The following is a 57671-nucleotide window of genomic DNA, read 5'->3' as shown; positions in this document are numbered from 1 at the left end:
TTTTCTTTGAAAAATCTTCGAAAGACTTCACTAATTCAGAAGCATCACCGTAAATATCTAGATGATCTGCATCCATAGAAGTGATACAAGCTAAATCTGGCGACAAAGTTAAAAATGATCTATCAAATTCATCTGCTTCTACAACAGAAACTTTACTTCCATTTAAAATTAAATTAGAATTATAGTTTTCACTAATTCCGCCTAAAAATGCAGTTTGCTCTACATCACATTCTTGTAACAAATGTCCTAAAATACTAGTTGTTGTAGTTTTACCATGCGTGCCTGCAACAGCTAAACAAAAAGTATTTTTAGTAATTAACCCTAAAACTTCAGAACGTTTTAAAACCGTAAAATTATTATCACTCTTAAAATAAGCCAACTGTCTGTGATCTTTTGGAACTGCAGGAGTATAAACTACTAGTGTAGTATCATAATTTAAAAATGCATCTGCAACTTCTGCAATAGAATCTTCAAAATGAACGGCAATACCAATATCTTCCAAAGCATCAGTTATATCTGATTTGGTTTTATCATAACCAGCAACCTTTTTTCCGCTAGCATGGAAATAACGCGCTAAAGCACTCATACCAATCCCGCCGATGCCGATAAAATAGATGTTATGTATATTGTCTAAATTCATTAATTTAATAGTTTTTCAACTTCGTCTACTATTTCTTTTGTTGCATGTACTAATGCTAGCTTCTTTATGTTGTCTCCTAATTCTTTTTGTCTTTCTGGTGAAGCCATTAATTGCGAAAACTTGTTTTCAAAATCTACAACCAAATCTCCTTCTTTAATAAGCATTGCTGCATTTTCATTTACAACCGCCATAGCGTTTTTTGTTTGATGATCTTCAGCTACGTTGGGTGACGGGATAAAAATTACCGGCTTCCCAACAATACAAAGCTCACTAACAGAACTAGCTCCTGCTCGAGAGATAATTACATCTGCCGCCGCATAGGCTAAGTCCATTTTATTAATAAACTTATGCAACTGCACATGCTTTTCGTTTCCGTTTAACTTATATGTCTTATAGTACAACTTTCCGCACTGCCAAATAACTTCCATATTCAACGTATGGAAAAAATCTAGCTCATCTCTAATAAGCTCATTTATTCTTCTTGCTCCTAAGCTTCCTCCAATAACTAAAAGTGTCTTTTTTCCTTCCGTTAAGTTGAAATACTTTTTTGCTTCAGCAACTTTAGAGTCTATATCTAACAAATCTTGACGTACCGGATTTCCTGTTTTTATTATTTTATCTTTCGGAAAAAATCTTTCTAAACCATCATAGGCTACACAAATCTTCTGCACTTTTTTTCCAAGTAACTTATTGGTAATTCCTGGAAATGAATTCTGTTCCTGAATTAAGCTAGGCACACCATTTGAAACCGCCATTTGTAGTAAAGGTCCGCTTGCAAATCCACCAGTACCAATTGCTACATCTGGCTTAAATTGCTTTACAATTTTTCTAGCATTCCAAAGACTACTAACTAACTTAAACGGAAACATTAAATTTTTAAGGGTCAATTCCCGCTGAATACCCGAAATCCAAAGTCCCTTTATTGCATAACCTGCCTGCGGAACTTTCTCCATCTCCATTCTATCCTTCGCTCCAACGAAAAGGAATTCTGCTTTTGGAAAGCGAGATTTTAACTCGTTTGCAATAGCAATTGCAGGATAGATATGTCCTCCTGTTCCTCCTCCTGAGAGTATTATTCTATGTTTTTTATCTTTCGTCACGAAAAACCGTTTCTTATTTTTTCTATTTATATTGTTTCAGCAAGAATATCTAAGGGATTATTATCAGCTCCTTCCATACCTTCCTTACTTTTATCCTCTTCACGCTTAGCACTCACACTTAAAATAATTCCTAAAGCCAAACAGGTCATCCAAATAGATGTTCCTCCACTACTCACTAGCGGTAAAGTTTGTCCAGTTACAGGGAATAGTTGCACAGCAACTCCCATATTTATTAAGGCTTGAAAAACAATTGGCAAACCAACACCAAGCACTAGTAATTTTCCAAAAATAGTATCACATTTTTGAGCAACAATTACTATTCTAAAAAGCAACCACATGTATAATATCACTAAAGAAATACCTCCAATCAAACCATATTCTTCAACAATAATGGCATAAATAAAATCGGAAGAAGATTGTGGTAAAAAGTTTTTCTGTATACTTTTTCCCGGGCCAACTCCCTGAATTCCCCCACTTGCAATTGCAATTTTAGCTTTCTCAATTTGATAATCTGCTTCAGTTACTTCAGAGTCTGAAAAACTTTCAATTCTACTCATCCATGTATCCACTCTGTTTGGCATAGCATCTGGAAAAGCTTTAGCCATCAAAATAAACATCACTAAGGTTAGTATTCCGACTCCAATTATTACAGATAGATAACGTAAAGGGTAACCACCTAAAAACACTAACACACATACCATTGAAAATATAATTGCAGCAGTAGAAAAGTTTGCAGGAAGAATTAAACCAAGAACAGAAAATACAGGAAGCCACAAATACAATAAGCTACTTTGAAATGAAACCAATTCACCTTTAACCCTCGCCAAATACTTAGCTACATAAGCCATAATAACAACACCCGCAAAAGTTGAGGGTTGAAAAGTAAACCCTACAACCGGAATCCTTATCCACCTACTTGTATTTGTTCCTGAACTTGAAGCACTACCTTGAAATAAGGTTAAAAACAACAGAATAATAACGACAGGAATCAATACTGCAGACAGCCCCCTAAAATATCTGTATGGTACTTTATGAACAGTAAATAACACACCAAAACCTAATAACAGGTGTATAAAATGCTTAGTAAGTAAACCGAATGTTCCAGAACTACCCTTTACATAAGCTAAATTACTCGCAGCACTATACACAGGAAGGAAGGAGAAAATAGCCAACAAAGCGACTATTGCCCAAATTAATCTATCTCCCTTTATGTTATCAAATAGTTTTTGCATTATTCTTTTTACACTTTTTACAGATTTCTAACTGCCTCTTTAAATTGTCTTCCTCTATCTTCATAGTTTTCAAACAAATCGAAACTTGCGCAAGCTGGAGATAATAAAACATTATCACCGCTTTCTGCTAACTTATAAGCAATCTTAATTGCTTCGGTCATGTATTGTGTTTCTACAATAATATCTACCATATTCCCAAAAGCCTCTATAATCTTTTGGTTATCAACCCCTAAACAGATGATTGCCTTTACTTTTTCGTTTACGAAAGGATATAACTCTTGATAGTTATTTCCCTTATCTACTCCACCAACAATCCAAACTGTTGGAGCATCCATACTTTCTAAAGCATAGTAAGTAGCGTTTACGTTAGTTGCTTTTGAGTCATTTATATATTGAACTTTGTTAATTTTCAATACATTCTCTAAGCGGTGCTCAACTCCTTGAAAATTTTCTAAACTTTCACGAATTGTTTGCTTTCTTATTTTTAACAAATGCGCTACTGTTGAAGCAGCCATAGCATTTTTAATATTGTGTTTGCCTTCTAGTGCTAGATTGGTCTTTGGCATAATTATTTGGTTATTATCTATTGTTAATATTATGTTTTCCTGTTCTAAATACGCGCCATTTTCTATTTTTCTGACTAATGAAAATGGCAATAATGTGGATTGTACTGGATGCGCATCTAACCAATTAGTTATTACCTCGTCATCTGCATCATAAATCAAATAATCTTCTTTTGTTTGATTTTTTGCGATACTAAATTTAGAAGCGATATACTTTTCAAATTGGTTATCATACCTATCTAAATGATCTGGAGTAATGTTTGTGATTACAGCGATTTGTGGTTTAAAATCAATAATTCCGTCTAACTGAAAACTACTAATCTCTAACACGTAATTTTTATAATCCTTCTCTAGAACTTGCTTTGCAAAACTATCTCCAATATTTCCCGCTAAACCAACTTCTATTTCTTGTTTTAATAGATGATGCATTAGCGAAGCTGTTGTGGTTTTACCATTACTTCCGGTAATTCCTACAATAGTTGCATTGGTATATTTTGAAGCGAATTCTATTTCGGAAATCACAGGAATATTCTTCTGTATTAATTGCTGAACTAAAGCAACTTTATCAGAAATTCCCGGACTCTTCATTACAACGTCGGCATTTAGAATTTTAGATTCTGTATGCTGTTGCTCCTCCCATTCAATCTCATTATGTATAAGAACTTTTTTATATTTCACTTTTATTGTTCCTTTATCTGAAACAAATACCTCATAGCCTTTTGCCTTTCCTAAAAGCGCAGTTCCTACTCCGCTTTCTCCTCCTCCTAATATGACTAATCGTTTTTTACTCATTCTGTATCTACATTCCTACCTTCGTAGGAACGACAAGCATTTATCTAATCTTTAATGTTACTATTGTTAGTATGGCTAATAGAATTCCTACAATCCAAAACCTAGTAACAATCTTACTTTCGTGATATCCCGATTTCTGATAGTGATGATGCAAAGGCGACATTTTAAATATGCGTCTTCCTTCACCATATCTTTTCTTTGTGTATTTAAACCAACTTACTTGCATTACTACCGAAAGGTTTTCAGCTAAAAAGATTCCACATAACACAGGAATAAGCCACTCTTTTCTTACTGCAATAGCTATTACCGCGATAATTCCCCCTATGGTTAAGCTTCCTGTATCCCCCATAAAAACCTGAGCAGGATAGGTGTTATACCATAAGAAACCGATTAATGCTCCTACAAATGCAGCTATATAAATAGTGATTTCTTCAATTCGTGGGATATACATGATATTCAAGTAATCTGAAAACACGATATGCCCAGACACAAATGCAAAAATTCCAAGTGTGAATACTATAATGGCGGATGTTCCGGCGGCAAGTCCATCAATTCCATCTGTAAGATTTGCGCCGTTTGAAACTGCTGTAATAATAAAAATAGAAGCCAGTATAAATACAATCCATGCATATTTTGCCCATTTTGGGTTTATCCAAGTAATTAGGCTTGCATAGTCAAACTCATTTCCTTTTACAAAAGGAATAGTTGTTTTTGTAGACTCTTCTTCCGCTTTAAAAAACATACTCGGAGTAGCATTTGGATTTTGAGCTAAAATCTCTTGTTGTTGTGCTACTGGCAGTTTTTCTTTAATAGTTACATCTGGACTAAAGTAAAGTGTAGCCCCAACGATGATTCCTAGCCCTACCTGACCTAAAACTTTAAATCTTCCTTTTAGACCTTCTTTATCGTTTTTAAACTTCTTGATATAATCATCTAAAAAACCGATTGCACCCATCCAAAGGGTAGTAACAATTAGCAGAATGATATAAATATTCTCAAGTTTTGCTAAAAGAAAAACCGGTAACAAGGTTGCAATTATAATGATGACACCACCCATTGTTGGCGTACCAGCCTTTTCTGCCTGTCCTTCTAAACCTAGATCTCTAATGGTCTCTCCTACCTGCTGTCTTTGTAAAAAGCCTATAATACGCTTACCAAATATTGTAGAAAACAACAACGATATTATTATAGCAGCAGCAGCTCTAAAAGTTGTAAAACTATAGAGTGAAGCTCCTGGGAATTGGTAGTGTTTATCTAAATATTCAAAAAGGTAGTATAACATTCTTTACTTCATTTATTGAGATGCTTTAACAAGCTCTGCCTAACATCTTTATTATTTTTCTAATTGTTTTAAGAATTCTTGCACTATTTTGAAATCATCAAAATCATGACGCTTACCATGAATCTCTTGATAGGTTTCATGTCCTTTACCAGCTATTAAAATGATATCATTTGCATTTGCTAACTGACAAGCGGTTTTTATAGCCTGTCTTCTATCGGTAATAGACATGGTTTTTTTGAAATTCAGAGGATCCACACCTTTTTCTATATCTTCAATAATAGCTTCAGGAACTTCTGTTCTTGGATTATCACTAGTAAAAATAGCTTTGGTACTTAAAGCCGAAGCGATATTACCCATTTTTGGTCTTTTGGTTTTATCTCTATCACCACCACAACCAACAACCGTAATTAGCTCTTCGTTTTTCGTACGAATACTATTTATGGTTTGCAACACGTTTTGCAATGCATCTGGCGTATGTGCATAATCTACTATTGCTGTAATTTTAGCATCTGAAATCAAATACTGAAACCTTCCGCTAACACTTTCTAAAGCACTTATTAATCGAAGAATCTCTACTTTCTCTAAGCCTAACAATTCAGCAGTAGCATAAATCGCTAAAACATTATAAGCATTGAATTCCCCAATAAGCTTTGTCCACACCTCAGCATTATCAATCTTAAGCAACAAGCCACTAAATTGATTTTCTAAAATTTGCGCTTTATAATCTGCATAGTTTTTTAGTGCATAGCTATGCTTTATAGCTTTAGTATTTTGAAGCATCACATTTCCATTCTTATCATCTACATTTACTAATGCAAAGGCAGTAGATGGAAGTTTATCGAAAAACTGTTTTTTCACATCTCGATACTCTGCGAATGTTTCATGATAATCTAAATGATCATGGGACAAATTCGTAAAAATCCCACCTTCAAAATGAAGTGCTTCGGTTCTATTTTGATGAATTCCGTGAGAACTCACTTCCATAAAGCAAAACTCCACACCCTCATCGCTCATTTCTTTTAAATAACGATTGATGGTTAATGAATCTGGAGTTGTATGAGAAGTTTGATACTCTTTTTCATCTACCATAATTTTCACCGTAGAAAGCAGTCCAACTTTATATCCCGCGTTTTTAAACAGCTGATACAACAAAGTAGCAATAGTTGTTTTACCATTAGTACCTGTTACCCCAACAAGTTTTAAGTTTTGCGAAGGAGAACCGTAATAATTAGAAGCAATTATTGCTAGTGCAGCTGTTGCCTCTTTCACCTCAACATAGGTGATATTAGGCTCAAGATTATCTGGTAAATTCTCACAAATTATAGCTTTTGCACCTTGCTTGATAGCTGTTTCAATATAATCGTGACCATCTACAATAGTACCTTTTACCGCAACAAAAACATCATCAGCAGTAATTTTGCGTGAGTCAGAATTTATATTTCTAACAAACACCTTCGTACTACCAACAACTGCATTGATATTTACTTTATATAATATGTCTTTTAACTCTATCACGATGCTACTAAAACTATTGTTTGTTTATTCTTAAGCTTGGTATTTTTATCTATTGATTGTCTTTTAACAATTCCAGCACCTGTAATTTTCACCTGCACATCTACATCCATATTTTCTAATAAAGAAACAGCATCCATCGCAGGTAAACCAACCACATTAGGCATAATGGTTTTATACGTTTGAGCCGTTTGATAATATGATTGAAACTCTTTTTCAACAGAAGCATTTTGTACCTCTAGCGTTTCTACCTCATCTGTTATAGGTGTGTCTGTAAATATCTTTTGCGCAATACGTTTGAATACTGGCCCAGAAACATCTGCTCCATAATATCCTTTTTTAGTACTAGGCTTATGTATTACTACAATGCAAGAATATTTTGGGTTTTCTGCTGGAAAATAACCTGCAAAGGTAGACACATATCTACGGTTATCTTTCCAATCTTTCATCCAATACTCTGTTTGAGCTGTACCCGTTTTACCTGCCATAGAAAAATGTGATGAATACAAGCTTCTTCCGGTTCCACGAACCACAACATTTTTAAGTATCTCCTGAATTTCACCTAAGGTTTTATCGGAACAGATTTTATTATTTATAACTTCTCTATCAAAAGTCTCTATAGTCTTTTCAAACTCTTTTACTTCTTTAATAAATCTTGGTCTAACCATCACTCCGTTATTAGCAACAGCGTTATAGAAGGTTAATGTTTGCAAAGGTGTCAACCTCACATTATAGCCATAAGCCATAGAAGGCAATGCATTTCTACTCCACAACTCATGCCCCGGACCAGGAATCACTGGCTCCCCTTCTCCTATAATCGACAACCCTAAAGGCTTATCTAAAGACCAACTTTTTAATCTATTAATAAATTTTTCTGGCTTACTAGCATAGTTTTCATCTACAATAGAAGCTAGTGCTATATTTGATGAAACCTCAAAAGATCTTGCTACAGATATTTTTCCGTAACCACCATGTTTTGAATCGTAGATAGACCTTCCGTAAAAAACTTTTCTTCCTTGTTTTGTATCTACAACAGTAGAAGTATCCACCACCTTATCTTCTAAAGCAGCCATTAAAGCCATTAACTTAAATGTAGAACCTGGCTCGTGCGATTCCCCTACAGCGTAATTTAGTTTTTCGTAATAAAAATTTCTACCAGTTTTACTATCATGGGTTCTTCCTAGGTTGGAAATAGCTCGAATCTCACCAGTTTCAACCTCCATAACCACAACACAACCATGTTCTGCATCATATTCTTCTAATTGCTTTAACAAAGCATGATGTGCTATATCCTGAATATTCACATCTATTGTTGTATAAACATCGTAGCCGTCTTTTGGTTCAACCTGGTTATAATCTACTATAGGTTTCCATTGTCCTTTTCCAATTTTCTGCTTCAATCTCTCTCCATCAACACCACTTAAGTACTTCATACCAAAAGCACCATCAATTCCCGGGCGTGTTATATTTCCATCTTCATCTACACGCTCATAACCAATAGTACGCTGCGCTATACCACCCATTGGGTGTTCTCTTTTTGTAGTTTGCTCCACAATAAGACCTCCTTTATAAGCTCCTAAATTTAGCATTGGGAAATTGCGAAACTTCACATAATCCCCATAACCTATATTCTTTGCCAAGCGGTAATATCTATTTCTATTAACTCTTGCTTTACGAAGTTCTTTTTGATAATAAGAAGATGGCTTTCCATGATACTTTGAAAGCTCATCACTTAAAGGTTTTAAATATTTTTCAAAAGTTGCAGAACTTGGTGTAACAGCATCAAATCGGATATCATACTTTGGAACAGAAGTAGCTAAAAGATTTCCATTAACAGAATATACATTTCCACGATTGGCAGGAATAGTCACTTTTTTAACTAACCTCTCTGCTGCCAACGCTCTGTACTTATCACCTTGCACAAACTGTATAGTAAGTAATTTAACCACAACAGCCAGAGCAAAGATGAACATACATCCTGCAACAAAATACGATCGGTTTAATATGTTCTTTTCGCTTACTGCCAATTTGAACTATTCTTTTTGTGATTTAACTTTTATTTTATGTGGGGGGATTTCTGAAATAGCAATTCCCTTTTCCCCCATCTTCTTTTCTAAATAAGATTCTTTTTTCAGCTTCATGAGTTGTCCTCTACCATCTATCATAATTGAGCGAAGCTCTTTTACCTCATTATTAAGTTTAGCAATCTCATGTACTTTTTGATCTGCACTATGCGAACTACCTATAGTTACAATAGCCAAAGTCAACAAGTAAAAAATCATCACCCAGTTTTGAGAAGCCCCATTACTAGTCAAAAATTTTCCTTTTAATAAACTATAGATGTTTTTTTTCATCTTTACTCTTACTGAAAACTAATACTCTTTTAACTAAAACTTTTTAGCAATTCGAAGCTTTGCACTTCTCGCTCTATTATTCATCTTAATTTCTTCTCTTGTCGGAACAATAAGCCCACCAACTTTCTTAAGTGGCACTTCATAATTTCCAAACATATCTCGCTCAGGTTCTCCTTCAAACAGGCCATTTCTAATAAAACGCTTTACCAACCTATCTTCTAAAGAGTGGTATGAGATAAAACTTAATCGCCCATCTTGCTTTAAAACCTCTGGTGTTTGCAATAAAAACTCTTTTAGAGCTTCTATTTCTTGATTCACCTCTATACGTATAGCTTGATAAATCTGCGCTAAAACTTTATTCTCTTTTTTATGTTGCAAAAAGCGCTTCAACACACTTTTTAACTGCTCACTTGTTTTTATTGGCTCACTTTCTCTTTCCTCCACAATCACTTTAGCCATAGCTGGAGCTTGCCTTAATTCACCATATTGCAATAATACCTGCTTCAATTGCTCCTCATCATATTCATTTACCACATGAAAAGCAGAAAGATCACTTTTCTGATTCATCCTCATATCTAAGTCCGCTTCAAATCGGGTAGAGAAACCACGTTCCGCCACATCGAATTGATGTGAAGAAACTCCGAAATCAGCCAAGATTCCATCTACCTGCTTCACCCCATAAAACCTTAAAAAGCGTTTCATGTGTCTGAAATTTTCATGAATCAAGGTAAAACGCTCATCGTCTATAGTATTTTCAAGAGCATCTGGATCTTGATCAAAAGCATACAACTTTCCGTTTGGACCAAGCCTTCTCAATATTTCTTTACTATGACCGCCACCACCAAAAGTGACATCTACATAAATGCCATCTTCTTTGATATCTAAACCGTCAACGGTTTCTTTTAGTAAAACCGGATTATGATATTCCATCTTCGTCATCGTCTTGTCCCATTACCTCTTCTGCTAAATCTGCAAAATCTAAAGCAGCAGCATCAATAGCTTGTTCATATTTATCTTTATCCCAAATCTCAACAATGTTTATTGCAGAAGAAAGCACAATATCTTTTGTGATATCTGCAAAAACCACCAGGTCTTTTGGGATTAACAATCGACCTGTTGCATCGACCTCAACCATTTTCACACCAGCAGTAAATCTTCTAATAAATTCATCGTTTTTTTTATTGAAACGATTAAGCTTATTTATCTTGCGCATTAGCACTTGCCATTCGCTCATTGGATACAATTCCAAACAAGGTTGAAAAACTGCTCTTTTAAGCACAAACCCATCTTGCAAAACAGGAGATAACTGCTTTTTCAGCGCAGCAGGAAGCATTAACCTTCCTTTTGCGTCAACTTTGCATTCGTATGTTCCTATCAATGAGTTCACTGTAACTTTAAGGTGTTTAAACAATTAAGATTCAAATATATTGAAAATTCTACCACTTTTTACCACATTTTACCACATTGTTAATAAATTTTCGTTCAAATGGAAAATTCTTCCGACAAGAAAACCCTTGAAACAGCATTTAAACCTATATATCAAGAACTTAAAACCATATTTTCTTCACCCCTTTAAAACTTGTTGATATCTAGTTCAAAAAACTCTTAGGAGTGTTTTTAATTAAATAGTTATATTTTAAAGGATTTAACTATATTTGTTTTTAACTAGAAATGACTAACTAATACATGGCGCATCGCTTAAAAAAAGAAAAAGACTATAGCTATATTGAAGTTGGAGAAGGAACTCCTATCATTGTTCTACACGGACTAATGGGTGGGTTAAGTAACTTTGACGCTGTAACTGACCACTTTAGCCAAAGAGGATATAAAGTTATTATCCCGCAATTACCAGTATACAGCATGTCTTTACTAAAAACAAACGTAAAGAGCTTCGCTAAATACTTGCATGAATTTATCGAGTTTAAAGGCCTTACGGAAGTAATCTTACTAGGAAACTCTTTAGGAGGACATATTGGCCTATACCACACAAAAATTTATCCTGAAAAAGTAAAAGCTTTAATTATAACAGGAAGTTCAGGTTTGTACGAAAGTGCAATGGGAGGCGGATACACAAAGCGTAGTGACTATGAGGTGATTAGGAAAAAAGCACAAGATGTTTTTTATGATCCTGAAGTTGCTACTAAAGAAATTGTAGATGAAGTTTATGAAACGGTAAACGACAGAAACAAGCTTATAAAAACACTAGCTATTGCTAAAAGTGCAATAAGACATAATATGGCAAAAGACTTGCCTAATATGAAAACCCCTGTTTGCATTATTTGGGGAAAAAATGACACCGTAACTCCGCCAGAAGTTGCAGATGAATTCAATGCTTTATTACCAGATTCTGAACTATTTTGGATAGACAAATGTGGTCATGCTGCAATGATGGAACACCCTGAAAAATTTAATGAAATCCTTGATGCTTGGTTAACCAAAAGAGGCTTTTAAACAGTTTCATTAAAACCAAAAATCACACCCATAGTTATTGGGATTAACGAAAATTAGACATGAAAATAAAATCGGCAGAATTTGTAATGAGTAATTCGGATGTTGCAAAATGTCCTAAAAACAACATTCCAGAATATGCTTTTATTGGTAGAAGTAATGTTGGAAAATCTTCGTTAATAAACATGCTTACCAGCAGAAAAAGCTTAGCAAAAACATCAGGAAGACCAGGAAAGACACAACTAATCAATCATTTTTTAATAAATGAAGAATGGTACTTGGTAGATTTACCAGGCTACGGATATGCTAAAGTTTCAAAATCTGCAAAAAAGACATTTCAGAAATTTATTACCCAATATTTTGCCTTACGCGAACAATTAGTTACAGGTTTTGTATTGGTAGATATTAGACATAAACCACAACCAGTTGATTTAGAATTCATGCAATGGTTAGGAGAAAATGGTATTCCGTTTTCAATCATATTTACAAAAGCAGATAAGTTGAAACCTAAAGCCATTGAAAACCATGTGGAGGATTATAAAAATATTCTTTTAGAAACCTGGGAAGAAATGCCAAACTACTTTATTACTTCCTCTTCAAAAGACATAGGAAAAGAAGAGGTGTTAGAATATATAGATTCCTTAAACGCTAATATGGTGTTAGATTAACTGCTAATTCTTTACATCTAGCGCATCTCTTAGCGCATTACCTATCAACATAAAAGCCATAACCAAACTCATTATACATAAGCCAGGAATTATTGCCAAGTAAGGTTTTCCTAGTATAATATAACTATAATGATCTTTTATCATTGCACCCCAACTTGCCATTGGTGGTTGCGCCCCAATACCAAGAAAACTCAATCCGCTTTCTACTAAGATTGCTGCTGCAAAATTGGCTGCAGATATTACAATTACCGGAGCCATTATATTAGGAAGAATATGCTTGGTGATAATTCTAAAATCATTAAAACCCAAAGCCTTTGCTGCAGTAACATACTGCATTTCTTTTGCACTAATTATTTGCCCGCGAACCACTCTTGCTACTTCTACCCACATGGTTAAGCCTACCGCTATAAAGACTTGCCAGAATCCTTTTCCTAATGCTAATGTGATAGCAATAACTAATAATAAGGTTGGTATAGACCAAGTTACATTAATGATCCACATGATGACAGCATCCACTTTTCCGCCGTAATACCCTGCTATACTTCCCATAAAAACCCCAATAACCAAAGAAATAAACACCGCTACAAAACCAATAAAAAAGGATATTCTAGCACCTACAAGTATCCTACTTAAAAGATCTCTTCCGTATTTATCTGTTCCGAAAAGAAAGGTTTTCTGAGTAATTAATTGCTGTATTTCTTCTGCTGATAAATCCGAAAAATCGATGGTTTTAGTAATTCCTTCTAAGCCATCGGAAGCATATTCCGTATAAGTTACATGATGGTTTTCAATACTATAATTAGAGATAGGAATTTCGGTTGCTACATTTTTTCTTCCGAAGAACATCTTATCCAAAAAGCCTTGATATTCATTCATTTTTGAAGGAATACTTAGCATTTGCACCTTAAATCCAGGTTTTTTAGAATGTATGGATAAATGCATTTGATTAGCATGCTGCGAATTATCTGGAGCTATTACATAAGCAAACACAGAAATAAAGCCAATCAAGACGATAAACCAAAAACTAAAAACGCCCCAAAAATTCTTTTTAAATTTTTGGAGCGCTAAAGCTCTTAATGAGTTTGACTTATTACTCATAAGTTTTATTAATATCTTCTTTATTATTCTTTCTTAATGCTTAATTATTCTCTTCGCGAGTAGCAGCAATTTTCTTAGTATTATGCGTTGCTCCTAAATCTTCTAAAACATGTAAAGCCTCTTCTATATATATATCCTTACTTAGGCTTTCATGCCATCTTACACGTTTTTCTTTTAAGATAGTATCTTGTGCAAATAACTTCGATTCGTAAGGTAAAGATTCAAAAGTCAAATTCGTTTGGTATTCTGAAATCTTGTCAAAATGCTTTGCCTGCTCTTCTGTTAACTGCATCTTATTCTTATATTCTTCGTAATTTAAAGAATAGGTGTTTTCATCCATTCTAGTTTTTACCCATTTTGCATTTTCTTCAATAAGCTTTAATTGCTCATTGTTCAACATACGCGCTTGGCTTTGTGAAATGGTAGTATCAAAATCATAATTATTATCCCAATACTCATAATCTACTGCTTCAATTTTATCCCAAGGCAACGGATTTTCTTGATCTTTTTCACCTATATCAATAAAGCTATATCTGTCAGGAACTACAACATCACTCTTTACTCCTTCTAACTGCGTAGAACCACCATTTATTCTGTAGAATTTTTGTGTAGTAAGCTTTAAAGCACCAAGATCTCCTTGTGAGTTATTACGAACCATTCTGTTTAAATCTAAAACATTTTGAACGGTTCCCTTTCCGTAAGTTTGCTTACTCCCTAAAACAATGGCTCTTTTATAATCTTGCATAGCAGCAGCTAATATTTCTGATGCAGAAGCCGAAAGCTCATTCACTAAAATCACTAATGGTCCATCCCAATCGATAGATTTATCTTTGTCTTTTAAAACCTCCTTAGGCTCACCAGTAGAACGTACTTGCACGATTGGTCCTTCCTTAATAAAAAGTCCAGCTATATCTACAACCGTTTGTAAAGAACCTCCTCCATTATTTCGAAGATCTAAAACTAAACCTTTCATACCTGCATCTTTTAATCTTTCAATTTCCTTTTTAACATCGGATGCAGCATTTCTATTTCTGTAATCTTGAAAATCTATATAGAATTTAGGAAGATTAATCACCCCAAAAACTTGATCGTTTTTCTTGACTAGTGAAGATTTTGCATAGGTTTCTTCTAACTCTACAATATCTCTAGTGATACTGATGTTTTTAATTAATCCGTCTACCTTTTTTACCGTAAGGTGTACCGTTGTTCCTTTAGGGCCTTTAATAAGTTTGATAGCATCATCTAAACGCATACCAACAATATTTATAGCTTCCTCTTCATCGTCTTGACGTACTTTCTGAATAATATCTCCTACCTCAAGCTCCTTTCCTCTCCATGCTGGACCACCAGAAATAACTTCTACAATCTTCGTGTTATCCATTCTTTTTGTAAGTCTAGCACCAATTCCTTCTAACTTTCCAGACATTTGCTGATCAAATCGATCTTTATCTTCTGGAGCAAAATAAAAGGTATGCGGATCATACTCAACAACAATGGCATTTATATAAATAGAAAACCAATCTTTACGCTCTTGATCGTCTATATAATCATTATAATATGCATCAATAGATTTTAGAGTTTCTCCTCTAGCTTCCTCTTCGATTTCTTTTATCGTTTTCTTTTCTTCTCCATCTTCTTTTTCATCATTCTCTTTTATCAAAGCATCATAATTAGAAATAGTAGAAAACTTAAGTTGTTGTCTCCAACGTTCTTTCATTTTCCTTTTATTTTTGGCATACTCGACATTATCAAAGTCTACATTATAATACTCATCTATTGTATAATCAAATGGTTTATTAAGTATGTCTTTATAAATGCTCTTAGACTCTTCAATTCTTTTTAATAAGCGCTCATGCGTAATATTAAAAAACGTAATATCGTAGGCTTTTAACTGGTCGTCAATCTCTGTTTTATATTTTTCGAATTCTTCAATATCTGATTTGTAGAAGTAACGCTTAAGAGGATCTAATTGCTTTAAATAGTCTTCGTAAACTCCTTCAGAAAAAGAATCATCAATATTTTTCGGGTCAAAATGACCTCGCTCCAAAACATAAGTAATTACTTGAATTAGCAATTTATCCTTGTCTGGGTTATCAAAAGTTTTATTAGTAAAACTACAGGATGCAAATGCCAATAAAAGCAATAAAATTAGTGCGTTATATTTATTTTTCATTTTATATTCTAAGTATTAGTTCAAAACCTAGATTTGTATGCATCAAGGTTTAGGGAATGTACTAAATTAAAGAAAAAACCATGCCAACAAAAGCTTAATGCTACTAATTTTTTGTTAAACCGAATAAATTAAGTGATTCCTATAGAAAATACGTATTTTAGCGGGGCTAAAAACAAGTAAAACATGGCAAAAAAACCACTAATCTTAGTTACTAACGACGACGGAATAACAGCTCCAGGTATAAGAGCGCTTATTGAGGTAATGAACACTATTGGAGAGGTAGTTGTAATAGCTCCCGATAGTCCGCAAAGCGGTATGGGGCACGCAATAACCCTAGATTCTACCCTTCATATTGAAAATGTAAAAATTGACAATGGTAAGCAAATAGAATATAGCTGTTCTGGAACTCCTGCCGATTGTGTAAAAATTGGAATTAGTGAAATTTTAGACCGAAGACCAGACCTTTGTGTTTCTGGTATAAACCACGGCTCTAATTCTTCTGTGAATGTAATTTACTCAGGAACCATGAGTGCCGCAATTGAAGCTGGAATTGAAGGGATACCATCCATTGGTTTTTCCCTTTTAGATTTTAATTGGAATGCCGATTTTGAAGCCACCAAGCGCCATGTAAAAAAAATCACTGAAAATGTCTTAAAAAACGGACTTGAAAAAGGGGTGGTTTTAAATGTTAATTTCCCTAAACTTCCTGAAGAGGAAATTAAAGGAGTGAAAGTTTGCAGACAAGCGAAAGCAAATTGGAATGAAAAATTTGATAAAAGAATTAGTCCGCAAGGCAAAGAATATTATTGGCTTACCGGTAAATTTGTTAATTTAGATGAAGGTGAAGACACAGACGAATGGGCTCTTGAAAACGGCTATGTATCTGTAGTACCTGTACAATTTGACTTAACAGCTTACAATAGCATAAAACAATTAAACAATTGGAATTTTAATGACTAAAAAAGATATTATTATTGGCTTTATCGTTGGTGTCATCACAAACATTATCGGTTTATTTATAGCAACTAAAGTACTAGGAAAAGGAGGAAGTTTTATAGCTGCTTTAGAAACAGCAAAACTAGAGGGCTTTCTTAATCAATTAATCAGTTTAGGAGCAATATTAAACCTAATTGCTTTCTTTTACTTTTTAAAGAAAAGACAAGACAACAGAGCCAAAGGTGTTCTAATTGCTACCATTATTGTAGCTTTACTTACTTTTGCTTTTAAATTTTTATAGATGAAGTACTACATTATTGCAGGAGAAGCCTCGGGCGATTTACATGGCTCTAATTTAATGAAAGCATTACAAAAAGAAGATGTACATGCCGAATTTAGATTTTGGGGTGGAGATCTTATGCAAAATACTGGTGGCACCTTAGTAAAGCACTATAAAGAAAGAGCATTCATGGGTTTTGCAGAAGTGCTTCTAAACCTAAATGCTATTTTTAAAGCTATTTCTTTCTGCAAAAAAGATATCGCATCCTATCAACCAGACGTAGTAATCTTTATAGACAATTCGGGTTTCAACTTACGAATTGCAAAATGGGCAAAGCAAAAAGGTTTTAGAACACATTATTATATTTCTCCACAGGTTTGGGCTTCAAGAGCAAAGCGTGTGCATGATATTAAACGAGATGTAGATGCCATGTATGTGATTCTACCTTTTGTGGAAGATTTCTATAAAAAATACGACTACCAAGTACATTTTGTTGGTCACCCTTTAATTGATGCGATTGCTGACAGAAAGCAAGTAGACGAATACACTTTTAGAGCAGAGCACGAATTAGATGAAAAGCCAATCATCGCCTTATTACCAGGAAGTAGAAAGCAAGAAATCAAAAAAATGCTGTCTGTTATGCTTAGCGTAGTAAAAGATTATCCTACTTACCAATTTGTAATTGCAGGAGCACCTAGTCAGGATTATAGTTTCTATTCTCAATTTATATCTACAGAAAACGTAAAATTCATTTCAAACAGAACCTACGATTTACTTAGTGTTTCAACAGCAGCGCTAGTAACTTCTGGAACAGCCACATTAGAAACAGCACTGTTTAAAGTACCACAAGTAGTATGCTATAAAGGAAGTTGGCTTTCCTATCAAATAGGGAAGCGCATTATAACCTTAAAATTTATTTCATTAGTAAATTTAATAATGGATAGAGAGGTTGTTACCGAGTTGATTCAAAACGATTTCAATCGCAAAAGACTTAAAAAGGAATTAGACAAAATTCTTGATAAAAAAGAAAGAGAAAATTATTTCTTAAATTACTACGAACTAGAAAAAAAGCTTGGCGGAATAGGCGCTAGTGAGAAAACAGCAAAGCTTATTTTCAAAGCCCTAAATGCATAATTATATTCATGAGAAAAATCACCCTTATTTTTATACTTTTAATTTCGTTTGCAGCTTGTAAGTCTAGTAAAAATAAAAGAATTGTTACTACAAAACAGCAAACGAATAAAACTGTTTTAAATACAAACACTCCAAATCCTAAAGTTAGTACTCCAGAAATAGGCACCAACAAACCTATAAGTTCTACCACCAAAACTACTATTTCTAATATTATAGACAATGCGAAAAGTTTTGAAGGGACTCGATATAAATATGGTGGCACAACCAAAAAAGGAATGGATTGCTCTGGTTTAATTTATACTTCTTTTAAAAAGGAAGACATAAACATGCCCAGAACAACAACCGACCTTTCTACTACAGGCGATTGGATAGATATTAAAAACATACAAGTTGGCGATTTAGTGTTTTTTGCAACGAGTAAAGGAAGCAGAAAAATAAATCATGTGGGCATTGTTACTACTTCTAGAACAGGATATGTAGAGTTTATTCATGCTTCAACAAGCAGAGGCGTGATGATATCTAATCTTGCGGAACGATATTGGTATTTAGCTTACGTACAAGCAAGACGCGTACTATAAAATTACACTTTTAAATATACAAACAATTGACTATCTTCAACTTATGAAGACGGTTGATTTTAATATTATTAAACTTTCTTTTTTCTTAGTATTAGGAATACTACTTGCTTTCTATTTCCCCATTTCCTTAAAATCAAGCTTATACAGCATCTTCGGATTACTCATACTTCTATTTACTAGTAATATTTATAGCAGAAATAGATTAAAAAAGAACATATGGTTTGGTATTTTAGCATATATGACAACCATTTTAATGGGAGTTGTAATAACGAATTTCTACAACCATAAGAATCATACATACCATTACACCAAATACTTTAAAACGGAAGAAAATTCGGCGAGCCTCATAAAGTTTAGAGTAAATGAGATTCTTAAACCTAGCAAATACTATGATAAGTATGTAGTTGAAATACTTAAAATCGAAGGTCATTCAGTCACCGGGAAGTCTTTGCTCAATATTCAAAAAGACAGTATACAAAAGAAACTTGAAGTAGATGAAATTTTATTTACTACCGAAGCATTTCAGCATATTTCAACTCCCAAAAACCCAAACCAGTTTGATTATAAAAAGTATTTAGAAAAGCAATATATCTACCATCAAATATTTACAAAAAAAGAAAAGTTATTCGGCGTAAGCAACACAAAACATACCCTTTTAGGATATGCTAGTTCCTTACGGAACACCATTAATGCTAAGCTTAAAAAATATAATTTTGAAACAAACGAGTTAGCGATTATTAACGCTTTAATTTTAGGCCAAAGACAAGATATTAGTGAAGAAGTATATGCAAACTATGTAAATGCTGGAGCTGTACATATATTAGCTGTTTCCGGTTTACATATTGGTATTTTACTCTTGATTTTCAATAAGCTTTTAGAACCTATAGCTTGGTTACCTCACGGAAAAACCTTCAAGACTATTGTCATTTTAATCTTATTATGGTCTTATGCTGTTTTAGCAGGTGCTTCTGCTTCCATTATTAGATCTGCCACAATGTTCAGTGCCGTAGCTATTGGAATGCATTTAAATCGTCCTAGCAATGTTTATAATACTTTAGCTGCTTCTATATTTGTTATTCTACTATTTAAGCCTTTATTTATTTTTGATGTCGGATTTCAATTAAGCTATCTAGCCGTACTTTCAATAGTTTCAATACAACCTTTAATTTATGGTCTTTGGACAAGCAAACTATTTGTAGTAAATAAACTTTGGGAAATATTTTCTGTAACCCTTGCAGCACAATTTGGCATAGTACCTATTAGTTTATTTTATTTCCATCAATTCCCTGGTTTATTTTGGCTATCAAATATTGCAATCATACCATTTATAGGCGGAGTACTTCTTAGTGGGATTATTATAATCTTACTAGCTTTATTAGACATGTTACCAACATTCTTAGCAGATTCCTTTGGCGCTTGTATTAGCCTAATGAATACGCTTTTAGAATGGATTGCTAGTAAAGAACAATTCCTATTTCAAAATATCTCCTTTAACCTATTATATGTATTTGCTTCTTACTTAATAATAGTAACATTAGTACAACTATACCTAAAAAAGAACTTTAAAACTATGGTGTTATTATGTGTCTCTATAATAACCTTTCAACTAACAACTATTTACAACAAGTACAAAAACAACAATGCATCCTTTATTCTTTTTCATACTAGTAGAAATACGGTTTTAGGGGAGAAAAACTACAACCAATTAAAGTTGTACCACAGTCAAGATTCTATAAAGAAAAACAAATTTATTAGCACTTTTGCTACTGCTAATTTTATTAGAACTATTCGAGAAGACAGTTTAAAAGAACTCTATTTTTTTAAAAACAAAAGTATTTTAGTTGTAGATAGTTTAGGCATATACCCTATTAAAAGCATAAAACCAGATTATATTATTCTAAGAAACTCTCCTAAAGTAAACCTAGATAGAATGATAGATTCTCTAAAACCTCAAAAGATTATGGCTGACGGAAGTAATTACAAGTCTTATATAAAACGTTGGGAGCAAACCTGTATAAAAAGAAAACTCCCTTTTCACCATACAAGCGAAAAAGGAGCTTTTATATTAGAAAATTAGTATATCTACCCTTTAAAAGAAGATTTAAATGCTAAATAATATTCATTAAATGCCTCTTGAGTAGTTAACTTCTTATAATCATCGGAAGCAAACATTTTCAGGTACAATTCTATTTGTCCTGGACTTTGATAACCTTTAATTGGGGCTATCAACTCTCCTTTTTCATCAAGATATACAATCGTTGGATAAGCATTTATTTGAAACAGTCTAGCTAACTGGTGTGAGCTATTACGTCTCTTTGCTTTTGCAGGATCGTATCCTGGATTCGTATACTTTTGCCCTTTGAAAGTAACCTCTTCGTTTCCTTCTGCATTAAACTTTACAGCATAGTAATTTTTATTTACATACTCTGCTACATCCTTATTTTGAAAGGTATTTCTATCTAACATTTTACATGGTCCACACCATACAGTGTACATATCTACCATGATTTTCTTTGGGGTTTTCTTTTGAAGCTCTAAGGCTTGCTCTAAAGTTACCCAGTTAATTTCTTGAGCTGCAACAGAGCCTATGGTAAATGTAGCAAGCAAAAAAATAAGTATTATATTTTTCATTATTAATTAATGTTTTTTTTATTCAATTATTTAAAACTACTGTCTCAAATACTATTCCAAAACACAGAATTACCTAACTCCGTGCATAAGTTTCTTTAACAACGGATTTAGCACCATTGAAATGAAACCTACAATAATAGGGATAATTGCAAATATTAAGAAGAAAGTTCCCATTGAATACTTCTCGGAAATATGATCAATCATACCTCCCATAGTATTTGCTCCTTTCTGTCCAACTGCAATAGCTAAGTACCAAACACCAAACATAAACCCAATCATTCTTGCAGGTACTAACTTACTTAAATAAGACAATCCTAAAGGAGATAAACAAAGTTCACCCATAGTATGGAACAAGTATGCTAGTATCAAGAATATCATGCTTACAGAAGCAGTTTTAGCTCCTGAAGGAATATCTGAAGCACCATAAGCTAAAACACCAAATCCTATACCTAATAATATAAGACCAATGGCATATTTCATAGCTGCACTAGGATTGTATTTACTTTCCCACCATTTTGAAAATATTGGCGCAAGTGTAATAATAAAGAAAGAGTTTAAAATACCAAACCATGTAGCATCAACTTTTAATACTTCATCTGTCGACTTATCGTAAATACGATAAATTACTAAAGCCCAAACCCCAATAAATGCGATTGCTAACATAATATTAGATGCCCCAATTTTAGTAAAAGTCTTTTTAAAGATTAAGAAAATCACATAAGTAATGATAATTAAAGGAATCGTAGTTAACAAGGCATCAATAACAGTAAAAACAGTTGCTGCAGTTCCTACTAAATCTCTATTTGTATAGTCACTAGCAAATAATGTCATAGATCCTAAAGATTGCTCAAAAAACGCAAAGAAGAATACGGTAAATAAAGCAAAAACCGACACAGCAACCAAACGATCTCTAACAATTGGAATATACCTTGAAATACGTGTAATCAACAATATTAAGAATAGTATTAATGCTACTAGCACAACAATATTAGAACCCGACATTCCCATAAACTCAAATGGCAACATAGAAGTTCCTCCAATTTTCTCTAATGGATCATTAAACAAGTACAATAACCCTCCTACCGATGACAAGACAATAAGTATTTTATCAAAAGTTGTAAATGGGTTTAATTTTGAAGCAGCCTCTGCTTCTTCTTTTGCAAGCTCTATATCTGTTTTTTCTTCTTGGTTCGCTAAAACATCTTCAGCTTTCTTTGAAGGTGAAGCCCCTACTTTACCAAATATTTTATGAGCTAATAAGAACTGAAGCATTCCTAACAACATGAAAATACCTGCTAATCCAAATCCGTAAGTCCACCCATAATTTTCCGCTAGGTAACCACAAAGCATCATTCCGAAGAAAGCTCCTGCGTTTACCCCCATGTAGAAAATAGTATAAGCTCCATCTTTTTTAGACTCTCTAGACTTATACATTTCAGATATAATAGAAGTAATATTTGGTTTAAAAAACCCTGTTCCAATTACTAATAAAGCTAAACCTATATAAAATGAGGCAGTTGTTTCAAAAGCCATAGCTGCGTGACCAAGTGTCATAATAATACACCCTATAACCACTGCAATTCGATAACCTGTCCATTTATCAGCAATCCATCCACCAATAATTGGTGTTAAATATAAAAGAGATGCATAAGTACCAATTAAAGATAAGGCATGCTCACGTGGCCAATCCCAACCAGGGTTATCGCTCATCATTGGAGCTGTTAAAAACAGAATAAGAAGGATACGCATTCCATAGAATGAGAAACGCTCCCACATTTCTGTAAAAAACAAGATAAATAGTCCTACAGGATGTCCAAGGACAGTGTCTTTAAAAAGATTTTCAATATCAGTATTCATTTCAATAAGTTATTTTAGTTAGTTGCACTAAAGAATTAATTAATTAGTTAATACCGTGCATCATTTTCTTTAATTTAGGATTCAATAGCAATAAAATAACTGCTGCTCCCATAGGAATTGCTGCAATAATTAAGAAGAAAGTAGACATAGAATATGTTTCAGATATTTTATCAATATAAGATCCTGTCATACCTGCTATAAAGTTTGCTATTGCAGAAGCTGTAAACCATAATCCGAATAATAATCCTGCTAAACGCTTTGGAGATAATTTAGAAACATAAGATAGTCCTACTGGCGATAAACAAAGTTCTCCTGTTGTATGGAAGAAATATGCTAATATCAACCAAATCATACTTACAGATGCCGATGTTGCTCCTTGTGGAATACTGTTAGCTCCTAATGATAACACTACGAAACCTACCCCTACTAAAGCTAATCCCATAGCAAATTTTACTGGTCCAGATGGATTCCATACTTTCTCCCATAACTTACTAAAAGACGAAGCCAAAGTAATAATGAAGAACGAGTTTAAAATCTGAAACCAAGAAACAGTTACTTCTGTTTGCTCAAGGCTAAATTCTCTGTATACTTTCCAAACACCTAATATCCAAATAAGGACAAAAGATATTGCTGTAAAGATGATAGTTAAAGGATATGCTTTATAAATTTTCTTTCCTAAACCATAAAGCACCCAAGTAACAATTATGATTGGGAAAATGGTTAAAATAGCATCTACCCATTTAAAGATGGTTCCCGTGCTACCTTCTAAAATTCTTTGTGTATAGTCTTTAGCAAAAACAGTCATAGATCCTCCTGCTTGCTCAAAAGCAAAAAAGAAAAAGATACTCGCAACCATTAACACTCCAACTACAACTAATCTATCTCTTACAACATTAGGAGCTAATACTTCTTCATCAGACTCTTCTGCTATTTTTTCTAATTCTTCTTTTGTATGTTTTTCTGGCTTCGCACCAATATCTCCAAATATTTTTGTTCCAAAGTAAAATTGTAACATTCCGAAAAGCATGAATACTCCTGCTAATCCGAATCCATAATGCCATCCTACTTTTTCACCAATATATCCACAAAGTAACATTCCTAAGAATGCTCCTGCGTTAATACCCATATAGAAAATAGTATAACCTGCATCTTTTTTAGAACTTGAATCTGGATATAAATTCCCTACCATAGAAGATATATTCGGTTTAAATAAACCATTTCCTAAAATCATAAGTACTAAACCTGCATAGAAGAAATAAGGGTTAATTCCTTCAAAAGCCATAGATAAATGCCCTAATGTCATTACCAAAGCACCTAATAAAATTGCTTTTCTAAATCCTGTGAATTTATCTGCAATAATACCTCCTAATAGCGGAGTTAAATAAACTAAACCTGTATACCAAGCATATAACTGCATAGCATCGGCATTGTCCCATTCCCAACCTCCTGCAGCTATTTCTGTAATTAAGAATACCGTTAATAACGCACGCATTCCATAATAACTAAAACGTTCCCACATTTCTGTAAAGAATAATATGAACAGCCCTGCTGGGTGCCCCATTACCATTTTATCATCAATACCTTTTTTCGCGAGATGCGCAATTAACGCTGGATCTTGTTCCTGACTCATAAGTTCTGTTTTTATAGGTTTTCTTTAATATAATTAGTCATTTTGGTGTATAAGTGCAATCTGGTATTTCCACCATAAATACCGTGATTTTTATCTGGATAAATCATCCATTCAAACTGCTTATTAGCTTGTACTAAAGCTTCAACCATAAGCATTGTATTTTGAACATGTACATTATCATCTGATGAACCATGAATCAATAAATAGTTTCCTTTCAATTTATCTACATGATTTATAGGTGAGTTTTCATCATAACCACTTGGATTCTCTTGCGGAGTAGTCATATAACGCTCTGTATAAATAGTGTCATAAAATCTCCAGCTTGTTACTGGTGCAACTGCAATAGCCATTTTAAACACGTCATCTCCTTTTAGTAAAGCATTACTACTCATAAAACCTCCGTAGCTCCATCCCCAAATCCCGATTCTAGAAGCATCAATATAAGGTCTTTCGCCTAAAAGCTTCGCTGCATCTATTTGGTCTTCTACTTCGTACTTTCCTAATTCTTTCTGAGTTACTTTTTTAAATGCTGCTCCTTTAAAACCTGTTCCTCTTCCATCTACACAAACAACAATATAACCTTGTTGTGCTAAGTGTTGGTGCCAATAATCGTTTGCACTGTTCCATGAATTGGAAACCTGTTGAGAACCTGGACCTGAATACTGGTACATAAATAATGGATATTGCTTATTATAATCGAAATCTGCTGGTTTTATCATCCACATATTTAAGTCGTTTCCATTTACTTGAATCGTAGAAAATTCTTTTTCAGAAAGCTTATAAGCTTCTAAAGATTTAGCAAGGGATTGATTATCCTTTATGCGCTTCACTATTTTTCCAGAAACTGCTTCATTTAAAGTATACTCTGGTGGCGTACTTGCGTTTGAAAAAGTATTAATAAAATAGGTGAAATCTGCACTAAAAGAAGCATTGTTTGTCCCCGTGCTCGAAGTCAGACGCGTCTTTTTAACTCCTTTTACATCAATTGCATAAACATCCCTATTGATAGAACCGTTTTCTACAGATTGGTAATAAATTCTGTTTGTTTTCTCATCAAAACCATAGTAATTGGTAACATCCCAATTTCCTTTGGTAATTTGATTTATCAGTTTCCCTTTCTTATCGTAGTGATAAATGTGGTTAAAGCCATCTTTTTCGCTTGTCCAAATAAAACTATTATCCTTTAAAAAAGTTAAGTTATCGGTAATATCTACATAGGCAGCATCTTTTTCGGCAAGGACTATTTCTGCTTTTCCTTTTCTAGCATTAATCATCCAAAGGTCTAATTCGTTTTGATGTCTGTTAGTGTACTGAGCACTTAAAACGTCTGCATCGTTAGTCCATTTAATTCTAGGGATATAAAAATCGCTGTAAGCCTTGTCTAAAACAACTTCTGAAGCTTCTTCCTTTTCTAAGTCATATAAATGTAAAGACACTACCGCGTTCTTTTCTCCAGCTTTTGGATATTTAAAAACTTGTTGTGTTTGGTATAAATCTTTTCCGTATTGACCATAAACATCCATTGAAAATTCAGGAACCTCTGTTTCGTCAAATCGTATATATGCAATTCTATCGCTATCTGCATTCCATTCAAAAGCACGAACAAATCCAAATTCTTCTTCATAAACCCAGTCGGTAATACCGTTTATGATTTTATTTTTTTCTCCATCAAAGGTGATTTGCTTTGTTTCACCTGAAACTAAATCTTTTACATACAAATTATTGTTTAATCCGAAAGCTACTTTAGTAGCATCTGGTGAAAAAGTAGGCTCTTGAATTCTATCTTCAGCAATTAAAGTAACCGAAGCATCTTCTGTATCATACACAAAGAAATGCCCTAAAGTAGATCTTCTAAATATAGACTCTACGTTGGTTGCTAATATGATTTTACTTTCGTCGGAACTAAAAGTATAGTCTGTAAAGTATGGTATAGCATCAATATCTAGTGAACTTACTAGAGTTTTTACTTTACTTAAGGTTTTGTAATCGTAAACATCAATAGATGTAGATTTCGACACTCTATCAAAGTTCAAAACAGAATATTCTTGTCCGTTTTTCATAGAATGTAAAACGTCTAATCTCTCTGTTCTAAAGGCCCCATTCCATATTTCTTCTAATGAAATTTCTTTAGTCTGCGCAGTACTTGAAAGAGCTATTACTAAAAAGATACTTAGTAGGAAGTATTTAAATTCTCGCATTAAAAATAGGTTAAATTAAAATGATGTCAAGTTTACTAAAAAATATGCAAAAAATCGTAAACATTAACAGTAAATTCAACAAAACAGGTAAACCGAAGCGGTTTTGCACAACCACAAATATACAATCTAATAGAAAACCAAAAATTAAATTTGAGTATACTATCTTTGCCCTTTAAAATTCAAAGTACATGTGCGCATCAATATCAGGCTTTTCAAAATTATCGAAATCAAAAAAAATTGATTGGATTGTTAAAACCTATTTTTCAGAACAAGAGGAAGCTAAAAAAGTAATCAAGCAATATTGGAACAACAATATCGCCTTGCAAAACCTTCATGATGAGTTTATTGAAAACACCATAACCAATTATTATTTACCTTTTGGTGTTGCGCCAAACTTCTTAATAAATGGCAAAATGCACACCATACCAATGGCTATTGAAGAAAGTTCGGTAGTTGCAGCGGCGAGTAAAGCTGCTAAATTTTGGTTGGAACGTGGCGGATTTAAAACGAAAGTTATCTCAACTACCAAAATAGGGCAAGTGCATTTTATGTACCACGGAGATTTTAAAACATTAGAAAATTTCTTTAACACAGTTAAACCAAATCTAATTGCAGACGCAAAACCTATCACCAAAAACATGGAAAAACGCGGTGGAGGTATTTTGGATATTGTGTTAAAAGATAAAACCGAAGATATTTCAGGCTACTACCAATTGCACGCTACTTTTGAAACCCTAGATGCAATGGGAGCTAATTTCATTAATTCTTGCTTAGAACAGTTTGCAAAAACTTTTAAAACAGAGGCAGAAAAACAATTAGCTAAGGAAATTGAAATAGTAATGAGTATTCTTTCTAATTATGTACCTGATTGCTTAGTAAGAGCAGAAGTTAGCTGTAAACTAGAAGACTTACCTCAAGACGATTTTAATGCTGAAAAATTTGTACAAGCTGTAAATATTGCAAAAGTAGAGCCTTACCGTGCAGTAACACACAACAAAGGAATCATGAACGGTATTGATGCTGTTGTTCTAGCTACTGGAAACGATTTTAGAGCCATTGAAGCCGGAGTGCATGCATATGCTTCAAGAAACGGGAAATACAGCAGTTTAACAGACGCAAAAATTGAAGATGGCGTATTTACCTTTTGGATGGAAATTCCACTAGCATTAGGTACTGTTGGCGGATTAACAAACTTACATCCATTAGTAAAGTTAGCACTAGAGTTATTACACAAACCAAGTGCAAGAGAGTTAATGCAAATTATTGCAGTTGCAGGATTGGCACAGAATTTTGCAGCATTACGTTCTCTAACAACCACAGGAATTCAGGAAGGACATATGAAAATGCACTTGATGAATATCTTAAATCAACTACAAGCAACCGATTCTGAAAAAAAAATCATAGTGGAGCACTTTAAAAAGAACACCGTTACCCATAGTGCCGTTGTGGAAGCTTATAATAATTTAAAAGAGAAAAACTAAAGTGGAAAAGTTCTACAGCCACGGAAAACTATTACTCACCGGAGAATACCTTGCTCTAGATGGAGCAATAGCCCTTGCTGTACCAACTAAGTTCGGACAAAGTTTAGATATTGAAGGAATAGAAGCTACAAAATTACAGTGGCAGAGTTTAGATGAAAAAGGAAACATTTGGTTTGAAGATACTATTTCATTTAAAGATATTTCTGAAGGTTTCGCTACTCCAAAAAATGAAATTTCTGAACGATTATTACAGATATTGCGAGCAGCAAAAAAACTAAATCCTACATTTTTGGAGGACCAAACCGGCTATAAAATTAAAACCTTATTAGAATTCCCTAAAGATTGGGGTCTTGGCACATCCTCTACCCTTATAAACAATATAGCTACTTGGGCCAATGTTGATGCTTATAAGCTACTAGAAAGCACTTTTGGTGGCTCTGGTTACGATATTGCCTGCGCACAACACGCAACCCCAATAAGCTACCAACTTAAGAACGACAAGCAACTGGTTAAACCGATTTCATTTAACCCTGTTTTTAAAGAACATCTTTATTTTGTATACCTTAACAAGAAACAAAATAGTAGAGATGGTATTGCAGTTTACAAAGAAAACAAAGGCAATTTATCCGAAGCCATACAAGCTATAAACAGTATTACTCAAAACATGATTTCATGTACTTCTTTGGAAGCATTTAATGTTTTACTTGAACAACATGAACAGCTTATTTCTAAAATCATAAAACAAGAACCTATAAAACAAAGGTTATTTAGCGACTTTAAAGGCTGCATTAAAAGTCTTGGTGCTTGGGGTGGTGATTTTGTTTTAGTTACAAGCATAAACGATCCTAGAGAGTATTTTAATAGAAAGGGTTACACTACCATTTTAACCTATGAAGAAATGGTTTTGAATCCTAAATAATCTAACAGAAATTATAACAAACAAAAAATCCCTTTTTGAAATTCAAAAAGGGATTTTTTTATGAGATAAAGTTCTTAATTACTGAACTGTGTTTGCTCTATTATCTTCGATTTCTGCAGCTTCTTTTAAAGCTTCAAATAATCTTGTATCTACAGCAGATTGCTTATCTAAAGAAACTTGGTTAGCAAATGCTTGATAGTTTCCTAATTCAACAGCTGGAGTTACTTTAGTTACTTGAACCATATAAACACCGTTTTCACCTGCAATAAGTTTAGAAGTTTCACCTTCGTTTAATCCAAAAGCGGCACCTACAACTTTAGGCTCTCTACCTACACCTGTAACTGTTGGTGTTTTCATGTTTAAAGCTAAAGCTGTTCTAACAGATTGTCCTTCTGCTGAAGCTACATCTTCTACAGTAGTTGCAGAAATTCTATTTTTAATCATTTCAGCTTTTTTAGCTTTACGAATTGCTGGTAACGCAGTAACAGAAGCATCTTGTACATTCATCATTCCTGCTTTATTCTTTTCGGTTAATTGCACTACAGCAAAACCATTAGAGATAGGGAATTTCTTAGTATCACCTACTTTAGTTCCTTCTTCAAAAGCCCAACGAACAATTGCTCTTTGGCTATTTAATCCTGGGATATTTTCATCTAAAACTTTGATTCCGTCTACTGGACGAACAGTATAGTTATTTTCTTTTGCAATATCTTGGAAGTTTCCATCTGCAACTGCTCCTTCAAAAGTAGCAGCATCTCTAAACACTTTAGAAACGGTAGCTTCACTAGGCTCAATTGCTCTAGCAATAGTACCAACTTTAATGGCACGTTTTCTATTCTTTTGACCTAAGATTTCAATTACGTGGTAACCAAACATAGATTCTACTACTCCTACATCACCTTCATTATTTTCAAAAGTGAAATCTCTAAATTCAGGAACCATAGCGTTGTATGTAAACCAATCTAAAACTCCTTCTTTTTCATTACTCACAGTATCTGCAGAGAAATCTAATAAGCTAACAAATTTAGAAGGTGTAGCTTTTACAATATTCATTAAGCTATCTGCTGTAGTTTTTGCTTGTTCTTTTGTTTGAACAGTTTCAGCAGTAGCTGAACGTGAACCAATAAAAGGAATTAATATATGTCTTGCTTTTACTGAATCTGGTAATTGTGTAACTGCAACTACTTTAGAAATTTTAAAGTGGTTAGCATCTTTATAAGGCCCGAATACTTCTCCTACTCCTAAGTTGAAGATACTATCTGCTACAGATGATGGTAAACCAGATCTTTGAATAAAACGATCATCATATTTAATATCTGAATTTGCATTGATATAAGATTCGTTATCTTTAGCTTTTAAGAAGCTTACGATGGTATCGTTTCTTTTTGTAACCTCGTTATAAACTACTTGATCTTTTAATAAATCTGTTAAGCTTTCTTTAATTACGTTTTCATCCTCTAAAGAAGCAACTTCTTTAAATTCTACATAGTTAATGTTTCTTGAAGCTTCAACAGTATATTGTTTTTTGTTTTTGTTCATGTAGTTAGTAATCTCACTATCTGAAACAGTAACTTGATCATCTGCTATTGTTGCATATGGTACTTGAACAAATTTAATATCTACTGTATTGTTAGCTAACTTGTGTTCTAACTCACCTTCAGCAAGCGTTCCAATCATACCAGCTTTAACCATGTTTGTATAGTTTTGGTTAAGAGCGTTTGCAGCAATACTTTCTTCATAATCTACCCATTGTTGGTATGCAATAGAAGAAGTTTCTTTTAAGTTGGCAATATATTCGTTCAGTTTGTTTTCATCAAAAACACCTGCTTCATTTTGAAAATCTGTATTGTTAGCAAAACTTGTTTTTAATAAGTCACGCATTTGGTCTTTTTCAACAGTAAAACCTAAAGCGTCAAATTGCGTTTGCATAACAGCTTGACGTAATTCTTGATTCCAAACAGTATTCATCGCTTGTGTGCTGGTTCCTCTTCCACCCATTTGACGTTGTACTGCTTCCACTTTTTGCATGAAGTCTTCACGAGTAATGTCTTTGCCATTAATTGTAGCTACTACGTTTTGAGATTTAGCACTTAAAGCATCACTGTTCCTAAACAAATCTGCTAATACAAATGAGAATAAGGCTAAAGCAATAACTGCTATTAGCACTAATGATTGTTTTCTAATGTTATTTAAAATTGCCATTCTTTGGTATAGATTTTATTCAATATAGTGCGCGAAAATACCATTTTCTATTTAATAATAAAAGGGTTATGTAAGAAATTGGCAATGTATTTGAAATTGAAGACAGAAATACTTAAGAATACATCTGTAAAAAGCGTCTAAAAGCTACAGTTTGTTCATAAAAAAAACCCTAATTAAAACGTAAATAAAAGGGAAAATTAATCTTCTTCTAAAACTCTTAGCTCTACTAAATCAATTTTTGTATTAGATACTTCTAATATGGTAAACTGGAAGTTTCCAATAGTTACAACCTCATCTTTTTGCGGAATTTCTTCGGTATGAGCTACAATTAACCCTCCTAAAGTTTCGTAGTTTTCTTCGTCTGGAAGATTAATCTTAAAAGCTTCATTGATATAATCTACTTCTAATCTTGCAGATAATTTGTAGTGATCATCTCCTAGCTTTTCTTCAATTAGAAGCATGGTATCGTGCTCGTCTTCAATTTCTCCAAAAAGCTCTTCAACAATATCTTCTACGGTGATAATTCCTGAAGTTCCGCCGTATTCATCTAAAACAACGGCTATACTTTTTCGCTTTTTTATTAAAACGTTTAGAACATCATTAATCAGCATAGTTTCAGGAACAAACTCTACTGGAAGTATGATAGACTTAAGGTTTTTGGGTTTTTTAAATAACTCAAAAGAATGTATATAACCTAAAATATCATCGATATTTTCGTTGTAAACTATAAGTTTAGAAAATCCTGTTTCCGTAAAAATAGTGTTTAGTTTTTTTACCGATTCACGTAATTCTACCGCAACAATTTCTGTTCTAGGAATCATTACTTCTCTTGACTTTACTTCGGAAAACTCTAAAGCATTTTGAAAAATTTGAATTTCTGAATCCACATCATCATCTTCTTCAACAGATTCCATTTGCTCACTAATATAATTACCAAGCTCGACTTTTGTAAAGGCTAATTGCACTTGATCCCCTTCGGTTTTAAAGAATTTTTTAAGAACGAAATCGGAAATCCATAGAACAAAATCAGAAATATATGTAAACAGTACATAAAAGATATATGCCGGTACTGCTAATATTTTTAAAAGAGAATTCGCGTAAATTTGAAAAAAAACTTTTGGCAAAAACTCTGCAGTTATTAAAATAACAATTGTTGAAATGACAGTTTGTGTTAACAGACTTAAATCCACCAACAAGTACTTCACAAAACTAGAATCGGTTTTAATAGACTGAAACATATCTACCAACAAATCCCCCATAAAAAAACCGTAAATAACCAAAGCAATATTATTACCAATAAGCATGGTTGCAATAAACTTGGATGGCTTTACTGTAAGTTTTCTAAGTATTCTAGCTAGGTAACCTTCTTGTTTTTTTTCAATTTCGATATGAATCTTGTTAGAAGACACATAGGCGATTTCCATACCAGAAAAGAAGGCTGAAAGTAATAAAGAAACAATTATGATAATAACATAAGTCGTCATTACTTGGAGTTGTTTTTGTTTCCTAAGTTTTTATTAAACCTTTTCTTAAAGAGGAACATAAAAACGGCTAAAGCAGCAAAAAACAAAGACATATATGCTCTGTTTCTGTCTTCTGCCCAACTATTTACAGCATCATATAAAAACAATACTACAAAAACTAGGTATATATATTGAAAGAACTTAACAATCTTCATTTAAAATATTTTGATTAATGGTTACTGGGTATCAAAGATACGTATTATTCATTTAGAGTAATAATACCATCTATCTCTAAAACTTGTGCTTGTTTGAATTTGGAATCGGAATCGAAACCATTACCATTTATCAAGTCTCTACCTTGTCTAAATGTTACCGGTTTATTGGTAAATAACCATTCCTTTTTTTGATCATAATATAATTGCTCTGCAAACAATGTGTCTTTTTTATGGGAAGTCACCACTACGTTACCTTGCAAATCTATTAAGGACGTTTCGGAATAAGAAATTGCATAGTCTGCAATTACTGTATTTTTCTGGTTTTGCTCGTCATACATATATAAAGTTATACCATCAGGAAACTCATTATAACCAAAAGGTCTGTTAGTAAAATCTAACATTTTCGGACTAATCAAGTTTGCCGTTACTCTACCAGAATCTGTATATTTTAAGTTTATATTTTCTGCAACTCCTATAGGCTGGTCTTCTGAAACGCCCATTTTCTGCACCTCATCAAAGTTACTTTTACAAGAAAAAAACAAAGTCACAGTGAATACTGTGACTAAGCTTTTTATATATAAACTTTTGTTTATCATTATAGAGATGGAACTTTTACAGTTCTGTTAATCCAACATCCAATACTGATAGACTGACCTGCATTTCCTTGAGAGAAAATCTCAGAGTTGCTAGGTGCTTTTGCTTTATAGTTTGCAGCTAAACTAGAGTTTCCTCCTTTTGCAGCTTCATCAGCAGCTAACCAGAACACAGCTCTTTTGTTGAAGTTTGTATCTCCACAGCTGTTTGCACTTGCAGCATACATATATGCTATTTGTACATGAGGTTTTCTATCTGCTGGGTTAGCAGCTAAAGCTTTCATGAAGTACTCTCTTGCTTTACCATAGCTTCCTTTTTGTTTAAAGTCTCTAGCTATCGTATTGAACAACTTCGCCTTCTTAATAGGATCTGTTTCTAACTGTAAAGTTTGATCGAAATACTTTTGCTCACCTGTAATTAAATATAGGTAGTAAGAAGTATTTGCATTAGGCTCGATGCTATTTTTCTGTTTTACAACCTTAACGAACATTGGATCTTCTTTACATCCTTTTTCATACAACTTGTTCATTGCTCTTTGTAACCAAACACTGTTGTTTTTGTTTTGCTCGTATATTCTTTCGTATAAAGGAATTAAGTTTTCACAGTTTGCTCTCTCTCCTAATTTAGCATCAACACTACCAGAAATTTGATCGAATGCTCTTAAAGAACTTTCGTAATATCTTTTGTATTGACCTTCTCTCTTAGTTAACTCCGCCCCAGTTTCTTCTTTAGCAAGTAACTTGTTTAATCCTGTTGAGTTTTTAGCTACCTCTCTTTCAATCTTTTCAACTACATCATCATACTTGTTGAATAATTCTTCAGCTGTTTTTTGACCATCATCATATAAATCAACCATTAAAGAAAAGTAGATATATAAAGACTTTGCATTTTTAAAAGTTTCTAAATCTGTAGTATATGCTTCATCAAAAGCTTCATATATTTCTAAAGTACTTAAACCTAACTCTTTTCTGTAGTCATACATTAACTGACCTTTGTCTGATAATAAGCTACCTACTTTTGTCTTACTTGGGAAGTTTACTCTTTTCTCATCCCAAAGTTTTAATAAGTCTTTTATGAAGGCTACTTTTTCTGCTCCTTCAGAATTTTCGATTTTATGCTCTAATATTTTTTGACCATCTACAGCAATTGCATTGTTGAATTTTGGACATTTAGTACGAACTTCCATCCATGGTTCATAAGCTGCATCAAAGTTTTTAGCTTTCACATATTCATGAAAAATAGAAAGCTTCGCCATACATTCTTCATTTTGCGCAGAAGCAAAACCAAGACCTAGGAATAACATTGCTAATATTGTAATTTTCGTTTTCATCTTCTTTTTTATTTATTGCTGTTAGTCAAATTTACTTTTTTGGAACCATCTATCATTTAACGATAGACTTAATTGGAAACTCACAAAGTTCTCTTGGATTAAATTCTTGTCGGTAGTTCCACGTTTACCAACTTCAAAACCTATGTTTGCATTAGAGAATAAATTGCCAACTGGTAATCCTACTCCAAAAGATATGCCAAACTCGTTTATGGACTCTCCATTAATTACTAATCCTGTCTTTTCAGTTCTTATTCCCGCACGATAAACCACACGTTTCATATAAGATCTGTACGCATTATAATCCGGAATATAAAAACCCCCTAAAGAATATGCATGCCCATCTTCATAAGCTGTATCTACTGAACTATAAAGCGGATTGGAGAACTTACTTGTTTCTAAAAAGGTACTTTCAACACCAACAAACCACTTGGTTGGCTCACCAACTCCTACTCCTACAGAAAATTTAGAAGGAAGTATTAAATCTGTTTCTTCTAAATTTTGTGATGCTAAATCTACATCAATGGTATTGATAGCGTATTCTAGTTCTGTTTCGTTATTTACAACTAAAGAACTTAAAGACCTTTTGTTTTTTGACTTGATTTTACTTTCAGGTTGATAAGTTAAACCAGAAACCAACTCTAATTTATCTGTGATTTTTCCTTTATAAGACAAACCTAAGTTATAACTCATTCCGCTTAAATCTGACCTATTATTTTCTCTTGTTTGGTATTGTACTAGCTCACCATCTTCATTATAGATGTACTTAATAGTACTACCTTCTATATTTCCAAAGTTATATTGTGCATCTACACCAAAACTTAAATTATCAGTTATTTGGTATCCAGCAGATAAAAATGTTTTGTTCAATCCACCTTCTCCTTTAAATCTAGTTGACAAATCTCCGTTATCTTTAGTATTCTCTAACTTATAAGAAACAGAAGTATAAGGCATTAAACCAACACCTATTCCTAATTTACCTACAGGAAATGAAACAGCGATATAATCGAAAGAAGAAAGCGAACCTTTATCTTTTTGCGAATCTGTTTTTAATTTTCTGGATGTATGACTTCCTGCAATAGTAAAAGTCATTGGCCTACCTTCATTATTATAAACACCTAAATTATTCCCTCCGTAAGAAGCTGGGTTTATTAAATTAATATGAGTACTATCATTATAAATACTTAATCCACCCATACTGCGGTTTTCTACTGTACCCTTAAATTTTAAGCTTCCTATTCCATAATAAGAATAAGGAGAAGAATTATCTTCTTGCGCGTAACTTTGAATTGCAAAAATTGCAATAAAAACTATAATCAGTTTTTTTATCATTCGTTTGAGTTATGTTGTAAAATAAAGTTCAATCCCTGTAAAAGGAAATTTGAGTTGGCAAATATGCTATTTTTTAATTGTTTTGACAAGAAATTAGCATCCCCTCCTGTTAAAATAACTGTTAAATGAGGATATTTTTTTTTATAACTGCCTAAAACACCATCAATTTCGTTTAAAACACCAAAAACTACTCCAGAGTGTATGGAGCTATCTGTTGAATTACCAATTATGTTTTTTGGCATCTCTTTTTTTAATAACGGCAATTTTGCTGTTAAATTATTTAATGCAGAATATCGCATTTGTATTCCTGGAGAAATTGCTCCTCCTAAGTACTTGTTTTCTGCCGAAATAAAATCATATGTTACGCAGGTTCCTGCATCTATCACCAAAACATCTTTCTTAGGAAATTGTTGTACTGCTGCACTTACCAAAGCTAATCTGTCTACTCCTAATGTCTTTGGGGTAGCGTATAAATTTTTAAAAGGCAGTTTAGTTTCGGCATTTAAAACCACCACTTTTAAACTATGTTTTATCAATTTCAATGCTTCCTCATCCAAATTTCCAACCGAAGAAATGATACATTTATCCACTTTTGAAAATTTTTTTAAAAAATTTTTAAATTCTTTTTCAAAAGCATTTTCTACTACCGAAGATTGAAAAATAATTTCATCTTCTTGAAATACAGCTAATTTCACAAAGCTATTTCCTACATCTATAATTAAATTCATTATCTTAAATCTAGTTTGTAAATTTACAAAACGAATTTTTATTTATTTTCATTTGGTGAATAATAAAATAGAATATATATTTGCAACCTCAAATGAGAGACTGGTGCCTTAGCTCAGTTGGTAGAGCAAAGGACTGAAAATCCTTGTGTCCCTGGTTCGATTCCTGGAGGCACCACCAGAAAACCCCTATAAACATTACGTTTTTAGGGGTTTCTCTATTTTTAATAGGCTTCTTTTTTTAAACACTCCTGTTTAGGATTTACAAGTCGCTTTAAAGGACTTTCAGGAATTCCTTCCACAGCCTTTCACATATTTAAAAGAATAAAAGCTTACAATACATATTTTTGACTAAAAAAACAGCTTACGAAAAAGATGATTTGCTGTATTTTTATACTTCGTCATAATTTGGCGAACCTTCTTTTACTTTTACACAAAATATAAAAATTACTTTACCATGAAAATACTTTACATACATGGCTTAAACGGAAGCCTAAGCCCAGAAAAAAGAGAAATCCTTGAGCAATTCGGAGAGGTTTTTTCTCCTGCAATAAATTATGAAGCTAATCCAAAAGCTATTGAAGACCTTATCCAATCCTTCAAATCAAAGGATATAAAAATTGTTATGGGGAGCAGCATGGGTGGTTTTTCTGGATATTACGTTTCCAATTCACTTCAGTGCCCTGCATTACTTTTTAATCCAGCATTAGCAGAGCGCACTGTTTATCAAATCGTACCAGATATAACAAACAAAAAAAGCTCTTATAAACAAATTGTTTTAGGAACACAGGACGACATAGTAAAACCTAGAAAAACGCTAAATTTCTTAGCGGAAACTCTAATGCTTCAGCCGCAATACAAAATACATGTTCATAATAATTTAGCGCACAGAATTCCATTAGACATTTTTGAAGAAGAAGTAAATTTATTTTTTCAGCAGCTGACTTTATAATTTCAAAGGAGAAATTCTTAAAAAATGAGGCTTTTTAGTTAAATAAAGCCTTTAAAAACGCTAGTTTCTTTCCTTTTAGTATCTTTAAACTTTATATCAAAAATTTACCTAAATGAAATTTTATTTTACACTATTCTTAACCGCTTGTTTCACCCTTAGTTTTTCGCAAGATTTAAAAATTCCTGCAGACACAACTGTAGTTACAAATCATACGGTTAACATAAAAGGAAAGCAAATTAATTATAAAGCTGAAACCGGATTTCAACCTGTCTGGGATGAAGAAGGCAAAATGATTGCTTCTTTATACTACACTTACTACAAACGAACTAACGACAACAAAGGAAACAAAAGACCAATTATTTATTCCTTTAATGGCGGACCAGGATCTGCTTCTCTTTGGATGCATATTGCTTACACAGGTCCTAAGGTTTTAAATATAGATGAAGAAGGTTACCCTGTACAACCTTACGGTGTAAAAGACAACCCTAACTCTATCTTAGATGTTGCAGATATTGTATTTATAAACCCTGTAAACACAGGCTATTCCAGAAAAATAGCAGATAAAGAAGGAAAAATGCCAGAGGACAAGCTGTTCTTCGGAATAAATGCAGACATCAAATATCTTGCTAGTTGGATGAACACCTTTACCACTAGAAAAAATCGATGGGAATCGCCAAAATACATTATTGGGGAAAGCTACGGAGGAACTAGAGTAATGGGACTTTCTCTAGAACTTCAAAACAGACAGTGGATGTACTTAAACGGAGTGATTTTAGTTTCTCCTGCCGACTATAAAGTGCTTCGCGTTGGAGGACCTCTAGCTTCTAGTTTAAATCTACCTTACTATACTGCTGCTGCTTGGTATCATAAAATGCTTCCTAGCTCGCTTCAGAATAAAGATTTATTAGAAATTTTACCTGAAGCAGAAGATTTCGCTATTAACGATTTAATACCAGCAATTGCTAAAGGTGGTTTTATTTCAGAAACCGAAAAACAAGCTATTGCTAAAAAAATGAGTTATTATTCAGGTTTATCTGAAAAAGTAATTCTACAACAAAACCTAGATGTACCGAATCGCTTCTTTTGGAAAGAGCTTTTACGCGATAAAACAGGCGAAACTATTGGGCGTTTAGACTCTAGATATATTGGAATAGATAAAGTAGAAACTGGATCTAGCCCAGATTATAGTGCAGAATTAACTTCTTGGCTACACTCCTTTACTCCAGCTATTAATTACTATATTCAAAATGAATTAGAATTTAAAACAGATGTAAAATACAATGTCTTTGGAAACACCGGTCGCTGGGATAATTCTAACGACAACACTAGAGACAACCTACGCCAAGCAATGGCACAGAATCCTTATTTAAAAGTACTTACCCAATCAGGGTACTACGATGGCGCAACAACTTATTTTGCTGCTAAATACACACAATGGCAAATAGATCCTAGCGGAAAAATGAAAGACCGCTTCTCTTTTAAAGGATATAGAAGCGGACATATGATGTATTTACGAAATGAAGATTTAATAAAAGCAAACGACGATTTACGTGACTTTATAGAAGATTCCCTACCAAAAGGGGAATCGGCTAAATACTAAAACACGGGTCACATATCAAAACCGTTTTTGAATATTCAGAAGGAATCTTACGAAATATCAAAACAAAAAGGAAATTTAATATCTTTAAGAAACACTAGGTTTCAAAAAAGAGAAACTAATTATATTATGACAGAGAAAGAAAAATTTATGCAGGAAGCTGTTAACGCAGCTTTAAAAGGAATGAATAATAACGAAGGAGGACCATTTGGTTGCGTTATTGTTAAAGATGGAAAAATTGTTGGGAAAGGAAACAATAAAGTAACCTCAACAAATGACCCAACAGCACACGCTGAAGTAACTGCAATTAGAGACGCTTGTAAAAACCTAGGCTCTTTTCAGTTAGACGGTTGTGAAGTGTACACCTCATGCGAGCCTTGCCCTATGTGTTTAGGCGCAATTTACTGGGCAAGACCAGATAAAGTATACTATGGAAGTAGCCAAAAAGAAGCTGCAGACATAGGATTTGACGACGAATTTATCTACAAAGAAATTCCGTTACCATACGAAAAAAGAAGCATCCCTTTTGAAAGAGTTGCTCCAGAAGTAGCTATTGAAGCATTTAAAATTTGGAGTCAAAAAGAAGATAAAACAGAGTATTAAACTTCTGAAATTATTCAAATTAAAATCCCGACTGAAAAGCCGGGATTTTTTTTGCCCTAAAAATAGAACTTAGATAATCTTATATTTTTGTTAAGTACGGCCACGCTTCTCGACAGAAGCAGTATATTCATACTTTTAAAACTCCTATTAAACATCAAAATGCAAAAAACTTATTACGACCCATCTGATCTTAAAAAATTTGGTAAAATTTCTGAATGGAACGAAGAGCTAGGAAGCAAATTCTTCGAGTATTATAATTCGGTTTTTAAAGAAGGTTCCCTTTCTGAAAGAGAAAAATCTTTAATCGCTTTAGCGGTTGCTCATACTATTCAATGTCCGTATTGTATTGACGCATATACCGGTGATGGCTTACAACGTGGAATCACCAAAGAAGAAATGATGGAAGCATTACACGTTGCAGGAGCTATTCGCGGTGGTGCAACCTTAGTTCACGGTGTACAAATGATGAATAAAGTGAATAAGCTAGACGGTTAATAGACTGCAGTTAATGAAGTAAACGAATTAAAAAGCAAGTCTAATCTTTTAATATGACGAAACTAAAAACACAATCCCTACATAAAAGAGAAAGCAAATTAGCACAGGCGAATAAACAATTAGAAATTCTCTCTAATGGTATTTTTCAAAATGGCGAACTTCCAACTTTTGCAAAAAAAATAGCAGAAAGCAATCAGTTTCCATTACGCCCAAAAAAACTTGAAATTCTTCAAATAAACGTTGGCTATATGTGCAATCAAGTTTGTACACATTGCCATGTGGATGCTGGTCCTGACAGAAAAGAAATCATGACCAAAGAAACCATGCAACAATGTTTGGAGGTTATAAAAAACACTGGAGCCCATACGCTAGATGTAACTGGTGGTGCTCCAGAAATGAATCCTAATTTTAAGTGGTTTGTAGAAGAAGCTTCCAAAGCGGGAATTAAAGACTTTATTGTTCGATCTAACTTAACCATTATTCGAGCTAATAAAAAATATCATGACTTGCCGGAATTTTTCAAAAAACACAAGGTTCACGTGGTTTCCTCTATGCCACATTGGACACAAGGAAAAACAGACAAACAGCGTGGTAATGGTGTTTTCAAACAATCTATTCAAGCATTAAAAGATTTGAATGCCATAGGTTACGGTATACCTAATAGTAATTTAAAATTAGACTTGGTATACAACCCTTCCGGAGCATTTTTACCAGGAGACCAGGCTGCCTTAGAACGTGATTTCAAAAAGGCTTTATTGCAAGATTTCGATATTCAGTTTCATAATTTATTTGCTATAACAAATTTACCTATTAGCAGATTTTTAGATTATCTTATAGCTTCAGAAAACTACGAAGATTATATGTATGCTTTAGTAGAAGCTTATAATCCTTCCGCAGTTAAAAATGTTATGTGCACAAACACACTATCTGTGAGTTGGGATGGTTATTTATACGATTGTGACTTTAATCAAATGCTAGAATTGCCTGTAAATAGTAAAGTAAAACATATTTCAGAATACAACGAAAGCTTATTACAAGATCGCGATATTGTGATTTCTCAACATTGTTATGGCTGTACCGCTGGAGCGGGAAGCAGCTGTCAAGGTACGGTGGCTTCCAATTAACAAAGGATTCTAAATATGAAAAAAAGCATCTTATACATATTTGTTTTATTGTTTTCGGCAATAGGTTTTTCACAAGAAAATCTTTCAGAATTACTAAATAAGCTTAATACTAAAAGTGTTCCGTATATTTCTGTTCAAGAATTGGCAATGCCAAAAACTAAAGCTATAATTTTAGATGCGCGAGAAATTGATGAATTTCAAATAAGTCACATAAAAGGAGCCTTTCATATTGGTTTTAATAATTTCAATTTAGAAGAAACTAGCACACTACTAAAAAACAAACAAGAACATATAGTTGTATATTGTTCTCTTGGTGTTCGGTCTGAAAGGATAGCAGAACAACTTCACAAAGCAGGTTATACCAATGTACGCAATTTATACGGCGGTATATTTGAATGGAAAAACAACAACTTCCCAACCTATAACTTAGAGAAAGAAGAAACCGATGATGTGCATACTTTTTCTGAAGAATGGAGCAAATGGCTACATAACGGAAATAAAATTTACCCTAACCCTAATAAAAACTTAAAGTGAATAGCAAAAACCTAATTATTATTTTTACACGAAACCCAGAACTTGGGAAAGTAAAAACACGTTTAGCAAAAACTATAGGTGATGCTTCCGCTTTACATATTTACAGCTATTTACTTGAGCACACCGAAAAGACTATAAGAAATATAGACAGCGACAAGGCAGTTTATTATTCTGAAGAAATTAACAAAGAAGATATTTGGGATAATGCTACATACCTAAAATATCTTCAAAAAGGAGAAGATCTGGGAGAACGAATGCTGCACGCCTTTCAAAATGCTTTCAACAACAACTACGAAAAAGTTATAATTGTTGGCAGTGATTTATTCGATTTAAAAGAAAAACATATCGAAGAAGCTTTTCAAAAGCTAAATAAACGCGATATTGTTATAGGTCCGGCAAAAGACGGCGGCTATTATTTACTAGGAATGAAAACCTTGAATGAAGCTATTTTTAAAGACAAAAAATGGAGCACATCTTCGGTTTTTAAAGATACTTTGAAGGATTTATATAAATTAAAAATACATCAATTAGAAGTATTAAATGATATTGATACTTTTGAAGATATGAAAAACAATACCACATTAAAAAATTTAATAAGTAACAATGACTAGATACATTAACGAAAGCGTAGAATACTTACAAGATAAAGGATTTGATAAACCAGAAATAGGAATTATTTTAGGAACCGGACTTGGTAAACTTTTAGAAGAAGTAACTATTTTAAAAGAAATAAGCTACAACCATATTCCAAACTTCCCAACAGCAACTGTGGAATTTCACAAAGGAAAACTTATTTATGGGGATCTAGCAGGCAAAAAAGTAGTGATTATGCAAGGTCGTTTTCATGTATACGAAGGATATTCTTTACAAGATGTAACCTATCCGGTTCGTATCATGGAAAAGTTAGGAATTACAACCTTACTAGTTTCTAATGCATCCGGAGCAATAAATACCAATTTCAAAAAAGGGGAATTAATGCTTATTGAAGACCATATCAATCTTCAAGGAAGTTCTCCACTAGCCTTTAAAGGTGTTTCTGCATTAGGAGAACGATTTGTAGATATGAGCGCTCCTTATGACACAAAAATCAACGAAACCTTTCGTAGTATAGCTAAAGAAAACAACATCAAGTTACACGAAGGTGTGTACGCTAGTGTTGTTGGTCCGCAATTAGAAACAAGAGCAGAATACAGAATGCTAAAAATTATTGGTGCAGATGCCGTAGGAATGAGTACCGTTCCAGAAATTATTGTAGCAAACCATTTAAAATTAAAAGCTGCTGCAGTTTCTGTTTTAACAGATGAATGTGATCCTGCTAACTTAAAACCTGTAAACATTAACGAAATTATTGCCATGGCTGCAAAAGCAGAACCAGACATGATTACCCTACTCAAAGAGTTAATTAAAAATTTATAATTTCAGTAAGTTGTAACAGAGCTTTGCTGTGTATCAAAAGTTACAGAACTAAAGAGTAAATGGAAGTATTTTTACAGGTTCATTTAATAAAACCTGTTTAGAATATAGTTATGGAAAAATACGTTGATATAATAAAAAACTCGTATTCCGATTATTGGAACTACATAAAACAATCTGTTTTAATGGAGTTGAATTGGGAGAATTACTTCTATGGTTTAATTATCATTTCCCTTGTAGTTTGGGCCTTAGAAGCTATTTTTCCTTGGAGAAAAAACCAGTCTTTATTCCGTAAAGATTTTTGGCTAGACACCTTTTACATGTTTTTTAATTTCTTCATACTAAACTTAATTGTGCTAATTGCTTTATCCAACTCGGCAGCAGAGCTTTTTAATGATGTATTAGGCTTAGTAGGTTTATCTGTATCTAGTTTTCAGGTATTAGACATCAACGAACTCCCTTTTTGGCTGCGAATTCTAATCTTTTTTATTGTTATTGACTTTGTTCAATGGTGGACACATAGATTACTTCATAAATCGGATTTTCTATGGAATTTCCATAAAGTGCATCATTCTGTTAAGGAAATGGGCTTTGCCGCACACCTACGCTACCATTGGATGGAACCTGTGGTTTATAACTCATTAAAATATATTCCGCTAGCAATTATTGGTGGTTTCTCTGCTCAAGACGTGGCTTTAGTGCACTTCTTCAATATTACTATCGGACATTTAAACCATGCAAATATTGGCTGGGATTACGGTATCTTGAAATATGTTTTTAACAACCCCAAAATGCATATCTGGCACCACTCTAAAGAATTACCAGAAGACAGAAGATATGGTGTAAACTTCGGTATTACATTAAGTCTATGGGATTATATTTTCAAAACTGACTACATCCCATACGATGGAAGAGATATTGAATTAGGTTTTGAAGGTGACGAAACATTTCCAGAAGATTTTGTTAGTCAGGAATTATACCCATTAAAGAAATGAAAAACATCCTAATTTTCGCATTTACCCTTATTTTCTCCCTTTCCTTTGGAACGGAAAAGAATTTACAAACATTAGACCATGCTATTTTCAATAGTTTGCTTCAAAAACATGTTTCAAAACAAGGAAATGTAGATTATCAAGGATTTAAAACAGACATAAAAAAACTACATACTTATATTGAATTACTTAGTGCAAACCACCGAAAAGAAACTTGGTCAAAAAACGAAAAACTCGCTTATTGGATAAATGCATACAATGCATTAACTATAGATTTAATCCTTAGAAATTACCCTATAAAAAGCATAAAGGACATTAAAAATCCCTGGGAACAACGTCTATGGAAGCTTGGTGATAAACTTTATAATTTAGACGAAATAGAACATCAAATTTTACGTAAAATGAACGAGCCTCGAATACATTTTGCAATAGTTTGCGCTTCTTATTCTTGCCCTAAATTACAAAACGAAGCATTTACGTCTTCTAAATTAGAAGAACAATTAAGCAAAGCTACCAAAGAATTTTTAGCAGATAAAAGCCGAAATATAATCACCAAAGACGAGATAAAACTATCTAAAATATTTCAATGGTTCTCAAAGGACTTTAAACAAAACGAAAGTTTAATAGACTTTTTAATTTTATACACAGAAGTAAAGATTTCACCTAAAGCAAAAAAGAGTTATTTAGATTATAATTGGGATTTAAACGAATAGTTTCTCCCGGAAAAAGAAGCCTAGCTTCTTCTAAGAAATACCAGAACATGAATAGTGTTTCCATTATCATACCCATGTTGAACGAAGCAGAAAACATAAAAAACCTGCTTGATCACCTAATGGAAAATGCTTCCGATAAAAATATTGCAGAAATCATCGTTGTAGATGGAGGAAGTACGGATGCATCTGTAGAAATAGTTTCCAACTTGAAGCATATTCAGCTATTACATTCTAAAAAAGGAAGAGCCAAACAAATGAATCTTGGTGCAAAAGCCGCTACCGGAAACATCTTATATTTTCTACACGCAGATTCCTTTCCACCTAAAGATTTTGATAAATATATTATTCAAGAAATAAACAAAAACAACCTTGCTGGCTGTTTCAGAATGCAATTTGAAAGCAATCATTGGTGGCTTCGTTTAGCTAGCTGGCTTACGCAGTTTTCATGGAGAGCATGTCGTGGCGGAGACCAAAGTCAATTTATAAGCAAAGAATTATTTCACGAAATTGGCGGATTTAATGAAGGATATACCATCTACGAAGACAATATTTTAATCAACGAACTTTACGCAAGAAAACAATTTGTAGTAATTAATAAGAAAATAAAAACCTCAGCGAGAAGATACCAAGAACATGGTATTTGGAAGCTGCAGTTTCATTTTTGGGCCATCTATATAAAAAAATGGCTTGGTGCTTCTGCAGATGATTTATACCTATATTACAACAAACACATTGCTTAAAACTAAATTTAAATCATTGATTATTTATCACTTAACTAACCTTAATCATTAAATGGAAAATAAATTTCATTTAAACATTAAGGTTTAGACAAAACCAACGACCTATTAAAAACCAAACTAAAAGAATGAGCCACGTTGTTATTATTGGAAACGGAATTTCTGGAGTTACTGCTGCAAGACACATCAGAAAACTTTCAGACAAAAGAATAACCATTATTTCTTCTGAAACCAAACACTTCTTTTCCCGAACAGCACTTATGTATATTTACATGGGGCACATGAAATATGAGCATACCAAACCATATGAAGATTGGTTTTGGAAAAAAAATAGCATCGAACTAAAGCAAGCTTATGTTAAAACAGTAGACACCTCTTCTAAAACACTTCATTTTACTGAAGGAGACAGCCTACAGTATGACCAGCTAATTATTGCCACCGGAAGTAAGCCCAACAAATTTGGTTGGCCAGGACAAGATTTAAAAGGAGTTCAAGGCCTATATAGCAAACAAGATTTAGATAATTTAGAAGTTTACGCACCAAACAACAAAGTCTGTAAACGCGCAGTAATTGTTGGTGGCGGATTAATTGGAATAGAATTGGCAGAAATGCTTCGTTCTAGAAATATTCCTGTTACTTTTTTAGTTAGAGAAACCAGCTTTTGGAATGGTGTTTTGCCGAAAGGCGAAAGCGAAATGCTTAATAGACATATCAAAAATCACCATATAGATTTGCGATTAAATACTAATCTAAAGGAAATAGTTTCAGATGAAAACGGCAAAGTAAAATCGGTAATTATCGAAGAAACAGGAGAAGAAACCCCATGTGACTTTGTCGGATTAACCGCTGGTGTTTCTCCAAATATAGGTTTTTTAAAGAACACTGAAATTACAATCGGTAGAGGCGTCAAAGTAAATAGATTTTTAGAAACCAATATTCCAAACGTTTATGCTATTGGCGATTGTGCAGAGCAACAGGAAACCGTTGGAGAAAGAAGCCCTATAGAAGCTGTTTGGTACACAGGCCGAATGATGGGAGAAACCGTAGCGCAAACTATCTGCGGAAATAAATTTGCATACAAACCCGGATATTGGTTTAACTCGGCTAAGTTTTTAGATATAGAATATCAAACCTACGGTTGGGTCTTTGCAAAACCAAAAGAGCAGCACAATCATTTTCATTGGAAGCATCCCGATGACACAAAATGCATTACAATTGAATATCACAAACTCACAAACGAATTTAAAGGCATTAATACTTTTGGAATAAGAATGCGACATGAAGTTTTTGATAAATGGCTTAGCGAAAAACGTAGTTTAGAATACGTTATAAAACATCTTAAGAAAGCTAATTTTGATCCAGAGTTCTTTAAAAGCTTTGAAAAAGAAATTTTTACAACATACAACAAGCAGCTAACAAGTATCTAAAAAAATACCAGGAAGGTTAAAAATATGAGCAATAAAATACATAGAAGCATGTCACTTGCAAAACCAGACGCACAGGACATTTCAAGCAAACAAAAAATTGCCCTTACGCTAGGTGTTGTTGGCTTATTTATACTATCACTTGCATTATTGAATGTGGATTTTTCAAATAGAGGATGGACTTTAACTGCTTCCTTATTATTAATAACCGAAGGAGTTATTCTCTTTGCTAATGATGCTTATTTAAAAAAATCAAAAGGAATTAAAAATGATGATGTTTGGTTTAAATCCCTTTCTTCCCGCGGACTATTAGGTTGGTTAACCGGAATTGTTTTAACCACTTTTTATATAGTACTTTATTTTTACCCTCATCTACTTGGACTAGGCAAAGATGGCAATCCAAACACTGGCTTAGTTTCTTTATTTGATCCTTTAAGTAATCTATTAAGTGGAAATCCTGCAAGCCAATGGTTTGTGTACGGAACCCTATACACCGTTGCTATTCTAGTTTTCGGGTATAAGTTTCTTTTAAAATACCGACATAATCGATATGAACAAATACGAACAATATCAGTGATGTTTTTTCAGTTAGCCTTCGCTTTTTTAATCCCAGAATTCATGGCTAGACTAAACTCCGACAGCTTTAATCTCCCCTACTATGATTTAAAAAACATCTGGCCATTAAACTATTATAATTTTGAACAATATAGAGTAGACGATTTTATTAGTGCCGGTAATATTGGTTTAGCACTGCTTATTTTTGGTGTTATATCCATTTTCGTCATCACGCCAATCCTAACCTATAAATACGGAAAAAGATGGTATTGCTCTTGGGTTTGTGGTTGTGGCGGACTAGCTGAAACTGCAGGCGATTCCTTTAGACATTTAAGTGACAAGAGTTTAAAAGCATGGAAGTTGGAACGCTGGCTTGTTCATACCGTTTTAGTGTTTGTAGTACTTATGACAACCGCAGTAATCTACACCTACCTAAGTTATGACCCAGAAAAATATTGGCTTACAAAAGGAATCTTCCTTGCATTGGTCGCTGCATTCCTTACCCTTATTTTCACTTTAGTCATGGTTTTTAAACGCAAGGAATTTGGAAAAGATGCACAATATGGAGCAATAGGTTATTTTGTAGTAATTATCACCTTGATAGGGATGCATTACTTTTCTAGTGATACAAAATTATTTCTTTTGGAAGCAGAAACACTACGAGCTTCCTATGGCTTTATGATTGGATCTATTTTTTCTGGTGTAATAGGAACCGGCTTCTACCCAATTCTAGGAAATAGAGTTTGGTGCAGGTTTGGTTGCCCAATGGCTGCCATCTTAGGTTTTCAACAACGATTATTTTCGAAATTCAGAATTACTACTAATGGCGGACAATGCATTTCATGTGGAAACTGTTCTTCCTATTGCGAAATGGGAATTGATGTTAGAGCCTATGCTCAAAAAGGCGAAAACATTGTGCGTTCTAGCTGTGTTGGTTGTGGTATTTGTTCTGCAGTTTGCCCTAGAGGAGTTTTAAAACTAGAGAATGATTCTATGAAAGGCAGAATTAATCCTACAGAAGTTTTATTAGGTAACGATGTAGATTTAATGGATTTACTAAATCAGAAATAAAAACTAAAAACAATCGTACTTTTGCAAATTCTAAAAAACTTGTAATGCCCAATATAAAAGTCATCATTCCAGCTTTTAACGAAGCCGATTCTATTGCAAAAGTCATTCATGATATTCCTGAAATTGTTTCAGAAGTGATTGTAGTTAGCAACAACTCAACAGACGCTACAGAAAGCAATGCAAAAAACGCTGGAGCTACGGTTTTAAAAGAAGAACGCATGGGTTATGGTTATGCTTGTTTAAAGGGAATGGATTATATTTCTAAACAAGAAATCAAACCAGACATTCTTGTTTTTTTAGACGGCGACTATAGTGACTTCCCAGAGGAGTTAAATCAAATTGTTCAACCAATTATAAAAAATAATATCGACTTTGTTATTGGTGCAAGAGTGAAAGAATTGCGAGAGTCAGGCTCCATGACGCCGCAACAAATTTTCGGAAATTGGCTAGCTACCTTTTTAATGAAGCTATTTTTCGGGGCAAAATTCACAGACCTTGGTCCTTTTAGAGCCATTAAATACGAAAAACTTCTTGCTCTAAACATGGTAGACAAAACTTATGGCTGGACGGTAGAAATGCAATTGAAAGCTTTAAAACAGAAACTAAGTTACGTAGAAATCCCTGTGAATTACAGAAACAGAATAGGGGTATCTAAAGTTTCAGGTACTGTAAAAGGAAGTATTATGGCTGGCGTTAAAATATTAGGATGGATCTTTAAATATAGTTTTAAATGATAATTGTTTCCTATATAATTATTGCTATTTATACTATTTCGCTACTGCTCATTTTCATGTATGCATTGGCGCAGTTCAACCTTCTCATGAACTATCTTAAAGCAAAGAAAACTAGAGACAATGCTGAAAAATTTGATTTTTCAAATTCGGAAGAAATTCCGTTTGTAACCATTCAATTACCGGTATATAACGAGTTATACGTAATGGGACGGCTACTCACAAATATTGCAAAACTCAACTACCCCAAAGACAAATTAGAGATTCAGGTTTTAGATGATTCTACAGATGAAACAATAAACACCACTGCAGCACAAATTGCCAGAATAAAAGAGCAAGGATTAGACATAAAACATATTTGCAGAACAAACAGAAAAGGCTTTAAAGCAGGTGCTTTAAAAGAAGGCTTGAAAACTGCGAAAGGAGAGTTTATCGCCATTTTTGATGCCGATTTTCTCCCTAATGAAAACTGGTTAATGCAAACGATTCCTTACTTTAAAGACGAAGAAATTGGGGTAATACAAACGCGCTGGAGCCATATTAATAGAAATTATTCAATCCTTACAAAAATTCAGGCATTTGCTCTAGATGCGCATTTTACACTAGAACAAGTAGGAAGAAGCAGCAAAGGGCATTTCATTAATTTCAACGGAACAGCAGGTGTTTGGCGAAAGGAATGTATTTACGATGCAGGAAACTGGGAAGGAGACACCCTTACAGAAGATTTAGATTTAAGCTACAGAGCACAATTAAAAAACTGGAAATTCAAGTATTTAGAAGATGTAGAAACCCCTGCAGAACTACCTGTTGTAATTAGTGCTGTAAGATCCCAACAGTTTAGATGGAATAAAGGTGGTGCAGAGAATTTCAGAAAAATGTTTTTAAGAGTTATTAAAAGTGAAAATATTTCTACCAAAACAAAGGTGCACGGACTGCTACACTTACTAAACTCTACCATGTTTTTAAACGTGCTAATAGTTGCTATTTTAAGCATTCCGATGTTGTATATAAAAAACGAATACACATATTTAAAACCTTACTTTTATGTGATGAGTTTTTTTGTAATAAGCAGTATCCTTTTTTTTATTTGCTATTGGTTTATGTACAAAAACACCTATGGTTCCGGAATAAAAAACTTCGGAAAGTATATTATGATGTTTTTTACCTTTTTTTCTATCGCGATGGGTTTTTCGTTACATAATTCTATTGCAGTTATCGAAGGGCATCTAGGAAAACGAAGTGAATTTATTCGAACACCAAAATTCAATATACATAGTTTAAAAGATAGTTGGAAAGGAAACGTGTACCTCAACAAAAACATATCTGCCCATGTAATTATTGAAGGTTTATTAATGCTATATTTTGCTTTTGGAATGTATAGTGCTTTTGTGGTTGGTGACCAAGATGGAGACTTCGGGCTTTTCCCTTTTCACCTAATGCTTTTTATAGGTTTTGCTTTTGTGTTTTTTAAATCCTTAAGCGCTAAAGCCTAAAATTCAAATTTATGCTATTAAACACCTCTTTTTTAAAAGTGAAAAAAGTACCAATTTTACTGGTAATAGCAAGTGCATATCTATATTTTGTTTTTGCATACCAATTAGCTAGAACAGACTACACGAAGCTACTTATACTTTACACTGTATTATTTTTGTTCTTTTATAAACTTTTGAAAGACAATAAAAACAACTTTAGATTTTTAGCTATTGTTGCCTTTTTATTTCGAGCTGTTTTCATATTAGCCATACCAAACTTATCACAAGATTTCTATCGTTTTATATGGGACGGAAGAATGATTATAGAAGGATTCAATCCCTACTTATACACACCAGAATCCTTTTTAATAAATAACGAATTACCTGTTTCGCAAGCAGAAGAACTTTATGCCGGAATGGGCACTTTAAACGGTAGTCATTTTACCAACTACCCACCATTAAACCAAATAAGTTTTGTTATTGCGGGAGTTTTTGCAGGCAAAAGTATTTTAGGTTCTGCATTGGTTTTAAGACTACTCCTTATTGCTGCCGATTTCGGAACTTTATTTTATGGAAAAAAACTTTTAGAAAAACTACAATTACCAATTCACCATATTTTCTGGTATATCCTAAATCCTTTTATTATTATCGAGCATACAGGAAACCTACATTTTGAAGGTATGATGATTTTCTTTTTAGTGTGGAGTTTGTATTTACTTTATAATAATAAATGGAAACTTTCAGCAGTTGTTTTTGCTGCTTCTGTTTCGGTGAAATTGATTCCTTTAATTTTATTACCACTATTTTTCAAATGGTTTAAAAAAGAAAATATCACTTCAAAATCACAAAGCATAGACATCTCTAAGCTACTTACATTTTACAGCATTATTGGCTTAACAACTATATTATTATTTCTTCCTTTTTATTCTTCAGAATTCATAAAAAACTACGCAGCAACTGTAGGTTTGTGGTTTCAGAATTTCGAATTTAACGCTAGCATCTACTATATTGCTAGAGAAATAGGATATAGCTTTAGAGGCTATAATGAAATTGCAGTGATAGGAAAAATACTACCTGTTTTAGTGGTTCTTTTTGTGCTATTTAGATCCTTATTTAAAAGAAATGCTACCCTAGAACAATTACTGTACTCCATGCTACTAGTGTTAAGCATTTATTTATTTTTCAGCACAACCGTTCACCCCTGGTACATCTCTACAATATTTATTTTATCGGTATTCACCAATAACAAATATCCGTTAGTTTGGAGTTATATTATAATACTTAGCTACCTAGCCTATGCTAATAACAGTAATACAGAAAACCTGTGGATTATAGCTTTAGAATACTTTATAGTTTTTAGTGTATTTTTATATGAAATTTTTAAACGAAAAACGATTGCAAATAAACTTCCCTAAAATATTAAGACGTCTAAAGCGAATTATTGTTGGTCTTATCCTGTTTTATTTAATCACTTTGGTATTTCTCTACTTTAACCAAGAGCGTTTTTTCTTCAATCCGAAGCACCTAGACAAAGACTATGTATTTACATTCTCAGAACCTTTTGAAGAAGTTAATATAGAAGTAGAAGAAGATGTTTTTTTAAATGCTGTATTGTTTAAAGCAGAAAACTCTAAAGGGGTAATTTTGTATTATCACGGAAATGCAGGAGCAATACATGATTGGGGAAAACGCGCACATCTATTTTTAGAAAATAATTACGACGTGCTTTTTGTTGACTACAGAAGTTACGGTAAAAGCGATGGCTCCTACAGCAATAGCGACGAGCTACTGCAAGATGCACAAAAGGTATACGATTATACAAAAATACGCTATAAGGAAGAAAATATAGCTGTTCTAGGCTTTTCTTTAGGATCCGGTTTAGCGAGTTATGTAGCATCTCAAAACAAACCTAAAATGCTAATTTTAAATGCTCCTTACTATTCGTGGACTACCTTAATTTCTGATGAAATTGCACCGCTTGTTCCTAAGTTTATCATTAAATATGAAATCCCTACGAATGAGTTTGTAAGCAAAGTAAATTGCCCTATACATGTTTTTTACGGAACACGGGATTTCTTAATTAATCCGGAAACAAACGCTAAGAAACTTCAAGCAATAAAACCAAAGAGTATAAAGCTACACCCTATTACCGATGCTGGTCACAACGGCATACACATCACAAAGGAATATTATGATTTATTAAAAGAGATTTTATAAATCTATAAATAACACTTCTATAATGGAAAAAGCATAAAATAAAACAAGGTTTCTTACAGCTGAAAAATTCAACTTTAAGAAACCTTATTTTATAATAAAAAATTAAGATCTATTTCATTTCGGGGCATTCTTACTTAAGGCTTAAAATATAGGCTTTGCTTAAGCAAGTTAAGTTATGCGGAATAGTTTTTAGATGCTTAATCTAAATCTTCTAAATCTCCTTCAATTATTTCAGGATCTTGAACTGCATCTGGATCGTTACCTTCAAAATCTTCATAATCATCTTCGTCATAATTCTCCATAGTGGTAGCAAGTTTAGTACTTACTTTTACTAGATACTTCGTATCTTCCGTAGAAACTTCGATTGCTTCAACTATTTCATTTTTGATATTTCTAAATGAAATTATTTGATCATCGTCATAACCATCAGGGTATTTTTCTACCAATAATGCTAGAATTTCTGGTGTTAGCTTTTTAAAATCAACTATTACTCTTTTTAAATTGTCTTTTCTCATTTTTAATGAAATTTGAATTATTTCCGCAAACCTGTCTGTTTACAAACAGGTGCGAAAATATAATCTTAATCTTAATTTTTTATAAAAAAAATGACATTATTTATTATTAACTCTAATAACATCATAAAAGTCTTTTCTTCTATCTTTTAAATTCTTTACAGCTCCAAAAGAATGTAGTTCTTTCAACAAACTTAGGTCCACATCTGCTACTAATATCATCTCTGTATTTGTAGTTGCTTCCGCTTTGATTCCATTACTTGGAAATGAAAAATCACAAGGCGTAAACACTGCAGATTGCGCATATTGAATATCCATGTTATTTACGTTAGGCAAGTTACCAACGCTTCCTGATATTGCAACATAACATTCGTTTTCAACAGCACGTGCTTGAGCACAAAGTCTAACTCGAGAATATCCGTTTTGTGTATCTGTTAAGAATGGAACAAATAAAATATCCATGCCTTCATCTGCCAACAAACGGGACAACTCCGGAAACTCCGAATCATAGCAAATCAATATACCAATTTTACCGGCATCTGTTTCAAAGGTTTGCAGTTTATTTCCGTTTTGCATCCCCCAAACCTTTGCTTCATCTGGAGTTACATGAATTTTCTCATAGCGTTCTGTGCTTCCATCTCTTCTACATAAATAACCTACATTATATAGTTTATCATCTACTACTTCTGGCATGCTTCCAGAAATAATATTAATGTTATAAGAAATAGATAATTGCTTTAGTTTTTCAACGATAACCTCTGTAAACTTTGCTAATTCTCTAATGGCATCTGGCTCATGCATATGATTGAATTCTGCCATTAAAGGAGCATTGAAAAACTCCGGAAAAACAGCAAAATCTGATCTATAAGCAGAAACACTATCGATAAAATATTCTACCTGCTGCATTAAATCTTCTAGATCTTTATACGGACGCATTTGCCATTGAATAAGACCAAGTCTAACCACCGTTTTTACGGTACTTGCCTTTTTATTTGGCTTGGTATAATAAATATTATCCCACTCCATTAAAACGGCATACTCGTTAGAAGCTGTATCTCCTTCTAAATACCCTTTAAGCACACGAACCGGATGAAAATCATTCGATATTTGGAAGTTTAAAACTGGATCATGAATTTCTTTTCGCTTTACCTTCTCAATATATTCTTTCGGAGTTAAATCTTTATGCTTATAATAATTAGGCATTCTTCCTCCAAAAACAATTCCTTTTAAGTTTAGGTTTTCGCAAACTTCTTTTCGGTAATCGTACAGTCTTCTTCCTAGTCGTAATCCTCTGTATTGCGGCTTGATGAACACATCAATTCCGTACAGAACATCCCCATCCGGATCGTGGTTTTTAAAAGATTTTCCACCAATAATATCTTCATAAGTATGTTCATCATCAATACTGTCATAATCTACAATAAGCGATAATGCACAACCTGCAATGTCTCCGTCAATTTTTATAACAATCTGTCCTTCAGGAAACATAGAAGTAAGTTCTTCAATATGGTGCTTTTTCCAATAGGAATTAAGCACTCCTGCATAAGATGCTAAAGTTGCTTCTTTTAACTCTTGAAAATCATCAACAGTTAAATACTTAAGCTCAATATTATCGATTTTATTTTCGTCCATTATAATCCTAAAATATAAGCAAAAACTAATGGTGCGACGATTGTAGCATCACTTTCTATAATAAATTTAGGTGTGTTTATATCTAGTTTTCCCCAAGTAATTTTCTCGTTTGGTACTGCTCCAGAATAAGAACCATAACTTGTTGTAGAGTCACTAATTTGACAGAAGTAACTCCAGAATGGTGTTTCTGGGCGCTCCATATCTTGATATAACATTGGCACCACACAAATAGGGAAATCTCCCGCTATTCCTCCTCCAATTTGGAAGAATCCAATTCCGTTTTGAGAATTGTTTGTATACCAATCTGCTAAGAATGTCATATACTCAATTCCAGATTTTACGGTACTAGCTTTTAACTCTCCTTTTAGTACGTAGCTTGCAAAAATGTTTCCCATAGTACTATCTTCCCATCCTGGGCAGATAATAGGCAAGTTTTTTTCTGCTGCTGCATACATCCAAGAATCTTTAATGTCTATTTCATAGTATTGTTCTAATACTCCTGAAAGTAACATTTTGTACATATATTCATGCGGAAGGTAACGTTCTCCATTCGCTTCTGCTTCTTTCCAAATCTTTACAATATGCTTTTGTAAGCGTCTGAAAGCTTCTTCTTCTGGTATACAAGTATCTGTAACACGGTTTAATCCTTTTTCTAATAAAGCCCACTCATCTTCTGGTGTTAAATCTCTATAGTTAGGAACACGCTTATAGTGAGAGTGTGCTACTAAGTTCATGATATCTTCTTCTAAGTTTGCTCCAGTACAAGAAATGATTTGCACTTTATCTTGACGAATCATTTCAGCAAAACTTTTACCAAGTTCTGCAGTACTCATAGCTCCCGCAAGAGAAACCAACATTTTTGCTCCAGAATCTAACTGTGCTTCATAACCTTTTGCTGCATCTACTAATGCAGCTGCATTAAAATGCAAGTAGTGTTTTTCAATAAATTGAGAAATTGGACCTTTAGTACTCATCTTCGTCGTTGTATTTAGTATTTATATTTTTGTTTTCGTAATTGCTATCAAAAGCATTGTCATAATCGTCTTCTGCATCTTCGTTCTGAAACTTATAGCTCAACATTTTATAGTATAATTTAGCCGCTAGGAAGTCTGAAGACTTTTCGCTAGGATTTGGACAAAGTTCAACAATATCAAAACCTACCACGTTTTTCTCTTCAAAAACTTGCTTTAAAAACTCTAGCGTTTCATACCATAATAACCCACCTGGCTCTGGAGTTCCTGTGCTTGGTAAAATAGAAGGATCAAAAGCATCTAAATCTATAGTAATAAATACATTTTCTGTCATTTGATCTATTGCAGCATCCATCCAAGTATCGTCTAAAGCCATTTCATGAGCAAAGTAGGTTTTATCTTCGTCCATTACCGTTTTTTCAATAGCATCCATTGAGCGGATTCCGACTTGAATTAAGTTGGTTGTCTGACTTGCTTCATAAACTGCACAAGCGTGATTACAAGTAGACCCTTCATAGCTTTGACGTAAGTCTGCATGCGCATCTAATTGTAATACCGTTAA

The 57671-nt window shown here is 33.4% G+C and carries 53 protein-coding genes and 1 tRNA gene (2 of these 54 cut by a window edge); 27 read left to right on the top strand and 27 right to left on the bottom strand.

Annotated features, from left to right (window positions below; genetic code table 11):
* The 10 genes in view from murC to mraZ are tightly spaced (at most 60 nt apart) and all read right to left on the bottom strand, a layout consistent with a single transcriptional unit that may run on beyond the window.
* Positions 1-640, bottom strand: the start of a protein-coding gene (gene murC / locus DU428_RS04920) for a UDP-N-acetylmuramate--L-alanine ligase (RefSeq protein ID WP_113966230.1). Its footprint begins 716 nt before the window's first position; 640 of the gene's 1356 nt are visible here — the first part of the coding sequence; it begins with the start codon at positions 638-640; its stop codon lies beyond the left edge, outside the window.
* A complete protein-coding gene (murG, locus tag DU428_RS04915) occupies positions 640-1740 on the bottom strand; it encodes an undecaprenyldiphospho-muramoylpentapeptide beta-N-acetylglucosaminyltransferase (RefSeq protein ID WP_113966229.1) in 1101 nt (366 codons plus the stop codon). The genes murC and murG overlap by 1 nt, the downstream gene beginning before the upstream one ends.
* A 26-nt stretch (positions 1741-1766) precedes the next feature.
* Positions 1767-2972 (bottom strand): FtsW/RodA/SpoVE family cell cycle protein, encoded by a 1206-nt coding sequence (locus tag DU428_RS04910; protein ID WP_072349927.1) that lies wholly within the window; start codon positions 2970-2972, stop codon positions 1767-1769.
* 17 nt (positions 2973-2989) lie between these two features.
* The gene (gene murD / locus DU428_RS04905; protein ID WP_113966228.1) at positions 2990-4327 is read right to left on the bottom strand and encodes a UDP-N-acetylmuramoyl-L-alanine--D-glutamate ligase; all 1338 of its coding nucleotides are present in this window, start codon (positions 4325-4327) and stop codon (positions 2990-2992) included.
* Positions 4328-4367: 40 nt separating this feature from the next.
* Positions 4368-5609, bottom strand: a complete 1242-nt coding sequence (gene mraY, locus DU428_RS04900) for a phospho-N-acetylmuramoyl-pentapeptide-transferase (protein WP_113966227.1) — start codon at positions 5607-5609, stop codon at positions 4368-4370.
* A gap of 51 nt (positions 5610-5660) precedes the next feature.
* Positions 5661-7124 carry a UDP-N-acetylmuramoyl-L-alanyl-D-glutamate--2,6-diaminopimelate ligase gene (locus tag DU428_RS04895; RefSeq protein WP_113966226.1) on the bottom strand — a complete coding sequence of 488 codons (1464 nt, stop codon included), beginning with the start codon at positions 7122-7124 and terminating at the stop codon, positions 5661-5663.
* Complete coding sequence (locus DU428_RS04890) at positions 7121-9094, bottom strand: penicillin-binding protein (protein ID WP_113966225.1); 1974 nt, start codon at positions 9092-9094, stop codon at positions 7121-7123. The genes DU428_RS04895 and DU428_RS04890 overlap by 4 nt, the downstream gene beginning before the upstream one ends.
* Before the next feature lie 60 nt (positions 9095-9154).
* On the bottom strand, positions 9155-9475 hold the full coding sequence (locus tag DU428_RS04885) for an FtsL-like putative cell division protein (RefSeq protein ID WP_072349932.1): 321 nt from the start codon (positions 9473-9475) through the stop codon (positions 9155-9157).
* Between the two features lie 33 nt (positions 9476-9508).
* Positions 9509-10405, bottom strand: coding sequence for a 16S rRNA (cytosine(1402)-N(4))-methyltransferase RsmH (gene rsmH / locus DU428_RS04880; protein WP_113966224.1), 897 nt, complete (start codon positions 10403-10405; stop codon positions 9509-9511).
* Positions 10392-10862 (bottom strand): division/cell wall cluster transcriptional repressor MraZ, encoded by a 471-nt coding sequence (mraZ, locus tag DU428_RS04875; RefSeq protein WP_072350022.1) that lies wholly within the window; start codon positions 10860-10862, stop codon positions 10392-10394. Before mraZ ends, rsmH begins: the two co-directional genes overlap by 14 nt.
* A 299-nt stretch (positions 10863-11161) precedes the next feature.
* Between mraZ and DU428_RS04870 the strand changes: the two genes are divergently transcribed.
* On the top strand, positions 11162-11926 hold the full coding sequence (locus tag DU428_RS04870) for an alpha/beta fold hydrolase (RefSeq protein ID WP_072349934.1): 765 nt from the start codon (positions 11162-11164) through the stop codon (positions 11924-11926).
* A 59-nt stretch (positions 11927-11985) separates the two neighbouring features.
* Positions 11986-12591: a ribosome biogenesis GTP-binding protein YihA/YsxC gene (gene yihA / locus DU428_RS04865; RefSeq protein ID WP_072349935.1), complete on the top strand. Its 606-nt coding sequence runs from the start codon at positions 11986-11988 to the stop codon at positions 12589-12591.
* A gap of 3 nt (positions 12592-12594) precedes the next feature.
* On the opposite strand, the gene DU428_RS04860 is transcribed toward yihA, so the two are convergent.
* Complete coding sequence (locus DU428_RS04860) at positions 12595-13689, bottom strand: ABC transporter permease (protein ID WP_072349936.1); 1095 nt, start codon at positions 13687-13689, stop codon at positions 12595-12597.
* Positions 13690-13729: 40 nt separating this feature from the next.
* Positions 13730-15862, bottom strand: coding sequence for a carboxy terminal-processing peptidase (locus DU428_RS04855; RefSeq protein WP_072349937.1), 2133 nt, complete (start codon positions 15860-15862; stop codon positions 13730-13732).
* 183 nt (positions 15863-16045) lie between these two features.
* Between DU428_RS04855 and surE the strand changes: the two genes are divergently transcribed.
* The 5 genes from surE to DU428_RS04830 are packed head-to-tail and all read left to right on the top strand — an operon-like array spanning position 16046 to position 20867.
* A complete protein-coding gene (gene surE / locus DU428_RS04850; protein ID WP_072349938.1) occupies positions 16046-16822 on the top strand; it encodes a 5'/3'-nucleotidase SurE in 777 nt (258 codons plus the stop codon).
* Positions 16815-17099, top strand: coding sequence for a hypothetical protein (locus tag DU428_RS04845; protein ID WP_072349939.1), 285 nt, complete (start codon positions 16815-16817; stop codon positions 17097-17099). Before surE ends, DU428_RS04845 begins: the two co-directional genes overlap by 8 nt.
* On the top strand, positions 17100-18212 hold the full coding sequence (lpxB, locus tag DU428_RS04840) for a lipid-A-disaccharide synthase (protein WP_072349940.1): 1113 nt from the start codon (positions 17100-17102) through the stop codon (positions 18210-18212).
* An 8-nt stretch (positions 18213-18220) separates the two neighbouring features.
* On the top strand, positions 18221-18790 hold the full coding sequence (locus DU428_RS04835) for a C40 family peptidase (protein ID WP_072349941.1): 570 nt from the start codon (positions 18221-18223) through the stop codon (positions 18788-18790).
* Positions 18791-18833: 43 nt separating this feature from the next.
* On the top strand, positions 18834-20867 hold the full coding sequence (locus tag DU428_RS04830; protein ID WP_113966223.1) for a ComEC/Rec2 family competence protein: 2034 nt from the start codon (positions 18834-18836) through the stop codon (positions 20865-20867).
* A gap of 5 nt (positions 20868-20872) precedes the next feature.
* On the opposite strand, the gene DU428_RS04825 is transcribed toward DU428_RS04830, so the two are convergent.
* The 4 genes from DU428_RS04825 to DU428_RS04810 form a co-directional block, all read right to left on the bottom strand.
* Positions 20873-21421, bottom strand: a complete 549-nt coding sequence (locus tag DU428_RS04825; RefSeq protein WP_113966222.1) for a thioredoxin family protein — start codon at positions 21419-21421, stop codon at positions 20873-20875.
* A 69-nt stretch (positions 21422-21490) separates the two neighbouring features.
* Positions 21491-23278 (bottom strand): peptide MFS transporter, encoded by a 1788-nt coding sequence (locus DU428_RS04820; RefSeq protein ID WP_072349944.1) that lies wholly within the window; start codon positions 23276-23278, stop codon positions 21491-21493.
* Positions 23279-23321: 43 nt separating this feature from the next.
* Positions 23322-24908 (bottom strand): peptide MFS transporter, encoded by a 1587-nt coding sequence (locus DU428_RS04815; protein WP_072349945.1) that lies wholly within the window; start codon positions 24906-24908, stop codon positions 23322-23324.
* Between the two features lie 11 nt (positions 24909-24919).
* Positions 24920-27106: a S9 family peptidase gene (locus DU428_RS04810; protein ID WP_113966221.1), complete on the bottom strand. Its 2187-nt coding sequence runs from the start codon at positions 27104-27106 to the stop codon at positions 24920-24922.
* Positions 27107-27294: 188 nt separating this feature from the next.
* Between DU428_RS04810 and DU428_RS04805 the strand changes: the two genes are divergently transcribed.
* Together DU428_RS04805 and DU428_RS04800 are read left to right on the top strand one after the other, a co-directional pair.
* Entirely contained in the window at positions 27295-28587 is a 1293-nt protein-coding gene (locus DU428_RS04805; protein WP_113966220.1) for a hydroxymethylglutaryl-CoA reductase, degradative, read from the top strand.
* A 1-nt stretch (position 28588) separates the two neighbouring features.
* Positions 28589-29506 carry a GYDIA family GHMP kinase gene (locus DU428_RS04800; RefSeq protein ID WP_072349948.1) on the top strand — a complete coding sequence of 306 codons (918 nt, stop codon included), beginning with the start codon at positions 28589-28591 and terminating at the stop codon, positions 29504-29506.
* 78 nt (positions 29507-29584) lie between these two features.
* Here the strand turns inward: DU428_RS04800 and DU428_RS04795 are convergent, their stop codons facing one another.
* The 7 genes from DU428_RS04795 to DU428_RS04765 all read right to left on the bottom strand — a co-directional run bounded on the left by DU428_RS04795 (position 29585) and on the right by DU428_RS04765 (position 37367).
* Positions 29585-31708, bottom strand: coding sequence for a peptidylprolyl isomerase (locus DU428_RS04795; RefSeq protein ID WP_072349949.1), 2124 nt, complete (start codon positions 31706-31708; stop codon positions 29585-29587).
* Positions 31709-31905: 197 nt separating this feature from the next.
* Positions 31906-33192: a hemolysin family protein gene (locus tag DU428_RS04790; RefSeq protein ID WP_113966219.1), complete on the bottom strand. Its 1287-nt coding sequence runs from the start codon at positions 33190-33192 to the stop codon at positions 31906-31908.
* Complete coding sequence (locus DU428_RS04785; RefSeq protein ID WP_072349951.1) at positions 33192-33386, bottom strand: hypothetical protein; 195 nt, start codon at positions 33384-33386, stop codon at positions 33192-33194. Before DU428_RS04785 ends, DU428_RS04790 begins: the two co-directional genes overlap by 1 nt.
* A 44-nt stretch (positions 33387-33430) precedes the next feature.
* Positions 33431-33982: an LPS export ABC transporter periplasmic protein LptC gene (lptC, locus tag DU428_RS04780; RefSeq protein ID WP_072349952.1), complete on the bottom strand. Its 552-nt coding sequence runs from the start codon at positions 33980-33982 to the stop codon at positions 33431-33433.
* Entirely contained in the window at positions 33982-35310 is a 1329-nt protein-coding gene (locus DU428_RS04775) for a hypothetical protein (RefSeq protein ID WP_072349953.1), read from the bottom strand. The genes lptC and DU428_RS04775 overlap by 1 nt, the downstream gene beginning before the upstream one ends.
* A gap of 21 nt (positions 35311-35331) precedes the next feature.
* Positions 35332-36639, bottom strand: coding sequence for an outer membrane protein transport protein (locus DU428_RS04770; RefSeq protein ID WP_113966218.1), 1308 nt, complete (start codon positions 36637-36639; stop codon positions 35332-35334).
* The gene (locus DU428_RS04765; RefSeq protein WP_072349955.1) at positions 36636-37367 is read right to left on the bottom strand and encodes a type III pantothenate kinase; all 732 of its coding nucleotides are present in this window, start codon (positions 37365-37367) and stop codon (positions 36636-36638) included. Before DU428_RS04765 ends, DU428_RS04770 begins: the two co-directional genes overlap by 4 nt.
* 102 nt (positions 37368-37469) lie before the next feature.
* Here DU428_RS04765 and DU428_RS04760 point away from each other — a divergent pair.
* The 18 genes from DU428_RS04760 to DU428_RS04675 all read left to right on the top strand — a co-directional run bounded on the left by DU428_RS04760 (position 37470) and on the right by DU428_RS04675 (position 53994).
* Positions 37470-37545, top strand: a tRNA-Phe gene (locus DU428_RS04760).
* A 276-nt stretch (positions 37546-37821) separates the two neighbouring features.
* Complete coding sequence (locus tag DU428_RS04755; protein WP_072349956.1) at positions 37822-38316, top strand: YqiA/YcfP family alpha/beta fold hydrolase; 495 nt, start codon at positions 37822-37824, stop codon at positions 38314-38316.
* Positions 38317-38428: 112 nt separating this feature from the next.
* Positions 38429-39916 (top strand): S10 family peptidase, encoded by a 1488-nt coding sequence (locus DU428_RS04750; RefSeq protein WP_113966217.1) that lies wholly within the window; start codon positions 38429-38431, stop codon positions 39914-39916.
* A gap of 126 nt (positions 39917-40042) precedes the next feature.
* Positions 40043-40516, top strand: a complete 474-nt coding sequence (locus DU428_RS04745; RefSeq protein WP_113966300.1) for a nucleoside deaminase — start codon at positions 40043-40045, stop codon at positions 40514-40516.
* A gap of 159 nt (positions 40517-40675) precedes the next feature.
* A complete protein-coding gene (locus DU428_RS04740) occupies positions 40676-41011 on the top strand; it encodes an arsenosugar biosynthesis-associated peroxidase-like protein (RefSeq protein ID WP_072349959.1) in 336 nt (111 codons plus the stop codon).
* Positions 41012-41064: 53 nt separating this feature from the next.
* Positions 41065-42135: an arsenosugar biosynthesis radical SAM (seleno)protein ArsS gene (gene arsS, locus DU428_RS04735; RefSeq protein WP_113966216.1), complete on the top strand. Its 1071-nt coding sequence runs from the start codon at positions 41065-41067 to the stop codon at positions 42133-42135.
* Between the two features lie 15 nt (positions 42136-42150).
* On the top strand, positions 42151-42669 hold the full coding sequence (locus DU428_RS04730; protein WP_072349961.1) for a rhodanese-like domain-containing protein: 519 nt from the start codon (positions 42151-42153) through the stop codon (positions 42667-42669).
* Entirely contained in the window at positions 42666-43280 is a 615-nt protein-coding gene (locus tag DU428_RS04725) for a TIGR04282 family arsenosugar biosynthesis glycosyltransferase (RefSeq protein ID WP_072349962.1), read from the top strand. The genes DU428_RS04730 and DU428_RS04725 overlap by 4 nt, the downstream gene beginning before the upstream one ends.
* A complete protein-coding gene (locus DU428_RS04720) occupies positions 43273-44085 on the top strand; it encodes a purine-nucleoside phosphorylase (protein WP_113966215.1) in 813 nt (270 codons plus the stop codon). The genes DU428_RS04725 and DU428_RS04720 overlap by 8 nt, the downstream gene beginning before the upstream one ends.
* Positions 44086-44195: 110 nt before the next feature.
* Positions 44196-45077 (top strand): sterol desaturase family protein, encoded by an 882-nt coding sequence (locus DU428_RS04715; RefSeq protein WP_113966214.1) that lies wholly within the window; start codon positions 44196-44198, stop codon positions 45075-45077.
* Entirely contained in the window at positions 45074-45787 is a 714-nt protein-coding gene (locus DU428_RS04710) for a DUF547 domain-containing protein (protein WP_113966213.1), read from the top strand. Before DU428_RS04715 ends, DU428_RS04710 begins: the two co-directional genes overlap by 4 nt.
* A 47-nt stretch (positions 45788-45834) precedes the next feature.
* Positions 45835-46527, top strand: coding sequence for a TIGR04283 family arsenosugar biosynthesis glycosyltransferase (locus DU428_RS04705; protein WP_072350023.1), 693 nt, complete (start codon positions 45835-45837; stop codon positions 46525-46527).
* 125 nt (positions 46528-46652) lie between these two features.
* On the top strand, positions 46653-47951 hold the full coding sequence (locus tag DU428_RS04700) for an NAD(P)/FAD-dependent oxidoreductase (RefSeq protein WP_113966212.1): 1299 nt from the start codon (positions 46653-46655) through the stop codon (positions 47949-47951).
* A gap of 24 nt (positions 47952-47975) precedes the next feature.
* Positions 47976-49574: a 4Fe-4S binding protein gene (locus DU428_RS04695; protein ID WP_113966211.1), complete on the top strand. Its 1599-nt coding sequence runs from the start codon at positions 47976-47978 to the stop codon at positions 49572-49574.
* Positions 49575-49618: 44 nt separating this feature from the next.
* The gene (locus tag DU428_RS04690) at positions 49619-50308 is read left to right on the top strand and encodes a glycosyltransferase family 2 protein (protein ID WP_113966210.1); all 690 of its coding nucleotides are present in this window, start codon (positions 49619-49621) and stop codon (positions 50306-50308) included.
* A complete protein-coding gene (locus DU428_RS04685; RefSeq protein ID WP_207802357.1) occupies positions 50305-51798 on the top strand; it encodes a cellulose synthase family protein in 1494 nt (497 codons plus the stop codon). Before DU428_RS04690 ends, DU428_RS04685 begins: the two co-directional genes overlap by 4 nt.
* Positions 51799-51809: 11 nt before the next feature.
* Positions 51810-53192, top strand: a complete 1383-nt coding sequence (locus DU428_RS04680) for a mannosyltransferase (RefSeq protein ID WP_207802356.1) — start codon at positions 51810-51812, stop codon at positions 53190-53192.
* Positions 53149-53994: an alpha/beta hydrolase gene (locus tag DU428_RS04675; protein ID WP_243633448.1), complete on the top strand. Its 846-nt coding sequence runs from the start codon at positions 53149-53151 to the stop codon at positions 53992-53994. Before DU428_RS04680 ends, DU428_RS04675 begins: the two co-directional genes overlap by 44 nt.
* A 197-nt stretch (positions 53995-54191) precedes the next feature.
* Here the strand turns inward: DU428_RS04675 and DU428_RS04670 are convergent, their stop codons facing one another.
* The 4 genes from DU428_RS04670 to speB form a co-directional block, all read right to left on the bottom strand.
* Entirely contained in the window at positions 54192-54509 is a 318-nt protein-coding gene (locus DU428_RS04670; RefSeq protein ID WP_072349970.1) for a hypothetical protein, read from the bottom strand.
* A 96-nt stretch (positions 54510-54605) separates the two neighbouring features.
* Positions 54606-56138, bottom strand: coding sequence for a bifunctional GNAT family N-acetyltransferase/carbon-nitrogen hydrolase family protein (locus tag DU428_RS04665; protein ID WP_072349971.1), 1533 nt, complete (start codon positions 56136-56138; stop codon positions 54606-54608).
* Positions 56138-57112 carry a deoxyhypusine synthase family protein gene (locus tag DU428_RS04660; RefSeq protein ID WP_072349972.1) on the bottom strand — a complete coding sequence of 325 codons (975 nt, stop codon included), beginning with the start codon at positions 57110-57112 and terminating at the stop codon, positions 56138-56140. The genes DU428_RS04665 and DU428_RS04660 overlap by 1 nt, the downstream gene beginning before the upstream one ends.
* Positions 57102-57671, bottom strand: the 3' portion of a protein-coding gene (gene speB, locus DU428_RS04655) for an agmatinase (protein ID WP_072349973.1). 372 nt of this gene lie beyond the right edge of the window; only the last 570 of its 942 coding nucleotides appear in the window; its start codon lies off the right edge, out of view — the gene reads right to left on this strand; its stop codon occupies positions 57102-57104. The genes DU428_RS04660 and speB overlap by 11 nt, the downstream gene beginning before the upstream one ends.

The sequence above is a fragment of the Oceanihabitans sediminis genome (genome assembly GCF_003337215.1).
In the GTDB taxonomy this organism is placed as follows: domain Bacteria; phylum Bacteroidota; class Bacteroidia; order Flavobacteriales; family Flavobacteriaceae; genus Oceanihabitans; species Oceanihabitans sediminis.
This window is presented reverse-complemented; position numbering and strand designations above follow the sequence as displayed.

Excerpts from the sequence above, each read along its gene's own strand:
- DU428_RS04910 (WP_072349927.1), bottom strand. The coding sequence starts at position 2,972 with ATGCAAAAACTATTTGATAACATAAAGGGAGATAGATTAATTTGGGCA.
- murD (WP_113966228.1), bottom strand. The coding sequence starts at position 4,327 with ATGAGTAAAAAACGATTAGTCATATTAGGAGGAGGAGAAAGCGGAGTA.
- mraY (WP_113966227.1), bottom strand. The coding sequence starts at position 5,609 with ATGTTATACTACCTTTTTGAATATTTAGATAAACACTACCAATTCCCA.
- DU428_RS04890 (WP_113966225.1), bottom strand. The coding sequence starts at position 9,094 with ATGTTCATCTTTGCTCTGGCTGTTGTGGTTAAATTACTTACTATACAG.
- DU428_RS04885 (WP_072349932.1), bottom strand. The coding sequence starts at position 9,475 with ATGAAAAAAAACATCTATAGTTTATTAAAAGGAAAATTTTTGACTAGT.
- rsmH (WP_113966224.1), bottom strand. The coding sequence starts at position 10,405 with ATGGAATATCATAATCCGGTTTTACTAAAAGAAACCGTTGACGGTTTA.
- DU428_RS04870 (WP_072349934.1), top strand. The coding sequence starts at position 11,162 with ATGGCGCATCGCTTAAAAAAAGAAAAAGACTATAGCTATATTGAAGTT.
- yihA (WP_072349935.1), top strand. The coding sequence starts at position 11,986 with ATGAAAATAAAATCGGCAGAATTTGTAATGAGTAATTCGGATGTTGCA.
- DU428_RS04860 (WP_072349936.1), bottom strand. The coding sequence starts at position 13,689 with ATGAGTAATAAGTCAAACTCATTAAGAGCTTTAGCGCTCCAAAAATTT.
- DU428_RS04855 (WP_072349937.1), bottom strand. The coding sequence starts at position 15,862 with ATGAAAAATAAATATAACGCACTAATTTTATTGCTTTTATTGGCATTT.
- surE (WP_072349938.1), top strand. The coding sequence starts at position 16,046 with ATGGCAAAAAAACCACTAATCTTAGTTACTAACGACGACGGAATAACA.
- DU428_RS04845 (WP_072349939.1), top strand. The coding sequence starts at position 16,815 with ATGACTAAAAAAGATATTATTATTGGCTTTATCGTTGGTGTCATCACA.
- lpxB (WP_072349940.1), top strand. The coding sequence starts at position 17,100 with ATGAAGTACTACATTATTGCAGGAGAAGCCTCGGGCGATTTACATGGC.
- DU428_RS04835 (WP_072349941.1), top strand. The coding sequence starts at position 18,221 with ATGAGAAAAATCACCCTTATTTTTATACTTTTAATTTCGTTTGCAGCT.
- DU428_RS04830 (WP_113966223.1), top strand. The coding sequence starts at position 18,834 with ATGAAGACGGTTGATTTTAATATTATTAAACTTTCTTTTTTCTTAGTA.
- DU428_RS04825 (WP_113966222.1), bottom strand. The coding sequence starts at position 21,421 with ATGAAAAATATAATACTTATTTTTTTGCTTGCTACATTTACCATAGGC.
- DU428_RS04820 (WP_072349944.1), bottom strand. The coding sequence starts at position 23,278 with ATGAATACTGATATTGAAAATCTTTTTAAAGACACTGTCCTTGGACAT.
- DU428_RS04815 (WP_072349945.1), bottom strand. The coding sequence starts at position 24,908 with ATGAGTCAGGAACAAGATCCAGCGTTAATTGCGCATCTCGCGAAAAAA.
- DU428_RS04810 (WP_113966221.1), bottom strand. The coding sequence starts at position 27,106 with ATGCGAGAATTTAAATACTTCCTACTAAGTATCTTTTTAGTAATAGCT.
- DU428_RS04805 (WP_113966220.1), top strand. The coding sequence starts at position 27,295 with ATGTGCGCATCAATATCAGGCTTTTCAAAATTATCGAAATCAAAAAAA.
- DU428_RS04795 (WP_072349949.1), bottom strand. The coding sequence starts at position 31,708 with ATGGCAATTTTAAATAACATTAGAAAACAATCATTAGTGCTAATAGCA.
- DU428_RS04790 (WP_113966219.1), bottom strand. The coding sequence starts at position 33,192 with ATGACGACTTATGTTATTATCATAATTGTTTCTTTATTACTTTCAGCC.
- DU428_RS04785 (WP_072349951.1), bottom strand. The coding sequence starts at position 33,386 with ATGAAGATTGTTAAGTTCTTTCAATATATATACCTAGTTTTTGTAGTA.
- lptC (WP_072349952.1), bottom strand. The coding sequence starts at position 33,982 with ATGATAAACAAAAGTTTATATATAAAAAGCTTAGTCACAGTATTCACT.
- DU428_RS04775 (WP_072349953.1), bottom strand. The coding sequence starts at position 35,310 with ATGAAAACGAAAATTACAATATTAGCAATGTTATTCCTAGGTCTTGGT.
- DU428_RS04770 (WP_113966218.1), bottom strand. The coding sequence starts at position 36,639 with ATGATAAAAAAACTGATTATAGTTTTTATTGCAATTTTTGCAATTCAA.
- DU428_RS04765 (WP_072349955.1), bottom strand. The coding sequence starts at position 37,367 with ATGAATTTAATTATAGATGTAGGAAATAGCTTTGTGAAATTAGCTGTA.
- DU428_RS04755 (WP_072349956.1), top strand. The coding sequence starts at position 37,822 with ATGAAAATACTTTACATACATGGCTTAAACGGAAGCCTAAGCCCAGAA.
- DU428_RS04750 (WP_113966217.1), top strand. The coding sequence starts at position 38,429 with ATGAAATTTTATTTTACACTATTCTTAACCGCTTGTTTCACCCTTAGT.
- DU428_RS04745 (WP_113966300.1), top strand. The coding sequence starts at position 40,043 with ATGACAGAGAAAGAAAAATTTATGCAGGAAGCTGTTAACGCAGCTTTA.
- DU428_RS04740 (WP_072349959.1), top strand. The coding sequence starts at position 40,676 with ATGCAAAAAACTTATTACGACCCATCTGATCTTAAAAAATTTGGTAAA.
- arsS (WP_113966216.1), top strand. The coding sequence starts at position 41,065 with ATGACGAAACTAAAAACACAATCCCTACATAAAAGAGAAAGCAAATTA.
- DU428_RS04730 (WP_072349961.1), top strand. The coding sequence starts at position 42,151 with ATGAAAAAAAGCATCTTATACATATTTGTTTTATTGTTTTCGGCAATA.
- DU428_RS04720 (WP_113966215.1), top strand. The coding sequence starts at position 43,273 with ATGACTAGATACATTAACGAAAGCGTAGAATACTTACAAGATAAAGGA.
- DU428_RS04715 (WP_113966214.1), top strand. The coding sequence starts at position 44,196 with ATGGAAAAATACGTTGATATAATAAAAAACTCGTATTCCGATTATTGG.
- DU428_RS04710 (WP_113966213.1), top strand. The coding sequence starts at position 45,074 with ATGAAAAACATCCTAATTTTCGCATTTACCCTTATTTTCTCCCTTTCC.
- DU428_RS04705 (WP_072350023.1), top strand. The coding sequence starts at position 45,835 with ATGAATAGTGTTTCCATTATCATACCCATGTTGAACGAAGCAGAAAAC.
- DU428_RS04700 (WP_113966212.1), top strand. The coding sequence starts at position 46,653 with ATGAGCCACGTTGTTATTATTGGAAACGGAATTTCTGGAGTTACTGCT.
- DU428_RS04695 (WP_113966211.1), top strand. The coding sequence starts at position 47,976 with ATGAGCAATAAAATACATAGAAGCATGTCACTTGCAAAACCAGACGCA.
- DU428_RS04690 (WP_113966210.1), top strand. The coding sequence starts at position 49,619 with ATGCCCAATATAAAAGTCATCATTCCAGCTTTTAACGAAGCCGATTCT.
- DU428_RS04685 (WP_207802357.1), top strand. The coding sequence starts at position 50,305 with ATGATAATTGTTTCCTATATAATTATTGCTATTTATACTATTTCGCTA.
- DU428_RS04680 (WP_207802356.1), top strand. The coding sequence starts at position 51,810 with ATGCTATTAAACACCTCTTTTTTAAAAGTGAAAAAAGTACCAATTTTA.
- DU428_RS04675 (WP_243633448.1), top strand. The coding sequence starts at position 53,149 with ATGAAATTTTTAAACGAAAAACGATTGCAAATAAACTTCCCTAAAATA.
- DU428_RS04670 (WP_072349970.1), bottom strand. The coding sequence starts at position 54,509 with ATGAGAAAAGACAATTTAAAAAGAGTAATAGTTGATTTTAAAAAGCTA.
- DU428_RS04665 (WP_072349971.1), bottom strand. The coding sequence starts at position 56,138 with ATGGACGAAAATAAAATCGATAATATTGAGCTTAAGTATTTAACTGTT.
- DU428_RS04660 (WP_072349972.1), bottom strand. The coding sequence starts at position 57,112 with ATGAGTACTAAAGGTCCAATTTCTCAATTTATTGAAAAACACTACTTG.